The sequence below is a fragment of the Streptomyces sp. NPDC001220 genome (assembly GCF_053597895.1).
Window position 1 is genome coordinate 112,411 of sequence record NZ_JBSFJE010000005.1, and the last position, 55,134, is coordinate 167,544.

Sequence of the window (55,134 nt, forward strand, 5' to 3'; positions counted from 1 at the left end):
CGCATCGGGCCGGTCGTCAGCGCCAAGCAGCGGGCCCGGGTGCGCGGTTACATCGAGAAGGGGGTCGCGGAGGGCGCCCGGCTGGTCGCCGGAGGGGCCGAATCCCCGCGCGAGCAGGGATACTTCGTCAGCCCGACCGTGCTCGCGGACGTCACCCCGGAGATGACCGTCGCCCAGGAGGAGATCTTCGGCCCGGTGCTGTCGATCCTGCGTTACGTGGACGAGGAGGACGCGCTCCGGATCGCCAACGGCACCGTCTACGGGCTCGCGGGCGCCGTCTGGGCCGGGGACGAGGCGGAGGCGGTGGCCTTCGCCCGGCGCATGGACACCGGGCAGGTCGACATCAACGGCGGCCGCTTCAACCCCCTCGCACCGTTCGGCGGATACAAGCAGTCGGGCGTCGGCCGGGAACTCGGCGCGCACGGCCTCGCCGAGTACCTCCAGACCAAGTCCCTCCAGTTCTGAGGAGGTTGCTCTGATGGCTGCCACAGTCCGAGCCGCCGTACTGCCCGCCGTGGGCGCCCCGCTCCAGGTCACCGAGATCGACCTCCCGGACCCCGGCCCCGGCCAGGTCCGGATCCGCCTCGCCGCCGCAGGTGTCTGTCACTCCGACCTCTCCCTGTCCGACGGCACCATGCGGGTGCCGGTCCCGGCGGTCCTCGGCCACGAGGGCGCGGGCACGGTGGTCGCCGTGGGGGAGGGCGTCACCCGGCTGTCACCCGGCGCCCCGGTCGTCCTCAACTGGGCGCCCTCCTGCGGAACATGCCACGCCTGCACGCTCGGCGAGGTCTGGCTGTGCGCCAACGCGCTGAACGGCTCCGCCGACGTCTACGCCCGTACCGCGGACGGCACCGACCTGCACCCCGGCCTGAACGTCGCCGCGTTCGCCGAGGAGACGGTGGTCGCCGAGTCCTGCGTCCTGCCGCTCCCGGCCGGCATCCCGCTCACCGACGCGGCCCTCCTCGGCTGCGCGGTGCTGACGGGCTACGGCGCCGTCCACAACTCCGCGCGGGTCCGGGAGGGCGAGACCGTCGCGGTGTTCGGCGTCGGCGGGGTGGGCCTGGCCGCGGTGCAGGCGGCCCGGATCGCGGGTGCGTCCCGGATCGTCGCGGTGGACGTCTCCGCGGCGAAGGAGGAGCTGGCCCGGGCCGCCGGCGCCACCGACTACGTGGTCGCCTCCGACACCACGCCCCGGGCGATCCGTGCCCTCACCGGCAAACAGGGCGTCGACGTCTCCGTGGAGTGCGTCGGCCGCGCGGTCAGCATCCGCGCGGCGTGGGAGTCCACCCGCCGGGGCGGTCGTACGACGGTGGTCGGCATCGGCGGCAAGAGCGAGCAGGTCACCTTCAACGCCCTGGAGCTCTTCCACTGGGGCCGCACCCTCTCCGGCTGCGTCTACGGCAACTCGGACCCGGCCCACGACCTGCCGGTGCTCGCCGAGCACGTCCGGGCCGGCCGTCTGGACCTGGGCGCGCTGGTGACGGAACGGATCGCGCTGGAGGGCATCCCCGCGGCGTTCGAGAACATGCTGGCGGGCAAGGGCGGCCGGGCGCTGGTCGTCTTCTGACCCCCGTACGACCGTCACGGCACCTGTTCGGAGTGCGGCTCCCCGGCCACCGGCACGGCACGGGGAGCCCGCGTCCGCGTCCGCGACCGGGACACCGCCACACCGGCCAGGCACAGCACCCCGCCGGCCAGGGTGACCAGCCCCGGCACCTCGCCGAGGGCCAGCCAGGACATCAGCACGACCAGCGCCGGCACGGCGTACGTCGTCGCACCCATCCGGCTCGCGGTGGTCCGGGCGAGGGCGTACGCCCAGGTCGTGAAGGCAAGCGCGGTCGGGAAGACCCCGAGATACACCATGTCGAGGGTCGCGGACAGCGGCGCGTCGGCGACCTGGCGCACCAGCTGCCCGGCGAACGGCAGACAGGCCACGGTGCCGACGAGACACCCGTACGTCGTCACCTGCAGCGCGCTCGCCCGGGCCAGGGCGGGCTTCTGGGAGACCACACCGGCCGCGTAGGCGACGGCCGCGAGCAGGCACAGCACCACGCCCAGCACCGAGGAACCGCCCCCGCCGGCCATCGACAGCCCCACGGTCACCGCACCCGCGAACGACACCGCCATCCCCGCGAGCAGCCGGGGCGGCATCGGATCACCGAGCAGCCGGGCCCCGAGCAGGGCGATCAGCAGGGGGCCGACGTTCACCACGAGGGCGGCCGTCCCCGCGTCCACCTGCTGTTCGCCCCAGTTCAGGGCGACCATGTAGAAGCCGAACCACAGCACGCCGGATATCCCGATGCCCCGCCAGGCGGACCGGGGCGGCAGCCCCTCGCGCCGCACGAGACAGAGCAGCCCGAGCGCGAGGGACCCGGAGAACAGCCGGCCGAGGGCGAGGGCACCGGGGGAGTAGGAGTCCCCCGCACTCCGGATGGCCACGAAGGCGGAGGCCCACAGCACGACGGTGACGACGGCGGCGAGGGCGGGCAGCGGGCGGGGTGCGGAATTCGTCATGGGACCGAGGTTAGAGAGGAGGGACGGGCCGGGGCTGGCGGATTTCGGACGGCTGGGTGGGTGGCTGGTCGCGCGCAGTTCCCCGCGCGCCTCGCGGGGCGCGTCGTGGCCGCGGGCCGGCCGCAGGACGTCCCGCCACCCGCTACGCGGTCTCTTTTGCTCCCGCGAACTGCTGGGCCAACCCGTCCAGCAGTGCCCGCAACCCCGTCTCGAACGCCCGCTCGTCGATCTTCTCCTGCTGTTCCGCCAGCAGATGCGCCTGCCCGAGATGGGGATAGTCGGCCGGGTCGTAGGCGCTCGCGTCGTCCACGAAGCCCCCGGCGAACGACCCCAGCGCCGACCCCATGACGAAGTACCGCATCAGCGCCCCGATCGACGTCGCCTGCGCCGGCGGCCACCCCGCGTCGACCATCCCGCCGTAGACGGCGTCCGCGAGCCGGAGTCCGGCGGGGCGGCGGCCGGGGCCGCGGGCCAGGACCGGGACGATGTTCGGGTGGTCGCGGAGCGCGGCCCGGTAGGACACCGCCCAGTCGTGCAGCGCGGTCCGCCAGTCCCGCCCGTCGCCGCCCTCGAACATCGACAGGTCGACCTGCGCGCTCACCGAGTCCGCGACCGCCTCCAGGATCTCGTCCTTGGTGCGGAAGTGGTTGTAGAGCGAGGGCCCGCTCACCCCCAGCTCGGCCGCGAGCCGACGGGTGGAGACGGCCGCCAGACCCTCCGCGTCCACGAGTTCCCGTGCCACCCGGACGATCCGGTCGGTGCTGAGGAGGGGCTTGCGCGGTCGGGCCATGGCGCACATAGTAGGGCTGCACCAAGAAACTAGCAGTGCTAATTTAAATGTGGGGTGATCGCATGGTGAACCTGGGACTCAGCGAGGAGCAGACCGCCGTACGGCAGCTCGCCCGGGACTTCGTCGAGCGCGAGATCGCCCCGCACGTGATCGCCTGGGACCGCGCCGAGGAGGTGGACCGGGGGATCGTCAAGAAGCTCGGCGAGGTCGGCTTCCTCGGCCTGACCGTGGACGAGGAGTACGGCGGCTCGGGCGGCGACCACCTGTCGTACTGCCTGGTCACCGAGGAACTCGGCCGCGGCGACTCCTCCGTGCGCGGAATCGTCTCGGTCTCCCTGGGCCTCGTCGCCAAGACCGTCGCCGCCTGGGGGAGCGAGGAGCAGAAGCGGCGCTGGCTGCCGGGGCTGACCTCCGGCGCGTACGTCGGCTGCTTCGGCCTCACCGAACCCGGCACCGGCTCCGACGCGGGCAACCTCACCACCCGCGCCGTTCGCGACGGCGACGACTACGTGGTCAACGGCTCCAAGATGTTCATCACCAACGGCACCTGGGCCGACGTGGTGCTCCTCTTCGCCCGCTCCACCGACGCGCCCGGCCACCAGGGCGTCTCCGCCTTCCTGGTGCCGGCCGACAGTCCGGGGCTCACCCGCCGGGCCGTCCACGGCAAGCTCGGGCTGCGCGGGCAGGCCACCGCGGAGATCATCCTGGAGGACGTCCGGGTCCCCGCCGCCGCGATGCTCGGACCCGAGGGCAAGGGCTTCTCGGTCGCCATGTCGGCGCTGGCCAAGGGGCGGATGTCGGTCGCCGCGGGCTGCGTCGGCATAGCCCAGGCCGCACTGGACGCGGCCGTGCGGTACGCGGGGGAGCGCGAGCAGTTCGGCACGCCGATCGCCGGCCACCAGCTGGTCCAGGAACTCATCAGCGACATCGCCGTCGACGTGGACGCGGCCCGGCTGCTGACCTGGCGGGTCGCCGACCTGGTCGACCGCGGCCTGCCGTTCGCCACCGAGTCCTCCAAGGCCAAGCTCTTCGCCTCCGAGGCCGCCGTGCGCGCCGCCAACAACGCCCTCCAGGTCTTCGGCGGCTACGGCTACATCGACGAGTACCCGGTCGGCAAACTCCTGCGCGACGCCCGGGTGATGACCCTCTACGAGGGCACCAGCCAGATCCAGAAACTGCTCATCGGGCGGGCGCTGACGGGCGTTTCGGCGTTCTGAGTAGGTCCCTGAGTATCCGGACGGATGTGGCGCGGGCCACGTCCGCCGATGATCGAGCCATGAATGACACACCGGTCAGACAGCAGAACACGGCCGCCTACTACGGCCAGGCCGTCGCCTCCTTCGCCGTCGCCATCACGGCCACCGCCATCGGCATCTTCCAGCTGCACGCCGACGCCTGGGTGCGCGCCTTCCTGGGCATCGCCGTCCTCTACCTCGTCACCTCTGCCTTCACGCTCGCGAAGGTCATCCGCGACCGCCAGGAGGCCGGGCAGATCGTCAGCCGCGTCGACCAGGCTCGACTGGAGAAGCTGCTCGCCGAACACGACCCCTTCGAGAAGCTCTGAGCCGCGGGACAAGCTCTGAGCGGGCACACTAAGCGCTCGCTCAGCTTCGGCGGTATGGTGGAGCTCCGGTATCGAGAGGGGCGAGCGAGCGATGAGTACGGCGGAGGAGACGACCGGCGGCGAGGTAGAGCCGTGGGAAGAGGTCACCCCTGACGCGGCCCGGCGTCTGCTGGTCGCCGCCGTGGAGGCCTTCGCCGAGCGCGGCTACCACGCCACCACCACCCGGGACATCGCCGGCCGCGCCGGGATGAGCCCCGCCGCGCTCTACATCCACTACAAGACCAAGGAAGAGCTGCTCCACCGGATCAGCCGCATCGGTCACGACAAGGCCCTGGACATCCTCCGGACCGCGGCCCGGCGCGAGGGCACCGCCACCGAGCGGCTCGCGGACGGCGTCAGCTCCTTCGTCCGCTGGCACGCCGGGCGGCGCACCACCGCCCGGGTCGTGCAGTACGAACTGGACGCCCTCGGCCCCGACGCCCGCGCCGAGATCCTCGGGCTGCGCCGCCAGGTCGACGCCGAGGTGCGCGGGATCATCGAGGAGGGCGTCGCGGCGGGGGAGTTCGACGTCATCGACATCCACGGCACCACCCTCGCGGTGCTCTCCCTCTGCATCGACGTCGCCCGCTGGTTCAACGTGGACGGCCCCCGCACACCCGAGCAGGTCGGCACGCTCTACGCCGACCTCGTGCTGCGGATGGTGGGGGCCGAGTAGCCCTCGGGGCCAGGTAACCCTGCGGGCCAAGCAACCCTGCTGGCCGAGTGGTCCTACAGGTAGTACCGGGACACCGACTCCGCCACGCAGACCGGCTTGTCGCCGCCCTCGCGCTCCACGGTGAACGCGACGCTCACCTGGACACCGCCCGTGACGTCCGACACGTCGGTGATCGTGGCGGTGGCCCGCAGCCGGGAGCCGACCGGCACGGGAGCGGGGAAACGGACCTTGTTGGTGCCGTAGTTCACGCCCATCTTCACGCCCTCGACCTTGATCAGCTGGGGGCCGAAGAGCGGGAGCAGCGACAGCGTCAGGTAGCCGTGCGCGATGGTCGTCCCGAACGGGCCCGCGGCCGCCTTCTCCGGGTCGACGTGGATCCACTGGTGGTCGCCCGTCGCCTCCGCGAACAGGTCGATCCGCTTCTGGTCGACCTCCAGCCAGTCGGTGTGGCCCAGCTGCTCGCCCACGGCCGCCTTCAGCTCGTCGGGGGAGGTGAAGATCCTCGGTTCTGCCATGTTCCCGGCCCTCTCGCGGTCGCGCGTCCATTCCTAAGCAACTGCTTAGCATGGTCGCGTGCGGGCTCCCTGTCAACGGAGCGCGGCTCACCCGGGTCGGTAGGCTCTGCGGGGTGCCGCAGATTCCCGAGAAGATCCAAGAGCTGAGCGTCGGCCAGCTGTCCGCGCGCAGCGGCGCCGCCGTCTCCGCACTCCACTTCTACGAGGCCAAGGGTCTCATCAGCAGCCGGCGGACCAGTGGCAACCAGCGCCGCTACACCCGCGACACGCTGCGCAGGGTGGCCTTCGTCCGGGCGGCACAACGCGTCGGCATCCCCCTGGCCACCATCCGCGAGGCCCTCTGCGAACTCCCCGAGGAACGCACCCCGACCCGGGAGGACTGGGCCCGTCTCTCGCGGGCGTGGCGCGCCGAACTGGAGGAACGCATCAAGCAGCTCAACCGGCTGCGCGATCACCTCACGGACTGCATCGGCTGCGGCTGTCTCTCGCTGGACACCTGCGTCCTGTCCAACCCGGACGACGCCTTCGGTCAACGCCGCGCGGGCTCACGCCTGTTGCCGGAACGTACCTGAACGCGGCCGGCACCGGCCTGTGCGAGGGTGACGGCCGTCATGGACAGCGGCCGGGACCACCGGCAGTTGGGGGGTGCGGCATCCCCGGCGCACCCCCACGTGGTCAGGCCGACATGAGCAGCCGCCCGCGCCTGGCGTAGGCCAGGGCCTCGGGGGTGAGCACCGGACGCGGCACCAGAATCCCGCAGTCCGCGCAGACCGGACCGGCGGAGGGCTCGTGGTCCAGGTCGTACTTCCAGATGAGGCGCTCCCCCGCGCACACCGGGCAGACCGCGCCCGGTTCGCGCTCCAGGGCGGCGATCAGCCGTCGCAGCACCTCGGCCAGTGGTTCGTCGGGGTGGACCCGTGGGTCGTCGCACCAGGCCACTCCGAATCCGCCCCAGGTCAGCCGGTGCCAGTCGTCCACGCTGCCCGGGCGGCGCAGCCCGTCGTGCTTCTCCTTCTTGCGGCGCTCGGCGAACTCGACCTCGTAGGCCAGCCAGACCGCCCGCGCCTCTTCCAACTCCTCCAGTGCGCCCACGAGACGCGCCGGATCGGGGGACCGGTCCTCAGGACCGAACCCGGCCCGCGAGCAGAGATGGTCCCAGGTCGCGCGGTGCCCGTAAGGGGCGAACCGCTCCAGGCACTTGCGCAGCGAGTAGCGCCGTAGCGCCAGATCACACCGTGGGTCTCGCACCTGTCTCGCCAGACTCCGGAAACCGGCCATCGCCCTGCACCTCCGTCACACCTGCACCTGTACTTCGGTCACTTCGGCGGCGTCGCACGGACTTCGCGCGGCGTTGCCGTATAGACGTATCGACACTCGAATCGGCTCCATCCGATTTCCGATGCCGTCCATAAGGCCGCCCGCCTTGACCGACGGCCCGTGACGCCACCGACACGGGCGACCACTCCAAAACTTGACGCATGTTCATCTTCAATCCCGGGGATACCGGCGGTAACGTCCAGCACCACCCCCGTCGTGAGGAGCCGCCATGCCCCGGCGCACCAGACATCACGCGTTGTTCGACAAACTGAGAACTCCCCGCAAGCTCCCCGGGTTCCTGAAAGCGGCGTCTGTATGCGTCCTCGTCGCCGGCCTGCTCTCCCCGCTGGCCCAGGCGACGCCGGCCGCGGCGGCCACCGCCTCCAACGACTACTGCGGCGGCCAGTGTTCGGACATCCTGCCGCCCGGTGAGAACGGCAACGCCACCCTCGCCCAGGTCCTGCTCAACCAGGTCTTCGGCACCCAGCCCGCCCACGCCGAGGACCAGCTCGGCCCCTACAACAACCTGGCCACGGGTTACTCCACCCTCACCGACGCGAAGATCAACACGTTCTTCAACGACTCGTCGTTCGGGGTCGCTTCCGATCAGGTCGCCTCCACGGAGAGTCCGGCGGGCCGCACCGATGTGACGATCGTCCGCGACAAGAAGACGGGCGTCCCGCACATCACCGGTACCACCAGATACGGCACCGAGTTCGGCGCCGGTTATGCCGCCGCTGAGGACCGGCTGTGGCTCATGGACGTGTTCCGGCACGTCGGGCGCGGCCAGCTCACCACCTTCGCCGGCGGCGCCGCCTCCAACCAGGGCCTCGAGCAGGAGTTCTACCGCAACGCCCCCTACACCGAGGCCGACCTCCAGGCGCAGATCGACAACGCCGTCGCCAACAACGGCACCCGCGGCCAGCAGGCCCTCGCCGATGCCAACGCCTACCTCGCCGGCATCAACTCCTACATCGACGCCTCCGACAGCGGCCGTTACTTCCCCGGCGAATACGTCCTGACCGGTCACAAGGACTCGATCACCAACGCCGGCACCATCGACCACTTCAAGATCACCGACCTGGTGGCGCTCGCCTCCGTGGTCGGCTCGCTGTTCGGCGCCGGCGGCGGAGGCGAGGTCAACAACGCCCTCTCGCTGCTCGCCGCCCAGCAGCAGTACGGCGTGGAACAGGGCACCAAGGTCTGGGAGTCGTTCCGCGAGCGCAACGACCCCGAGGCCGCGCTCACCGTCCACAACGGCGAGAGCTTCCCGTACGGCACCAAGCCGGCCACCCCGCAGGGCGAGGCGCTGCCGGACTCCGGTTCGGTGACGACCGAGCCGCTGGTCTACGACGCCACCGGCACCGGCGCAAGCCAGAGCGCCTCCGCCGCCTCCGCCGCGGCGACCGCGACCGCCCTCAGCTCGGCCAGGCGCGGGATGTCCAACGCGCTGGTGGTCAGCGGCAACCACACCGCGAGTGGTCACCCCGTCGCCGTCTTCGGACCGCAGACCGGGTACTTCGCCCCGCAGCTGCTCATGCTCCAGGAGATCCAGGGCCCGGGCATCAGCGCCCGCGGTGCCTCCTTCGCCGGCCTGAGCATGTACGTCGAACTCGGCCGCGGCCAGGACTACGCCTGGTCCGCCACCACCTCCGGCCAGGACATCATCGACAGCTACGCCGTCGAACTCTGCCAGGACGACTACCACTACCTGTACCACGGCACCTGCACGGCCATGGACGAGGTCGAGCAGAAGAACTCCTGGAAGCCGACCACGGCCGACGGCACGGCCGCCGGCTCGTACACCATGCGCGTGTGGAAGACGAAGTACGGACCCGTCGAATACCGCGCGACCGTCGGCGGGAAGAAGGTCGCCTACACCACCCTGCGCTCCTCCTACATGCACGAGGCCGACTCGATCATCGGCTTCCAGATGCTCAACGACCCCGACTACGTGAAGAGCCCGCAGACCTTCCAGAGCGCGGCGCAGCACATCAACTTCACCTTCAACTGGTTCTACGCGGACTCCTCCCACACCGCGTACTACAACAGCGGCAACAACCCGGTGCGGGCGACCGGTGTCGACCCCGAGTTCCCGGTCTGGGCGCAGGCGGCCTACGAGTGGCAGAACTGGGACCCGGCCACCAACACGTCCGACTACACCCCGGCCTCCCAGCACCCCAACTCCGTCGACCAGGACTACTACATCTCCTGGAACAACAAACAGGCGCTGAACTACACCACCGCCAGCTGGGGCGACGGTTCGGTCCATCGCGGCAACCTCCTTGACGACCGGGTGAAGAAACTGGTCGCGGCGGGCGGTGTCACACGCTCCTCGCTCGTCAAGGCCATGTCGGACGCGTCGCTCACCGACCTGCGGGCCGAGGACGTGCTGCCGGACCTGCTGAAGGTGATCAACAGCAGTACGGTGACCGACTCCACGGCCGCCGCGGCCGTCACCAAGCTCCAGACCTGGCTGACGGCGGGCGGCAAGCGCACGGAGACCTCGGCGGGCTCGAAGACGTACGCCAACTCCGACGCCGTCCGGATCCTCGACGCCTGGTGGCCGCTGCTGGTGAAGGCCGAGTTCCAGCCCGGCCTCGGTTCCGACCTGTACACCGCGTTCACCAACAACCTGTACATCGACGAGACTCCGTCGGCCGCGCACGGTCCGACCGGGGCACACGCCGGAAGCTCCTTCCAGTACGGCTGGTGGAGTTATGTCGACAAGGACATCCGGTCGGTGCTCGGGCAGAGCGTGTCGGGGCCGCTGGCCGCGCAGTACTGCGGCGGCGGCAGCCTCAGCGCCTGCCGGGACATCCTGATCAGCACGCTGAAGACGGCGGCCGGTACGAGTGCGTCCACGGTCTACCCCGGGGACTCGCTGTGCTCGGCCGGCGACCAGTGGTGTGCCGACTCGATCGTCCAGCGCACCCTGGGCGGTATCAAGCACTACAACATCAGCTGGCAGAACCGCCCGACCTTCCAGCAGGTCGTGGAGTTCACCTCGCACCGCTGAGCACGTCCATGGCGGCGGGGTCAGCCGATCCGCCCCGCCGCCAGCACCACCCTCGCCAGTTCGGGGTGCACGATGTCGCTGTGCGCTCCGGACGGCGGGTCGCCCCTCTTCACGACCGCCGCCGCGTCGACGTTCACACAACCCGGCGCGGCGAGCGGGCCGCGCAGAGCCGCCGCCAGGTCCAGCGACCGGGTGCCCGGCACCGCCTGCACCCCGTCGTGCCCCATCGCGCCCCACCGGGCGCCCAGCGCGTCGCCCACGTCCACGCCCAGCACCGACTCGCAGTCGTCCGCCATCCGGGAGGCCAGCGGGTACATCGTGCCGAGCGCCCCGTCGAAGCGGGAGTAACAGCACACCAGCGGGCCGTCGATCCGGTTCTCCTGGCCCTGCAGCACCCCGCCCGCGCGCGGGTCGTGCGGCAGCCGGGCGGCGAACGCGTAGTGCGAGAAGGCCCCTTGCAGCAGCGTCACGGACTTCACCGTGCGCACCCCGTCCGGCAGCCCGCGCAGCGCGAACGACACCAGCCGGCCGCCGAAGCTGTGCCCGACCAGATGCACCCGCAGCTGCGGGGCGACGCCGGCCAACTGCCCCACGACCCGCCCGAGCCCACGCTCCCCGACGGTCCCGGCGCGCCGCTTCATCGCGTAGTACGTCGCCTGCCGCAGCAGCTCCTTCGCGCCGTCCCAGGGGTTGGGCAGCGCGAAATCCGCCGCGCCGGAGCCCTGCCGGACGGAAGCCAGTGTCTGCGCGAACTCCTCGCACAGGGCCGTCGTGTCCCCGGTGAACAGCACCGGCTCGCTCTGCGGGACGCCCTCCGCGAGCGTGTCCGCCGCGAACAGCGGCTGGGGGCCGCCCGGCAGGACCTCGACGAGCAGCCGTACAAGGCGGCCGAACTCTTCCAACTCGCCGCCCGGGCGCTGGTCCAGCATCCGGGCGATCTGTTCGACCACGGTCGCCCGGCCCGGGAACGTGTCGAGGAGCGCGTGCCGGGTGTCCTTGTCGAGGACGGGGGCCGGTCTCTCCTCCGCCTCCGTGGCCACCACCGACTTCGGGAAGTCCGGGATCGGCTCGTCGCAGAACCGCATCGACGGCCACACCACCCCGACGTACCCGATCCTCGCCTTCGGCACCAGCTTCGGGATCGGTGCGAAGAACCGCCGGTACAGGGCGGTGGCGCCCGAACGGTCGTTGTTCCAGCCGTGCGCGAAGACGATCAGGTCATGGAGGCCGTGAGCCGTGACCTCGCCCAGCAGCCGGTCGCGTTCGGCGCCCTCCGGGTCGCCGTCGGCGTCGAAGGTCAGCTCCCAGTAGGGAGCCACGCTCATCCCAGGATCCGCCATACCAGGCTCCTCGTCACCCGAACCGGTGCGATCTGCGCGCATCGTCCCGCCGCCGGGCAAGGTTGGCCATACAACGCGCCTCACCTGTAGAGCAGAAATTCCTTTCGGATCCGGCGGAACGCGGCGAGTTCGTCCTGCCAGGCGCCGACGATCTCGTCCGTGCCCGCGCCCGCGTCGGTCATCGTGCGCACGGTCGTGGATCCGGTGAGCTTGTCGATCCAGTTGTCCGACCGCCAGGCAAAGTCCCCCCACACCTTCTTTGCGGTGACCAGGAGCGCGATCCCGGTCCGTACGGGGTCGTAGGCGGCCCGGTCGTGCACATGGAGCTGCACCCCGCCGACCGTCCTGCCCTGGAACTTGGAGAAGGTGGGCGCGAAGTACGCCTCCCGGCACCGCACGCCCGGCAGCCCGACTCCGTTGACTGCGGCCGCCCACCGCGCGTCGATCCCTTCCGCGCCCAGCAGTTCGAAGGGGCGGGTCGTGCCGCGCCCCTCGGACAGGTTGGTGCCCTCGAAGAGACAGGTTCCCGAGTAGACGAGGGCGGTGTCCGGGGTGGGCATGTTGGGGCTCGGCGGCACCCAGGGCAGTGCGTAGGCGTCGTAGAAGCGGTCGCGCCGCCAGCCCGTCATCGTCACGACGTCCAGCGCGACCGGGGTGCTCAGGAACTCCGCGTTGAACAGCTTCGCGAGCTCGGCGACCGTCATCCCGTGCGCCTGCGCGATCGGCTGCCGGCCGACGAAACTGGCGAACTCCCGGTGCAGGACCGGGCCCTGGGCGGTGCGCCCGGTCACCGGGTTGGGGCGGTCGAGCACGACGAAGCGCTTGCCCGCCGACTGCGCGGCCTCCATGCAGTCGTACAGCGTCCAGATGTACGTGTAGAAGCGGGCGCCGACGTCCTGGATGTCGAAGACGACCGTGTCCACGCCGGAGGCGCTGAAGACGTCGGCGAGGGGCTGTCCGCTCTTGAGGTACGTGTCGTAGACGGGGAGGCCGGTCGCCGGGTCGTCGTAGCGGCCCTCGGAGCCGCCGGCCTGGGCGGTGCCGCGGAATCCGTGCTCGGGGCCGAAGACAGCGGTCAGCCTGACCCGGGGGTCGGCGTGCATGACGTCGACGATGTGGCGGACGTCGGTGGTGATCCCGGTGGGGTTGGTGACGACGCCGACCTTCTGCCGGCCGAGGAGGGAGTAGCCGTCGGCGGAGAGGCGGTCGAAGCCGGTCTCGAAGCGGTCGGGGGCGTCGGCCGGGGATGCCGTGGGTACGGGTGTCACGGCCGCCGCCGTGGCCGCGGTGAGCAGACTTCGTCTGGAAGGGCGCCGCATGTGAGGCCTCCGTCGTCGTCCGGGTGCGGGTCGCTGGTGGCTGGTCGCGCAGTTCCCCGCGCCCCTGTGGGGCGCGTTGGAGTGCGGCCCCGCGCCCTTAGGGGGTGTGACGGTTGCCCTTTTCTCAAACATACCGACCGGTTAGTGTGTCCGTGCTGAGCCGAGTCTGGTCGCGTCGTGTCGAAGGAGACCGATGGTGGGAGCCGTGCAAGATGCCCGAGTCGTCGTCACCGGTGCGGGAGGTGGCATCGGGGCAGCTCTGGCCCGTCGGTTCGCCGCCGAGGGCGCCCGCGTCGTCGTGAACGACCTGTACGGGGAGAAGGCGGCCGCCGTCGCCGAGGAGATCGGCGGGATCGCGGTCCCGGGTGACGCGTCCGGCATCGTCGGCGCCGCCCGGGACGCGCTCGGCGGCAGCGTGGACGTGTACTGCGCCAACGCCGGGCTCGCCTCCGGCGGGTCCGAGGCGGCCGAGGCCGGGGTCTGGGCCGCCGCCTGGGACGTCAACGTCATGGCGCATGTGCGGGCCGCGCAGGAGCTGCTGCCCGACTGGCTGGAGCGGGGCAGCGGCCGGTTCGTGTCCACCGTGTCCGCCGCCGGGCTGCTCACCATGATCGGGGCCGCCCCGTACAGCGTGACCAAGCACGCCGCGTACGCCTTCGCCGAGTGGCTGTCGCTGACGTACCGGCACCGTGGCCTCAAGGTGCACGCGATCTGCCCGCAGGGCGTGCGCACCGACATGCTCGCCGCCACCGGCAGCGCGGGCGACCTGGTGCTCCAGCCGACCGCCATCGAGCCGGACGCGGTCGCCGACGCGCTGTTCAAGGGGATGGCCGAGGACCGGTTCCTGATCCTTCCGCATCCCGAGGTCGCCGACTTCTACCAGGCGCGGGCCGCCGCCCCGGACCGCTGGCTGACGAACATGAACCACATCCAGCAGAAGTGGGAGGCCACCCGGTGACCCAGCCGCAGACCGAGTCCCTCTACGCCGCCCGGCCCTGGGTGGCGCTTCTCGACGAGGCCCAGCGCGGCCCGGTCGATCCCCCCGCGTCGATGGTGCACGCCCTGCGCGCCGCCGTCGCCGAGGCGCCCGACCGCGCCTTCCTCGCCTATTTCGACGCCCGGCTCAGCTTCCGGGAGGTCGACGAGCTGAGCGACTCCGTCGCCGCGTACCTCGCCGAGCGCGGTCTGGAGCGCGGCGACCGGGTCGCCGTGATCCTGCAGAACTCGCCGCACTTCGTGATCGCGGTGCTCGGTGCCTGGAAGGCGGGCGCGACCGTCGTACCGGTCAACCCGATGTACAAGTCGGGGGAGGTCTCCCACGTCCTGCGGGACGGCGAGGTGGCCGCGATGGTCTGCTCGCAGCGGGCCTGGGAGTCGTATCTGCGGGACACGGCCGCCGACTCGTCGGTGCGGATCGTGCTCACCGCCAGCGAGCTGGACTTCCAGACCCGGGACGACGCGCGGGTGCTGGCCTTCGAGCGGCTGCCGCAGGCCGCCGACGCCGAGGACCTGGTGGCCGTCGCGCGCCGCGGCGGCACGGCCCCCGAGGGCCGCGACCCGGTACCGTCCGACATCGCGCTGATCAGCTACACCTCGGGCACGAGCGGCACCCCCAAGGGCGCCACCAACCTGCACGGCAACATCATGTACAACGCCGAGCGGCAGAGGACCGGGCTCGGGCTGCCCGACGCGCCGGTCTACTACGCCCTCGCGCCCCTCTTCCACATCACCGGCATGGTCTGCCAGCTCGGCGCCTGCCTGACCAGCGCCGGCACGCTGGTGCTGACGTACCGCTTCGAGCCGGGCCTGGTCCTGGAGGCGTTCGCCGAGCACCGGCCGCACTACACGGTCGGCCCCTCCACCGCCTTCATGGCGCTGGCCGCCCACCCGGACGTCACCCCGGAGCACTTCGCCTCCTTCGCGACCATCTCCTCCGGCGGCGCGCCCCTGCCGCCGGCCCTGGTGGAGAAGTTCCGGGCCGGCTACGGGCCGTACATCAGGAACGGCTACGGGCTCACCGAGTGCACCGCGCCCTGCGCCTCCGTGCCGCCGACCCTGGAGGCGCCCGTGGACCCGGTCTCCGGGACCCTGGCCGTCGGCGTGCCCGGCCCCGACACGATCGTCCGCATCGTCGACGACGAGGGCAACGAACTGCCCTTCGGCGAACAGGGCGAGATCGTCGTACGCGGGCCGCAGGTCGTGCCCGGGTACTGGCGGCGGCCCGAGGCCACCGCCGAGACCTTCCCGGACGGCGAGCTGCGCACCGGCGACATCGGCTTCATGGACCCCCAGGGCTGGCTGTACGTCGTCGACCGCAAGAAGGACATGATCAACGCGTCCGGCTTCAAGGTCTGGCCGCGCGAGGTCGAGGACGTGCTGTACACCCATCCGGCGGTGCGCGAGGCGGCCGTCGTCGGGGTGCCCGACGGCTACCGCGGGGAGACCGTCAAGGCCTACATCAGTCTTCGCCCCGGTGCTGCAACCGATCCGGACGATCTGGCCCTCTACTGCAAGGAGAGGCTGGCCGCCTACAAATATCCGCGGCTGGTGGAGATCCTGCCCGACCTGCCGAAGACGGCAAGTGGGAAGATCCTCCGACGGGAACTTCGTTCCCGGCCGCAACAGGGTTAGCAGACATACGAGAGAGGCAGGTGGCGGCAGTGCCCAGGACGACGGAGGGCGACGGAGCCCCTGTTCCGCAGCGGCTCCTGGCCGCCGCCACCCGGCTCTTCGCCGAGCAGGGGTACGACCGCACCTCCGTGCAGGAGATCGTGGAGGCGGCCGGCGTCACCAAGGGAGCGCTGTACCACTACTTCGGCTCCAAGGACGACCTCCTGCACGAGGTGTACGCGCGCGTGCTGCGCGTGCAACAGGAGCGGCTGGACGCCTTCGCGAACGCGGACGAGCCGATCGAGAAGCGGCTGCGGGGCGCGGCCGCGGACGTGGTCGTGACGACGATCGAGAACCTCGACGACGCGTCGATCTTCTTCCGGTCCATGCACCATCTGAGTCCGGAGAAGAACAAGCAGGTGCGCGCCGAGCGCCGGCGCTACCACGAACGCTTCCGCGCGCTGATCGAGGAGGGCCAGCGCGAGGGCGTCTTCTCCGAGGCGACCCCGGCCGACCTGGTCGTGGACTACCACTTCGGCTCGGTCCACCACCTGTCGACCTGGTACCGCCCGGACGGCCCGATGACCCCCCAGGAGGTCGCCGACCAGCTGGCCGACCTGCTGCTGCGAGCGCTGCGCCCCTGACCGGCAGGGCTCGGAACCTGGGCACATGCACCCGGCCCTGCGTGTGCCTAGGCTGAGAAGGCTGAATTCCTCCACGAGTCGACTCGGGGGGAAGGAGACCGAGTGCGATGGCGAGAGTCCTGTTCATCGTCAGCGGGGCGACCTACTGGGTGCTGAAGGACGGCACCAGATACGCGACCGGCTACTGGGCCGAAGAATTCGCCATGCCCTACAAGAAGATCACGGAAGCCGGTCACGACGTCGTGGTCGGCACACCCGGCGGCGTGACCCCGAACGTCGACATGATGAGCCTGCGTCCGTCGATGGCCGGCGGTGAGGAGATGGCGCTCGAGCTGGAGCAGATCATCCGTTCCGCCGAGGTGATGCGGCGGCCCCTGCAGCTCTCGGACGTCCGCCTGGAGGACTACGACGCGGTCTACCTGCCCGGTGGCCACGGCCCCATGGCGGACCTGGCGTTCGACGCCGATGTCGGCCGCCTGCTGACCGCGCAGCTGGCCTCCGGCAAGCCGCTCGCGATCGTGTGCCACGCCCCCGCCTCGATCCTCGCCACCAGGATCCACGGCAAGTCGCCCTTCGAGGGATACCGCATCACCTGCTTCACCAACGATGAGGAGGAAGCCGTCGGCCTGGCCCCCCGGGCACCGTGGCTGCTGGAGACGGAACTGAAGGAGAAGGTCGGCATCGACTTCAGCCGCGGCCCGATGTGGGAGCCCTACATGGTCGAGGACCGCAATCTCGTCACCGGCCAGAACCCCCACTCGGCGGCGATCCTGGCCGACCACCTGCTCCAGCTCCTCAAGTAGCCACTGGTGGCGGTGCAGGGGCACGTGCGCATAGTCTCGCCGGCATGGCAGACGCGTTCGCGGGTGTCCGGCTGCTCGGACCGCCGGTGACCGACGGCGAGTACATCGAGTTGAGCGAGCACGAGACGGTGCACCTGCACGAGTACACGCGGATCTACGCCGTGCCCGGCCTCTACGAGCATGTCGTCCAGGAACGGTTGCGGTGCCGGTCGCCGCAGGTCGCGGCGGAGGGTCTCGTGCGCGCGGCCGCGAGCCTCGGGCTGGAGCCGGGATCGATGACGGTGCTCGACGTCGGCGCCGGCACCGGGCTGGTCGGTGAACTCGTGCGTCGCGCGGGCGTGGCCCGGGTCGTCGGGGTCGACGCGCTGCCGGCGGCACGGGAGGCGAGTCTGCGCGACCGGCCGGGCGTCTACGCCGACTACGTGGTCGGCGACTTCCAGCTCGGCGACGGACTCCGCGCGGCACTACGCCCGCATGCGTTCGGCGGGTTGGTGTCGGCCGGCGCGTTCGGCGGCACGCACGCCACACCGCGGGCGCTGGTCAACGCGCTCGCGGTGCTGCCCGCGGGCGCGCCCGTGGCCTTCACCATCGACGAGCGGTGGATGGACGAAGCGGACCCGGACGGGTTCGGCGCCGCCGTCGAGCGGCTGGTGGCCGACGGAAGTCTCGCCCTGCTGGAGCGAACCCGGTTCCAGCACCGGGTGACGACGACCGGCGAGCCGATCTTCTACCAGCTCCTCGTGGGCCGGACGGGCTGAGGCGGACGGTGCGGGGCCGGTGCGGGCATCGGGGATGCCCGCACCGGCCCCGACCATGCGTCACCTACAGGTACTTCTTCAGCTCCCGGCGGGCCAGCGACCGCTGGTGCACCTCGTCCGGACCGTCGGCGATCATCAGCGTCCGGGCCCCGGCGTACAGGTCGGCCAGCGGGAAGTCCTGGCTGACGCCGCCCGCGCCGTGCAGCTGGATCGCGCGGTCGATGATGCCGACGACCGCGCGCGGGGTGGCGATCTTGATGGACTGGATCTCGGTGTGGGCGCCCCGGTTGCCGACGGTGTCCATCAGCCAGGCGGTCTTCAGGACCAGCAGCCGCAGCTGTTCGACCGTCACCCGGGCGTCCGCGATCCAGTTGTGGACCACGCCCTGCCGCGCCAGCTCCTTGCCGAAGGCGTTGCGGGACACCGCCCGCCGGCACATCAGCTCGATCGCCCGCTCGGCCATGCCGATCAGCCGCATGCAGTGGTGGATACGGCCGGGGCCGAGCCGGGCCTGGGCGATGGCGAAGCCGCCGCCCTCCTCGCCGATCAGGTTCGACACCGGCACGCGCGCGTGGTCGAAGATCACCTCGGCGTGACCGCCGTGCGAGTGGTCCTCGTAGCCGAAGACCCGCATCGCCCGCTTGACGGTGACACCCGGGGTGTCGCGCGGGACCAGGACCATGGACTGCTGGCGCCGGATGTCGGCGCCGTCCGGGTCGGTCTTGCCCATCACGATGAAGATCTTGCAGTCCGGGTTCATCGCACCGGAGATGTACCACTTGCGGCCGGTGACGAGGTAGTCGTCGCCGTCGCGCTCGATGTGCGTGGTGATGTTGGTGGCGTCGGAGGACGCCACCTCCGGCTCGGTCATGGCGAACGCGGAGCGGATCTCACCGGCGAGGAGCGGCTCCAGCCACTGCTTCTTCTGCGCCTCGTCGGCGAACTGGGCCAGCACCTCCATGTTGCCGGTGTCCGGCGCCGCGCAGTTCAGCGCGGTGGGCGCCAGGTGCGGGGAGCGGCCGGTGATCTCGGCGAGGGGCGCGTACTGGAGGTTGGTGAGCCCCGCGCCGTACTCGGCGTCCGGGAGGAAGAGGTTCCACAGGCCCTGCCTGCGTGCCTCCGCCTTCAGTTCCCCGACCACGGCCGGGGTGTCCCACGGCGAGGCGAGCGCGGCGCGCTGTTCCTCGGCGACCGCCTCGGCCGGGTAGACGTACTCGTCCATGAAGGCGAGCAGCTTGGCGCGCAGTTCCTCGGTGCGCGCGTCGAACGCGAAGTCCATGGCCGGTCAGCCTTCCTGAAGAGTGGTCAGTCCGTGGTCGATGAAGACGGGCACGAGTTCGCCGATGCGGTCGAAGCCCTGCCCGAGCGTCTGGCCCTGCGTGTACCGGTAGTGGATGCCCTCCAGGATCACGGCGAGCTTGAACCAGGCGAACGCCGTGTACCAGGCGATGTGCGAGACGTCCCGCCCCGAGCGGGCCGCGTAGCGCTCGACCAGCTCCCGCGGGTCCGGGTGGCCGGGTGCCTCGGCGGTCGTCGACACCGGCGAGTCGGGTGTGCCCAGCGGCTTGCTGTACATGACCAGCAGGCCCAGGTCGGTCAGCGGGTCGCCGAGCGTGGACATCTCCCAGTCGAGGATCGCCCTGATGGTGTCGTCGTCGCCGATCAGCACGTTGTCGAGGCGGTAGTCGCCGTGGATCACGGTGGGCGCGGGGGAGTCGGGCAGCCGGCGGCCCAGGGTGGCGTGCAGCTCGTCGATGCCGGCCAGCTCACGGTTGCGGGAGGCGTCCAGCTGCTTGCCCCAGCGGCGCAGCTGCCGGTCCAGGAAGCCCTCCGGGCGCCCGAAGTCGGCGAGGCCGACCTCCTCCGGGTCCACGGCGTGCAGCTCGACGAGGGTGTCGACGAGGGAGAGCACGGCGTTCCTGGTGCGCTCGGGGCCGAGCGGGACGAGCTGGTCGGAGGTGCGGTACGGGGTGCCCGCCACGAACTCCATCACGTAGAACGGCGCCCCGAGGACCTCCGGGTCCTCGCACAGCAGCACCGGCCGCGGCACCGGCACCTCGGTCGGGTACAGCGCACTGATCACCCGGTGCTCGCGCTTCATGTCGTGCGCGGTGGCCAGGACGTGGCCCAGCGGCGGCCGTCGTACGACCCACTTCGAGGTGGAGTCGGAGACCGCGTAGGTGAGGTTCGACCGTCCGCCCTCGATCAGCCTTCCGGTCAGTGGACCGGTCGCCAGGCCGGGGCGCTCTCGGTCGAGCAGTCCGCGCAGCCGGTCGAGATCCAGTCCGGGCGGGTGGTCGGGGCTCATGCATCGCTCCTACGAACGAGTGAACAGGACCCAACTCATGATGCCGACCAGTCGGTATGTCGTCCAGCGGGTGAGCCAAACGTGACCGGGACCACCCTACGGCCCGGCCGTGGGATGACGGCTCCCCGCGCGCGCAGAGCAGGGAGCCGTCGTTCGGGTCGGGGACCGTCTCAGTGGTCGTCCCAGTGGCCGTTGTGCTCGGCGTGCCGGTGGCCGTCGTGAAGGTAGTCGATGTGGTCGCCGTGCAGTACGCCGGTGTGGCCGCAGCCGTCGCCGTGCCGGTGGTCGTGGGCCTCGTGGGTGACGTGCCCGGCGGGCTCGCACTCGTCCCAGTGGCCGCCGTGCTCGCGGTGCAGGTGCCCGTTGTGCGCGTAGTCGAGGTGGTCGCCGTGCGGCACCTGGTCGTGCCCGCAGTCCGGTCCGTGGCTGTGGCCGTGCGAGGTGTGTTCCTGGTGAAGGGTGGTCATGGTGTTCGCCTTCAGCGGTACGGGGGTCGGGAAGGTGGCGTGCTGCCGACGGACAGGCTGCCACGCGAACGGCACATATGCGGGCATCCCGGTTGCGTGGCGTGCGAGTACCCCGGAGGGTCGGTTGCATGAAGGGCATCAGCTACAGCCGGTACGGCGGACCCGAGGTACTGGAGTACGGCGAGGTCAAGGACCCGAAGGTGGGCCCCGACACGGTCCTGGTGAAGGTCCGGGCGGCGGCCGTCAACCCGGTCGACTGGAAATGCCGGGAGGGCGATCTGCACGGCATCATGGACGCCGTCTTCCCGGTGATCCCCGGATGGGACGTCTCCGGCGTGGTGGTTCAGCCGGGCCCGGCCGTCACCGAGTTCGGGGTCGGCGACGAGGTGATCGGCTACGTCCGGGAGGACTTCCTCTCCCGGGGCACCTTCGCCGAGTACGTCGCCGCCCCGGTGCGCACCCTCGCCCGCAAGCCGCGCAACCTCTCCTTCGAGGAGGCCGCGGGGCTGCCGCTGGCCGGGCTCACCGCCTACCAGGTGCTGGTCCACGCCCTGGAGGTCAAGCGCGGCGAGACGGTCCTGGTGCACGCCGCCGCCGGCGGGGTCGGCTCCATCGCGGTCCAGATCGCGGCGCACCTCGGGGCCCGGGTCATCGGTACGGCGAGTGAACGCAACCACGACTTCGTCCGGGGCCTCGGCGGCGAGCCGGTGAGCTACGGCCCCGGCCTGACCGAACGCGTACGGGGACTGGCCCCGGAGGGCGTCGACGCGGTCTTCGACACCGTCGGCGGCGATGCCCTGACCAGTTCGGCGAACATGCTCGCCCCCGAGGGACGGATGGCCTCGATCGCCGACCCGGACGTCGTCGACTTCGGCGGCCGCTACTGCTGGGCGCGCCCCGACGCCGAGGACCTGAAGCGGATCGCCGGACTCGCGGAACAGGGAGCGGTGACGGTCCATGTCGCCGAGACGTTTCCGCTGAAGCGGGCGGCCGACGCGCACCGGCGCAGCCAGGAGGGGCGCACCCGCGGCAAGCTGGTGGTCACAGTGGAGTGGCCGGAGGAGGAGGGCTAGGCCTGGGGCCTAGACGACCAGCGCGGCGGCGCACAGTGCGACGGCGACCGTGCACAGCACCGCCGCGGTCGCCTGCCGCGGGGCCAGTGCCGAGGGGCGGTCGGTGGCCGTCAGGGCGCGGATCCGGCGGTTGGCGACCAGGAGGAAGCCCAGCCACAGGACGCAGCAGGCCGCGCAGGCGAGCACGCCGCCGGCCGAGGTGCTGCCGTGCACCGCGGTCTTCGCGGCGAGTACGGCGGCGACGGTCGCCGACAGTGTCGTACGGCGCCAGGCCAGCCGGGTCCGCTCCGGCTGGAGCCCCGGGTCGCGGGCCGGCGCGGTCATCCTTCCCACCCGACGAGCACCACGACGACCATCGCGACGGCGACCACGGCGACGACCACGCCGAGCAGGGCCGGGAACCGGGAGACCGGCAGATCCTCGCCGCGCCGCATGGCCCGCTCGCAGCGCATCCAGTGGTTCACCGCCCGCAGCGAGCACAGCACGCCGGCGGCGAGGAGCGCGAGCGCGAGGCCGACCCGCCAGGCCCAGCGGAGGTCGGGCAGGAACTGGTCCACGGCGAAACCGCCGCCGATCAGGGCGAGGGCGGTGCGCAGCCAGGCCAGGAAGGTCCGCTCGTTGGCGAGGGAGAAGCGGTAGTCAGGGGTCGTTCCCTCTTCGCGCACCGCTTCGGGGGCGAACCACAAACGGACGTTCCGCGCGAATTCGATCACGTGCAGAAACCCTACCGGGGGGGGCCGAGGGTTCGGCTGCGGGTGGGTGGGGGGTTGCCCGCGCAGTTCCCCGCGCCCCTTACGGGGCGCCTCAGGCACGGGCCGCCCTGTCAGCTGGCGCAGCTGCGGGCAGTCGTACCGCACGGGCGGCACGGGTGGGCGCAGCGGCACCCGGCCGGTGCCGGTAAGCGTCCCCCCGCCTCAGGCCCGCCACTTCCGCAGCTTCTCCCACGCCGCCAGGCCGTCCGGTACCCACTCCCACTCACCGAGCCGCCCCGTCAGTTCCTCCTCCGTGAGGAAGTCGTGCCAGGCCACCTCCTCCACCTGGGGCCGTACCGGCAGCTCGCAGCGGACCTCGTACACCGCCGACCACCAGCTGAGGCCGGCGCCGTCGTCGTACCGGAACTTGAAGAGGAAGGTCGGCCGGGGCAGCCCGGACACGCCCAGCTCCTCCTCCGCCTCCCGCAGCGCCGCGTCGTCGTAGGACTCGCCCGCGCCGACCACACCCCCGACGAACATGTCGTACAGGGAGGGGAAGACCAGCTTGGTCGCGGTGCGGCGGTGGACGAAGACGCGGCCGGCGGCGTCGCGGGCCAGGATGAAGGCGCAGCGGTGGCGCAGGCCCCGGGCGTACGCCTCGCCGCGGGGGGCCTGTCCGATCACCCGGTCGTGCTCGTCGACGATGTCGAGGATTTCGTCAGCAGGCTTCATGCCGCCATCCAAGCAGGCCGGAGCCCCGGGGCGTCAGCGCGGCTGGAGGTCCAGCGAGGGTTCCTTCGGCGCCGGACCGCGCGGCATCGCGGGGTGCAGCCCGAGCAGCACGATGCCCGCCACGATCGCCGCGAGCCCGGCCGCCTCCCAGGCCAGCGCCCCGGTGTCGGTGCGCAGCCGGTCCCCGAGGAAGCCGACGCCGCACAGGATCCCGGCGAGCGGCTGGGCGGCGGTGAGCGCGGGCAGCGAATTGCGCAGCTCCGCGGTCTCGAACGCGCTCTGGACGAGGATCAGCCCGCTGACCCCGAGCACCAGCACGCCGTACGGCTGCCAGCCGGTCAGTACCTCGGTGATGCCGCCCTCGGAGAAGCGGGTGCTGGTGACCCGGGTCAGCGCGTCCTGTACGCCGTACAGCAGGCCGGCCGCGAGGGCGAGCAGGGTCGGTCCCGCGCTGAGCCGGGACCGCTTGGCGTAGGTGGTGAGCAGCAGGGCGAGGCCGACCACCACACCGATGATCAGCCAGTGGCGCAGCGGGTTGGCGATGGCGTCACCGCCGCGTGGCTGGCCCGCCAGGATGAACGCGGTCACCCCGCCCGCGAGCAGACCGAGTCCGGCCCAGCCCTGGTGGCTCAGGGGATGCTTGGTCTGGTGCCGCGAGAGCGCGAGGGCGAAGAGCAGGTTCGTCGCCAGCAGCGGTTCGACCAGGGAGATCTCGCCCTTGCCGAGCGCGATCGCGCCGAGCACCATGCCGGCCACCATCAGGCCGATCCCGCCGAGCCAGCGCGGCACCCTCATCAGGTCGAGCAGCAGCCGGAAGGAGAGGAAGTCGCTGAGCGGGGCCTTCTGGGCGACGTTCTGCTGGAGCACGAACCCGAAGCCGAGGCAACAGGCCGCACTCACGGCGAGAATCAGAACCAGAACGGACACGCTGCGTACCTCGATCATGCGGCCGGGCTACGGGGTGCGTAGTGGCCGACTGTAGCGCTCGCGGATATGTGTTGCCCCGGGAGTACCCGGAACCGGGCGGTTGACTCGGTCACGGTGCCCGAGCCGAACACGGCAGGTGGATCAGGGCGGCGGTGGGACCGGTACGGCCATGGTCCGATGCCCGGGCGGCCCGCGCCATGGCGTACGCCACAGCCGGTACCCGGAGCCCCACGGCCACGGTACGCCCAACGGGCCCCGGCGCGCGTCAAGTTCCGCTGCGCCCGGGGTAGTTGAACGGGGTACCAGCCCCGTTCAGCTTGACGCAAAGTCTTGGCTGGGGGTTTGCTGTGCGTGATCGGCCGATGGCAGCCCGACAACCAGGAAGTTCCGCGGTGCCCCCAACCCCGCCCCTCTTAGGCCCAGGCCGGGCCGTCGCAGAAGGTCCCCGCGCGGCAGCGCACCCCGGGTGCGAACACTGTCCCGACGACGCCCTCGACGACGCCGAACTCATCTCCGCTCGAGCCGCGTTGGCCCAGGGCCGCTGGCAGGCCGCCCGTTCCCTGCTGCTCCACACGGGTGACGACTGGGACCGCCGGGGCCATCGGGTCACCGCCCTCGCCCGCGAGCCCTACGCCATCGCCTGGGCTCGCGAATGGCTGCTCGCCGAGCCCGGCTCCACCGGTGCCGCCACCCTCTACGCCCTGACCCTGGTCCGGCGTGCCCTGCGCGGCAAGGAACCCCTCGACCGGGCCCGCGAGGCCTGCTCCGGTGCCGCCGCGCTCGCCCCCGCCGACCCCACCCCGTGGCTCGGCCTCCTGCTGCTCGCCCGCCGCCTCGGCACCGACGACGAGACGCGCCGCATGTTCCACGAGGTGCGCGACCGCCATCCCGAGCACCACCACGCCCACCACCTGATGGCCGCCCGCATCGCGGAGACCGAGACCGAGGGGACGTACGAACTGTGCGCCTTCGCGGAACGGTCGGCCGCCGCGGCCCCGGCCGACTCCCCGCTCGCCGTCCTCCCCGTCGTCGCCTACACCGAGCGGCACCGGGTGCTCGCCGCCACCGGCCGGGCACCCGCCGACCCGGCCGCGGCCGGCCACTGGGCCGAGCCGTCCGCCCGGCGCGCCCTGAGCGCGGCCTTCGACTGGTGGCTGGAGTGGGGCATCGAGGAGCACCCGCGCCGCCATGTCGACCTCAACCACCTCGCCCACGCCACCTCCGGCGCCGGCCGGTACGCCGAGGCCGCGGCCCTGTTCCAGCGCATCGGCCGGCATGCCACCCCGGCGCCCTGGTGCTACCCGGACCGCGACCCGTGCGAGGCGTTCCGGGCGGCCCGGGAGCGCGCGCTCGGCGGTTGAGGAGAGGCGGTTGATGAGAAGAGGTTGTGGATTTCTTACGGCGGCCGGATTTCCTGGCCGGGCCCGCCCCGAGGGTGTTCGAATGGGTACGTGAATTCTGAACGACCCGAGGAGGGTCGGCCGATCGGCCGCCGGGTGTTCCTCGGCACCGTAGGCCTGGGCGCCCTCGGTGTCGTGACCGCGCCGGTGCTGCAACGCGTCACCGAGTCGGTCCTCGGCACCTTCTCGGGCAAGGACCCCACGGGCCTGACCGGCCTGCTCCCGAACGGCGGCGGCTTCCGCTACTACTCGGTGACCGGGTCGGTGCCGAACAAGACCGCCGCCGACTACCAGCTGAAGATCGACGGCCTGGTCGACAGACCGCACACCTTCAGCCTGGCCGAGCTGCGCGCCCTGCCGCAGACCCGGCTGGTCAAGGATGTCCAGTGCGTGACCGGGTGGCGGGTGCCGGAGACCCCGTTCGAGGGGGTCCGCCTCTCGCACCTGCTGGACCTGGCGGGAGTGCGCGACACCGCGAAGGCGATCCGCTTCACCTGCTTCGACGGCGCGTACACCGAGAGCCTCACCCTCGACCAGGCGCGGCGGCCGGACATCCTGGTCGCGCTGCGCATGCAGGACAAGGCCATCGGACACGACCACGGCGGCCCGGTCCGCCTGTACGTCGCCCCCATGTACTTCTACAAATCGGCCAAGTGGCTCTCCGGCATCACGGTGACCGACAAGGTGCAGCCGGGATACTGGGAACACCTCGGTTACGACGTCGACGCCTGGGTCGGCCGCTCGAACGGACGCGACGATGAGCCTACGAGCTGAGGCACCGGCCGCCACCGGGCGGCTGCACCGCTTCACCCCCGCCGAGCGCTGGATCCACCGCACGACGGCGGCGCTGATGGGCATCTGCGTGCTGACGGCCGCCTGCCTCTACATCCCGCAGCTGGCGATCCTGGTCGGCCGCCGCGAACTGGTCGTCCGCATCCACGAGTGCGCCGGCCTGGCCCTGCCCGTCCCGGTCCTGCTCGGCCTCGCCTCCCGCGCCTTCCGCAGGGACCTCGGCTTCCTGAACCGCTTCGGCCCCCACGACAGGCTCTGGCTGCGGGCCGCCCTGAGCCGTGACAAACGCCCGTCCTCCCGTCCGGCGGGCAAGTTCAACGCCGGCCAGAAGATCTACGCGAACTGGATCGCCGGCGCCACCCTGGTCATGCTCGCCACCGGCCTGCTGATGTGGTTCACCCACCTCACCCCGCTGATGTGGCGCACCTCGGCCACCTTCGTCCACGACTGGCTGTCCCTGACGATCGGCGTCGTCCTGGCGGGCCACATCGGCATGGCCATGGCCGACCCGGAGGCGAGGCAGGGGCTGCGCACCGGGAAGGTGAGCAAGGAGTGGGCGAAGCGGGAGCATCCGCTGTGGCGGCCCTGACTCCCGGCGGGGACGTCGATCAGGCCGGCGGCCGCCCGAGCAGCGAGCGCGGCCGCGAGTCCAGGATCGCTTCGGCCTCCTCGCTGATCGCGTGGACCACGTCGGCGGCAGGGCGCACGCCCTCGACGAAGGACGCCGACTGTCCGTAGAGGATCTCGCCGGTGTCGGGGTCGGGCGGTGCCCCGAAGGGGTTGCCGCCCGTCGCGCCGCTGAATTCCTCCGCGCGGTCCCGCAGCGTCGATTCGCGCCCCGACCACTCGTCGGTGAACCGGTTGCGGCGGACGCGTTCGCCGATACCGGTCGGCCACGGCAGGCCTGACACGATGTCGTAGGCCCGGGTCCACACGGTGTCCCCGCCGTCGCTCTCGACGATCAGGCGCTTGTGGATGTCGTGCACCTCGACCGCCTCGGGTGTGGCGAGGAACGCCGTGCCCAGCCAGGCACCGTCCGCGCCGGCGGTGAGGACGGCGGCGAGGGTGCGTCCGTCGCCGATGCCGCCCGCGGCCAGTACCGGGACATCGGGGTACCTGCGCACGATGCCGGTCAAGAACGGCAGCAGGCCCATCGTCCCGGTGTGACCGCCGGCCTCGTTGCCCTGCGCCACCAGGACATCGGTCCCGGCGGCCACCGCCGCCGCGGCGTCCTCGTAGTCCTGGACCTGGCACATCACCCGGGCTCCCGCGTCCTTGGCCCGGCCGAGCCACGGCCGGGGATCGGCGAACGACAGCGCGACGACCGCAGGCCGCTCCTCCAGCGTGGCGTCGAACAGCGGCTCGGTGAAGGGGAGGAACGGCGTGATGAACCCGACCGCGAAGGGCCGGTCCGTCGCGGCCCGGACGGTCGCGATCTCCGCGCGGATCCAGTCGGGCCCCTGCCAGGGATGCGTACCCCCGAAACAGCCGAGCCCGCCGGCGGCGGAGACCGCCGCGGCGAGTGTCCCGCCACTGTGCAGGGCCATGGGGGCGCACATGATCGGATGGGCGAGTCCGAACATGTCGGTCAACCTGGTCCGCAACATGGGCGAACAGTAGCGGACCGCCGGAAAACCGGCGGTCCGCCCGCACCTTCGACGTCCAGCGGCACCTCGGCCGGCCGACTCCGGTCCGCCGCCTCGTGCCGAGCGGACCCACCCGCTCCTGGACGTCCACGACGCCGGTGGGCGGCCGGCGTCGTGGACGCGGTGCCTCTAGACGATCAGTGAGAGGAGCAGGACCAGGCCGCCCGCCACCACCGAGATGATCGTCTCCATGATCGACCAGGTCTTGACGGTCTGCCCGACGCTCAGCCCGAAGTACTCCTTGACCAGCCAGAAACCGGCGTCGTTGACATGGCTGAAGAAGAGCGAACCGGCGCCGATGGCCAGCACCAGCAGGGCCGTGTGGGCCGTCGACATGTCCGCCGCCAGCGGGGCCACCAGGCCCGCCGCCGAGACGGTCGCCACCGTCGCCGAGCCCGTCGCCAGCCGGATCGCCACCGCGATCAGCCAGGCCAGCAGCAGCGCCGGGATCGACCAGTCCTTGGAGATCTCCAGGATCATCTGGCCGACACCGCAGTCGATCAGCGTCTGCTTGAAGCCGCCGCCCGCGCCGACGATGAGCAGGATGCCCGCGATGGGCATCAGACCCTTGTCGACGGTCTGCTGGAGCCGTTCCCTGGAGAACCCGGCCGGGCGGCCCAGCGTGAAGAAGCCGACGATCACGGCCGCGAGCAGGGCGATCAGCGGGGAGCCGATGACGTCGAAGACCCGCTGGACGGTGTGCGCCGGGTCGTCGACGACGATGTCCACCAGCGCCTTGGCCAGCATCAGCACGACCGGGAGCAGGATGGTGGCGAGGGTGGCGCCGAAGCCGGGGCGCTTCTCCAGCTCCTCCGAGGGGCGCTGCGGGAGCATCCGGTCGGGGGCCGGGACGTCCACCCAGCGGGCGGCGACCTTGGAGAACAGCGGACCGGCGACGATCACGGTCGGGATGGCCACCAGGACGCCGAGGGCCAGGGTCACGCCCAGGTTGGCGCCGACCGCGTCGATCGCGACCAGCGGGCCGGGGTGCGGCGGCACCAGGCCGTGCATCACGGACAGACCGGCCAGCGCCGGGATGCCGATGCGCATCAGGGAGTAGTTGCCACGCTTGGCGACCATCAGCACCACCGGGATCAGCAGCACGATGCCGACCTCGAAGAACAGCGGCAGACCGACCACGGAGGCGATCAGCACCATCGCCCACGGCATGGAGCGGCCGCCGGCCTTGGCGAGGATGGTGTCGACGATCTGGTCGGCACCGCCGGAGTCGGCGAGCAGCTTGCCCAGGATCGCCCCGAGCGCGATCAGGACACCCACGCCGGCGACCGTGGAGCCGAGGCCGGTGGTGAAGCTGGTGATGACCTTGTCCAGCGGCGCCCCGGCGAACGCGCCGAGCGCGAGCGAGCCGATGGTCAGCGCCAGGAAGGCATGGAGCTTGAACTTGGTGATGAGCAGGATGATGACGGCGAAGGCCGCAAGGACGGCGATGCCGAGCTGGGCATGTCCGGCCGAGGTGATGGGCGCGACGGTGTCCGCTGCCAGCATCTCGACGCTGAGTCTGGTCACGGTGGTTCCTTGGAGGTACGGGGACGGAGAACTTGCAGATACGGGAAAAAGGGGGGGGGATCGCTGAGAGGGGGAGTTACCGCCGGGTGAGGTCGGGCAGTGCGTCCAGGGCCCGCACGGCCCGTGCGGTGATCTCCTCGGGGCTGCCGGTGACGTCCACGGCGACGCCCGCCTCGTCCGCCTCCAGCGGCTGGAGCGTGGCGAACTGCGAGTCCAGCAGCGCGGTCGGCATGAAGTGACCCTGCCGGTGCGACATCCGGTCCTCGATGAGCTTCCGGTCGCCGGTGAGGTGCACGAAGACGACGCCCGGGGCGGCGGCGCGGAGCCGGTCACGGTACGACCGCTTCAGCGCGGAGCTGCTGACCACCCCGCCCAGGCCCTCCCGCCCGTGCGCCCAGGAGCCGATGGCGTCCAGCCAAGGCCACCGGTCGGCGTCCTCCAGCGGGTGTCCGGCCGACATCTTGGCGATGTTGGCCGGCGGGTGGAAGTCGTCGCCCTCGGCGTAGGGGACGCCGAGCCGGGCGGCGAGCAGGGGACCGATCGTGGTCTTGCCCGTGCCGGCGACGCCCATCACCACGACGACGTGGGGGGTCCGCATCACTGCCTCGCTGTCTTCCTCGGGGTTCCTCAACGAGAGACACCGGCGTACGACATCCGGCGTCGGCCTCACTGAAACCCATTAGGTACGACGAATTCAAGAGTCTGTGACAAATAAGTCTGACTTTTTGGCTCTGTGATCCGCTCGGTACGCTGAGTGCATGAGCACCATGGGCCGCGGGCTGCACGGCCGCGTACTTGACTCCCTCGGCCCCGCCATCACCGCCGGCGAGTACCCGCCGGGCAGCGTCCTGCGCACGGACGAGCTGGCCCAGCAGTTCGAGGTGTCACGCTCGGTGATGCGCGAGGCGGTCCGGGTGCTGGAGTCCATGCACCTGGTCGAGTCCCGCCGCCGGGTCGGCGTGACGGTCCGCCCGAAGGCCGAGTGGAACGTCTACGACCCGCAGGTCATCCGCTGGCGGCTGGCCGGTGCCGACCGCCCCCACCAGCTGCGTTCGCTGACCGTGCTGCGCTCGGCGGTCGAGCCGGTGGCCGCGCGCCTGGCGGCGAAGAACGCCACGGCCAAGCAGTGCGCGGAACTCACCGAGTGCGCGCTCGGCATGGTGGCCAACTCGCGCGGCCACCGGCTGGAGCAGTACCTGTTCCACGACATGGCGTTCCACCGGGTGATCCTCAACGCCTCCGGCAACGAGATGTTCGCCCGCCTCGGCGACGTCGTGGCGGAGGTCCTCGCGGGCCGTACCCACCACGAGGTGATGTTCGAGGACCCCGACCCGGCCGCCGTCACCCTCCACGTCCAGCTGGCCGAGGCGGTCCGCGAGGGCGACGCGGCCCGTGCCGAGCAGCTGACCCGCGAGATCACGGTGGGCGCCCTCCAGGAACTGGACATCCTGGCGCCCTAGGCCGCCCTAGGCCGCCCTAGTCCGGGAAGTCGCCGTCCAGGTACACCCAGGCGCCGTCGACCCGCTCGAACCGGCTGACTTCGTGCAGGGACCCGCCCTTGAAGGAGGCGCGGAAGGTCACCGTGCCGGTGGCGTGGAAGGCCGTACCGTCGGTCGTCGCCAGGATCTCCAGGCCCGTCCACCGCATCCCGGGGTCCAGGTCGAGCCGGCCCGGACGGGTCCGGGGATGCCAGGTGCGCAGCAGGTACGGCTCGTCACGCCTGACGAACGCGCTGTAGCGCGAGCGCATCAGCGCCTCGGCGGTGGGCGCCGCCGCACCGCGGTGGAACCGCCCGCAGCACTTCTCGTACGTCTCCGCCAGGCCGCACGGACAGCCGGCGGCGGGCTGTCGCCGGGATCGCTTCGCTGCCAAGAGCCCGCCCCCCCTACGCCGACTCGGCGTTGGTGGGCGGCTGCGCCGGACGGGCCGGCACGCTCAGGGTGGGCAGCGCGGGCAGCGCCGCGCCGTGCACCCAGGCGTCGAGGAGGGCGTCGAGCGGCTCGTCCGCGAACCGGTTGACGTGCGCCGTGAACATGGCGGTCGTCACCGTCCCGCCCCGGTGCAGGCCCGCCCACGCCCGCAGCATGTGGAAGAACCGCTCGTCGCCGAGTGCGCAGCGCAGCGCGTGGACCGTGACCCCGCCGCGCTCGTAGAGCCGGTCGTCGAACATCGCCTTGCGGCCCGGGTTGGCGATCCGGATGTCCTGCGGCAGCCCGGACAGCAACCGGTGCGCGACAGCCGCCAGTTGCTGGGCGCTACGGCCACCGGACCGCTCCGACCACAGCCACTCCGCGTACTTGGCGAGCCCCTCGTTCAGCCAGATGTGCCGCCAGTCCGCGATGGAGACGCTGTTGCCGAACCACTGGTGCGCCAGCTCGTGCGCCACCAGCCGCTCCGAACCCCGGGCGCCGTCCACGTGGTTGACGCCGAACAGCGACAACCCCTGTGCCTCGACGGGGACGTCGAACTCCTCGTCGGTGACGACGACCGCGTACTCCTCGAACGGGTAGGGCCCGAAAAGCCGTTGGAACAGGTCCATCATCGCGGGCTGCCGGGCGAAGTCCCGCGAGAAGTCGGGCAGCAGATGCGCGGGTATGTGCCCGTGCATCGGGATCCCGCCGAACCCCGGGTCGCCGAGGATCACCGTCTGGAACTTGCCGATCGCGAGGCCCACCAGATAGCTCGACGTCGGCGCCGCCTGCTCGTACACCCAGGTCGTCGTGGACGCCTTGGTGGTCCGGGTCAGCAGCCGGCCGCCGGCCACCACCGAGTACGCGGACGGGCAGGTGACCGAGATCAGGTAGGACGCCTTGTCGGCCGGCCGGTCGTTGCACGGGAACCAGGAGGGCGCGCCCACCGGCTGGCTCGCCACCAGCGCGCCGTCCGTCAGCTCCTCCCAGCCGATCCCGCCCCAGGGGCTGTTCACCGGCCTGGGGTTGCCCGACCAGTGGATCTCCACGGTGAACGCGGCCCCGGCCCGCAGCGGCTTGACGGGCTTGACCCGCAGCCTGCCGCCGCGGTGCGTCCAGTGCGGCTGGCGGCCGTCCACCCGGATCCGGCCGATCTTGAAGTCGGCCAGGTTCAGCTGGAACTCGGGCAGCGCCGCCCGGCCCGCGATCGCGTTGATCCGGACCGAGCCGGCCAGTCGGTTGGGGCCGGGCCGGTAGTCCAGCGTGAGCTCATAGCGATGCACCCGGTACCGGGGATCGCCGTTGTCCGGGAAGTACGGGTCCGGACCCGCTGACTGCTGCACTGCCACTTCCGCGTTCGCTCCCTGCGCTGTGCTCGAACCGTCTCTCGGCGCACCGATGCCCGCGGCCACCGAACGGCCCGCGCTCAGGGACGCCATGCCTCGATCGGGTTGCCGAGCCAGCGGGTGTCGTCGGGAACCGACTCCGCCGCCATGACGAGCGACGCGGGACCCAGGGTGGTACGGGCCCCGATCGTGCTGCCGGGCAGCACGATCCCGCCAGGACCCAGTGTGGCGCCCTCACGGAGAACCACAGTATCCGTCCGCAAGATCCGGTCGTGGAAGAGGTGAGTCTGCAGGACACAGCCGCGGTTCACGGTGGCCGCGTCCTCCAGGGTCACCAGATCCGTCTCCGGCAGCCAGTAGCTCTCCACCCAGACGCCCTTGCCGATCCGCGCGCCGAGGCCGCGCAGCCAGGCCGTCATCACCGGGGTACCCGGAACCGAACCGGCCAGCCACGGCACCGCCAGCACCTCGACGAAGGTGTCCGCCAGCTCGTTGCGCCACACGAACGAACTCCAGAGCGGGTGTTCCCCACCGCGGTGCCGCCCGACCAGCAGCCACTTGGCCAGCACGGACACCAGGCCGGCGGCGGCACCGGCGGCGAGCAGCACCAGGCCGGACAGCAGCGGCGCCCACGCGCCCAGCGCGCACAGCGCGGCGACCGTCAGCCCGGCCAGCGCCACCGAGCACAGCACCGGCACGATCCTGCACAGCTCCACCAGACCGCGCGCCCACAGCAGCCGCGCCGGCGGCTCGTAGGTCCGGCTCTGGTCACCGTCCGACGCGCTGCGTGGCAGTTTCACCGGCGGCAGCCCCAGGTACGACGTGCCCTTCTTCGCCTTCTTCGGCGTCGCCGACAGCACGCCCACCAGGCCGCCGTCCGGCACGCTGCGGCCCGGCGCGGTCATCCCGGAGTTCCCGAGGAACGCCCGCCGCCCGATCTCCGCGCGCCCGATCCGCACATATCCGCCACCGAGCTCGTACGGCGCGGTCAGCGTGTCGTCGGCCAGGAACGCGCCCTCGCCGACCGTCGTCAGGCTCGGCAGCGCGAGCACGGTCGAGACCTCGGCACCGCGCCCGATCCGCATCCCGAGCAGCCGTAGCCACACGGGGGTGACCAGACCGGCGTACAGCGGGAACAGGGTGTCCCGGGAGCGGTCCATCAGCTGGGAGACCGTCCAGGCCTGCCAGCCGATCCGGCTGTGCGTCGGATGCGTGCCGACCCGCAGGCCCAGGCTGAGCAGCCGTACGGAGACCAGGATCAGCAGCGCGTACACCAGCCCGAAGGCCAGGGTGGCCGGGACCAGCGCGACCGCCGCGCCCCGCAGGGCCTCGGCCAGGCCGCCCCCGGGAGCCACGAAACGCCCGGCGACCAGCAGTGCGGCGGCACCCGCCAGCACGGGCAGCGCGCTGAGCCCGACGCCCGTCAGGCCGTACATCACCCGCCAGTAGGTGCCGCGCTGCGGCCGCTGCTTGGGCCAGTTCCGCTTGGCCTTGCCGAGCTTGACCGCCGGGGCGCCGGCCCAGCGCTGGCCGGTCGGGATCTGCCCGGTGACCGCCGAGCCGGGGGCCACCTCGGCGCGCTTGCCGACCCGGGCGCCCGGGAAGAGGATGCCGCGCGTGCCGACGACCGCGTGGGCGCCGATCCGGACCGGGCCGATCACCAGTCGGTCGCCGTCCAGCCAGTGGCCGGACAGGTCCACCTCGGACTCCACGGCCGCACCGCGCCCCACCCTGAGCAGGCCGGTGACCGGCGGCAGCGAGTGCAGGTCCACCTCGGGACCGATCTTGGCGCCGAGCGCCCGCGCGTACCGCTCCAGCCAGGACCCGGTCAGCGCGGTCGCGCCGGTGAACTCGGTCAGCCGCTCGGCCGTCCACAGCCGCAGATGGACCGAGCCGCCGCGCGGGTACCGGCCGGGCTTCACGCCCCGCAGCAGCAGCCGCGCGCCACCGGCGGCGATCGCGATCCGGCCGGGCGGCGTGTAAAGGACCAGGGCCCCGAGGGCGACCAGCCACCAGGGTGCGGTGGGCAGCCAGCCGTAGCCGCCGAGCACGTTGCCGAGCGCGGCCAGGACGACCGTCCAGCGCAGCCCGAGCAGGGTGAACAGCGGGAGCAGCACCATGAGCTGCACCAACTGGGCGGCGCGCGGCACCGGCGCGATCGTCCGCTGCGCGGTGTCGTCCTGCGCGGACTCCTCCAGGTGGCGGGCCAGCTTGCGCAGCACCGGCTGCTGGTAGATGTCGAGGACGGCCGCGCTCGGGTAGCGGGTGCGCAGCCGGGTGGTGAGCTGGGCGGCGGACAGGCTGCCGCCGCCGATCGCGAAGAAGTCGTCGGAGGCGCTGCTCACCGGGATACCGAGGACCTCGGTCCACTGCTCGGCGAGCCAGGCCTCGGTGCCGTACAGCTGCTCGGCCCGGCCGGCCGTCTCCAGGCCCTCCAGGGGCCAGGGCAGGGCGTTGCGGTCGACCTTGCCGGAGGTGCGGGTGGGCAGCTCCTCGACGGGCGCGAGCAGCGGGACGAGGGCCGCGGGCAGCTCGGCGCGCAGCTTCTCGACGGCGGTCGGGTGGTCCCAGCCGTCCTGGGTGACGATGTAGCCGACGAGCAGCTGGTTGCCGCTGCGCGCGGTCCGTACGGCCGCCGCGGCGCCCGCGACGCCCGGCAGTGCCTGGAGGGCCGCGTCGACCTCGCCCAGCTCGATACGGCGGCCGCCGAGCTTGATCTGCTCGTCCGCGCGCCCGAGGAACACCAGTCCCTCGCGGTCGGCGCGCACCAGGTCACCGCTGCGGTACGCCCGGTCCCAGCCCAGCGACGGAAGCGGCGCGTACTTCTCCGCGTCCTTCTCGGCGTCGAGATAGCGGGCCAGGCCGACCCCGCCGATCACCAGCTGGCCGCTCTCGCCCATCGCCACGGGCTCGCCCGCGTCGTCGACGACGGCGAGTTCCCAGCCGTTCAGCGGCAGCCCGATGCGGATCGGCTCCTCGCCGCTCATCAGGGCCGCACAGGCGACGACGGTGGCCTCGGTGGGACCGTAGGTGTTCCAGACCTCGCGGCCCTCGGTGACCAGCCGCTGGGCCAGCTCGGGCGGGCAGGCCTCGCCGCCGAAGATGAGGAGCCGGACGTCGTTGAGGGTCTCGGGCTCCCAGAGCGCGGCCAGGGTCGGCACGGTCGAGACGACGGTGATCTCCTGCTCGACCAGCCAGGGGCCGAGGTCGGCGCCGCTGCGGACCTGGGAGCGGGGCACGGGCACCAGGCAGGCCCCGTAACGCCAGGCCAGCCACATCTCCTCGCAGGAGGCGTCGAAGGCCACCGAGAGGCCCGCCATGACCCGGTCGCCCGGGCCGATCGGGTCCTCGGTCAGGAACAGCGCGGACTCGGCGTCCACGAAGGCGGCGGCGCTGCGGTGGGTGACGGCGACGCCCTTGGGCCTGCCGGTGGAACCGGAGGTGAAGATGATCCAGGCGTCGTGCTCGACGCCGGGCCGCCGGGCGGCGTGGCGCGCCTCGGGGTTCCGTACGTCGATCTCCAGCCCGGCACCGAGGACGGCCGCGACCTCCGCCTCCCCGAACACCAGCGCGGCCCGCTCGTCGGGGTCCTCGGCGTCCACGGGGACATAGGCGGCACCGGCCGCGAGCACGCCGAGCACGGCGATGTACAGGTCGTTGGTCCCGGACGGCACCCGTACGCCCACGCGGTCGCCGAGCCCCACCCCGGCCTCGTGGAGCCGTCGCCGCAGCCGCTCGACCTCGACCGCGAGGGCGCGGTAGGTGAGCTGGGCGGTGCCGTCGTCCAGTGCGGGCTCGTCGGGGTGGGTCCGTACCGTTGCTTCGAGCACGTCCACGAGCGTGCGTGGCGAGGCCGCCGCTCCCGCCGAGAAGCGTGCCGTGTCCCCGAACTCCTCGCGGATCTCTTCGTCGAGCAGGCCGAGAGCACTGCTCTCGTCAATCGCTGCCATCCGGTCCTCGCGTCTCGTTCCCGGAACATCCGGGGCGCCGGCGGGTCCCCAGGTCTGCCTGGGGTTGTCCGGCTCCGGCTGGGTAACAAGCCGGAAATATTAGTACGACGCTAGGCTCACGTTCATCTTGCGGCCACTTGGAAGCGGCCGTTCGAGGTAGTCACTTGAATTCTAAGGCACCTCTGACCAGGTCTTCTCCGGGTGTGACGAGAGATGGGACACACAGCGTGAGGCCGGTCAACACAGTGTGAGAAACGCCAACGCTGCGTGGGGCGGCCCGACTCCGCGGGCCCGACGGCGCGCGCGGCGACGGCCGGTGCCGTGGCAGGGAGGGGGGTGCGCCACGGAACCGGCCGTCGTCGTGGGGGGAGTGCGGATCAGGCGGCGGTGACCTCGGCCCAGATGGACTTGCCCCAGGGCAGATTGCCCACGCCCCAGCGGCCCGAGCACAGGGCGTCCAGGATCAGCAGACCGCGCCCACGGTCGCGTTCGACGGAGATGGGGCGCAGCCGGGGACGGTGGTTGAGCGGATCGTGCACCTCGACCCGGGTCCGGGAGCCGTCGGTGTCGATGAGGAGTCTGACCGGGTCGTCCGGGTCGGTCTCGTAACGCAGGGAGTTGGTGACCAGCTCGCAGGTGACCAGCGCGACGGCCTCGATGTGGTCACGGGAGGCGTCCGGGGTGTGATGGATGATGAAGTCGCTCACGAACGTCCGTGCCGCCCTGGCCGACTGGGGCTCGCTCGCCAGTAACAGGACCGGCGGCGGGGCGACTTGCAGTGCACGGGTTTCGGTCGTGGTGCTCCGCTGGCGTTCGATCATGTAGATCCCCTCACGGGCATGTCCCAACGCAGGCACGGTGGTTCGCCATGCGAGTGCGGTCACTTTCGTATTTCCCGGATTCATGGTGCCTTCACAGCACAGTCGATCGCAATACGTCCCACGTGATGTGAAAAATTGCGCACCTCTGCGAGAGAGTTGCGGCACAAGCCGCCAGCCGGTGGCGAGGGTTGGGGCGGCACGGCAGACTGTCGGGCAGTTCACCGGACAGAAGGGGGAATCCGTGAGCACGCCCACGGTGCGCCGGCGACGGCTCGGTGCGAAGTTGCGCGAACTGCGCGGCGAACTCACCCTCGACGAGGTCGCGGAGCACTCCGAAGGCGCGTTCGTCTCCTCGAAGCTGTCCCGGATGGAGACCGGCAAGACCGCCCCCAAGGCAGCGGACATCCAGGCGCTGCTCGATCTGTACACCGCACTCGGCCGCGACGTGAGCGACGAACTGCGCGCGGCCCTGATCACTCTCACCAAGGACGCAGGCCGCCGCGACTGGTGGCACTCGTACCGGGGTGTCCTCACACCCGTGTACGAGGACCTGATCAGTCTGGAGGCCGAGGCAGAGACGGTCTCCACCTGGCAGTTGGGGATGATCCCCGGACTGCTCCAGACCGCCGAGTACGCCCGCGAGATCATCCGGGCGACCGCCATGTCCGAGGCGGTCGAGGCACGGGTCGACGCGCTGGTCGAGGTACGGCTGGCACGTCAGGCCGTACTCACCCGCGACAGTGACCCGCTGGCGCTCTGGGCGATCATCTCCGAACAGGCCCTGCGCTGCACCACCGAGGATCCCGCCCTGATGTACGAGCAGTTGGGGCGCCTGCTTACGATGGGGCGGCGTCCGAACATCAACATCCAGGTGTTGCGCTCGGACGCCCCCCTCCACGCCGGGCTGACCGGCACCTTCAGCATCCTGGGCTTCGGTCCGCACACGGACCTGGACGTCGTCCACCAGGAAGGGCTGACCTCCGCCCTGTACATCGAGGAACGTGATCGGGTCTCCACGCACCGGGCCGCGTGGCAACGCCTCACGTCTGCCGCCGAGTCCGTCGAGGCGTCGGTGGAACTGATCACCCAGATAAGGAAGAACGAATAGCGAATGAAGCACGTTGACGACGCGTCGACTCTGCCGGTGACCTGGTGGAAGTCCTCGGCGTCCGCATCACAGTCCGACTGCGTGGAATGCGGGATCGTCGACGAGGCGACGGTGGCCGTCCGCGACAGCAAGCGACCCTGCGGGCCCGCGCTGCTGCTGGGCCGGGCGGCGCTCTCCGCGTTCACCTCGGCCGTGCCCCACGGAAACCTCGGGAACGGCCGAATAGGCCGCCTCGGCTGACCCCCACACCCCCCGAAAACCAAGAAACCCCTGCTCAGCAGGGGTTTCTTCGTGGTGTCCGAGGGGGGACTTGAACCCCCACGCCCGATAAAGGGCACTAGCACCTCAAGCTAGCGCGTCTGCCATTCCGCCACCCGGACAAGGTGTCTGTCGCGCGGGGTCTCCCTCGCGGCGACGAAGGAAACATTACCAGGCTTTCGGAGGTGGCCGATCACACCCCGTTCCGGGGACGGGCGGGCGTGAACGGCGTGTGACGGACCAGGACCGGTCTTGGGCTCGGGCGGGAAGGGAGAGAGGATGACAGGGACCGGCCGGTAGTGACAGCGGAAGGAAGCAGCGTGAGCGAGACGGACACGGCCAGGAGCGTCACCGGCGAGGACGAGGTCGTGGACCTCTGCCGCGAGCTGATCCGCTTCGACACCAGCAACTACGGCGACCACTCCGGGCCCGGCGAGCGCAAGGCCGCCGAGTGGGTGGCCGAGAAGCTCGCCGAGGTCGGCCTTGAGCCGAAGATCTTCGAGTCGCACCCGGGCCGCGCCTCGACGGTGGCCCGCATCGAGGGCGCGGACCCGACCCGGCCCGCCCTGCTGATCCACGGCCACCTCGACGTCGTACCGGCCAACGCCGACGACTGGACCCACCACCCGTTCTCCGGCGAGGTCGCGGACGGGTGCGTGTGGGGCCGGGGCGCGGTCGACATGAAGGACATGGACGCGATGACCCTGGCGGTCGTACGCGACCGGCTGCGCAGCGGCCGGAAGCCGCCCCGGGACATCGTGCTCGCCTTCCTCGCCGACGAGGAGGCCGGCGGCACCTGGGGCGCCCGGCACCTCGTCGACAACCACCCGGACCTCTTCGAGGGCGTCACCGAGGCGATCAGCGAGGTCGGCGGCTTCTCCTTCACGGTGAACGAGCAGCGCCGCCTCTACCTGATCCAGACGGCCGAGAAGGGCATGCACTGGATGAAGCTGAAGGTGGCCGGTACCGCCGGGCACGGTTCGATGATCCACCGCGACAACGCGATCACCGAGCTGACCGAGGCCGTCGCCCGGCTCGGCCGGCACAAGTTCCCGGTCCGGGTCACCAAGACCACCCGGGCCTTCCTCGACGAACTGGGCGACGCGCTCGGCACCGAACTGGACCCGGAGGACATGGAGTCGACGCTGGCCCGGCTGGGCGGCATCGCCAAGCTGATCGGCGCGACGCTCAGCAACACCGCCAACCCGACCCAGCTGAACGCCGGTTACAAGGTCAACGTCATCCCCGGCGAGGCCACCGCGCACGTGGACGGCCGTTTCCTGCCCGGCCACGAGGAGGAGTTCCTCGCCGACCTCGACCGGATCCTCGGCCCGAACGTGGTCCGCGCGGACGTGCACTCCGACAAGGCGGTGGAGACCTCCTTCGACGGGGCGCTGGTGGAGGCCATGCAGTCCTCGCTGCTCGCCGAGGACCCGACCGCGAAGGCGATCCCCTACATGCTCTCCGGCGGCACCGACGCCAAGTCCTTCGACGACCTCGGCATCCGCGGCTTCGGCTTCGCACCGCTCAAGCTGCCGCCGGAGCTGGACTTCGCGGGCATGTTCCACGGCGTGGACGAGCGGGTGCCGGTGGACGGTCTGCAGTTCGGCGTGCGGGTGCTCGACCGGTTCATCGACGCGTCCTGAAGCGGTACGCGTCGTGAAGTCCTGGCTTCAGGTAATCGGGCGGCTGTACGAGTTCGACTGAAAAGAGTGAATGCGACGATAAGCTCGTAGCTCGATTACTTCCTCCTCGTTACATCTAATGCGATCCGCTACTTGGGATCGCATTGCCAACAAGGAGGAATAATGCTCAAGAAGGTCGTCGCTGCTGCGGCTGCCACTGGTGGTCTGGTTCTCGCGGGTGCGGGCCTGGCCGTCGCCGACTCGGGTGCTCAGGGCGCTGCCGTGGGTTCCCCGGGTGTCATCTCCGGCAACGTGATCCAGGTTCCCGTGCACGTCCCGGTGAACGTCTGCGGCAACACGATCTCGGTGATCGGGCTGCTGAACCCCGCCTTCGGCAACACCTGCATCAACAAGTGACGCCGGCTCCCTGAGGGGCGTCTTTCCGTCGGCCCCGGAGCGCGCGCCATGCGCTCCGGGGCCGACCGGTTTTTCCGCGGGCTCTTTCCGCGGGGAATGCAACGGTCAGGATCCAAGGCAGGGGGGAATTCAGAAATGCGACAGGGCACCCGTAAGGGCCTTATGACAGTGGCCGCGGCGACCGGCGTGATCGCCGCGGCGAGCGGCTACGCCCATGCCGACTCGGGGGCCGTCGGCTCCGCCACCGACTCACCCGGCGTGCTGTCCGGCAACACGGTGCAGGCGCCGGTGCACGTGCCGGTGAACGTCTGCGGCAACACCGTGAACGTCGTCGGCGCCCTCAACCCGTCGATGGGCAACAAGTGTGCCGACCACGGTGGCGGGGGCGGTGCCTCCACGGGCCACGGAGGGTACGGGGGGCACGGTGGTGGGCACGGAAGCCACCACGGCGGCTCGCACGCCACAGGACACACCGGGGGCTCGCCCGGGGTCGGTTCGGGCAACACCGTGCAGGTGCCGATCGACGTTCCGGTCAACGTGTGCGGGAACAGCGTCAACGTCATCGGGATCGGCAACACCGCCGTGGGCGACGACTGCGCCAACGGCGGGAGTTCCGGACATTCCGGTGGCTCTGGCGGTTCCGGTGGTTCCGGCGGCGATCACTGCACGCAGCCGCCCGGACACGGAGGTCACGGAGGTCACGGAGGTCACGGAGGTCACGGTGGCCACGGAACGCCTCCGGGTCACGGAGGGCACGGCGGCCACCCGGGTCACCCCGGGACCCCCGGCCACCCGGGTCACCCCGGGACCCCCGGCCAGCCGGGTCAGCCTGGGACTCCGGGTCAGCCTGGTCACCCCGGGACTCCGGGACAGCCGGGTCACCCCGGGACTCCGGGACAGCCCGGAACGCCAGGACATCCGGGTCACCCGGGCAACCCGGGCCAGCACACCGGTACACCGCCCGGTCACTCCGGGGGACGGACCGTCACGACCGGTACCCACGGCTCCGGCCTCGTCGCCCCGCTGGGCAGCCTGTCGGTGACCCGGCCCGGCCCGGCCACCGCCCAGCTCGCGCACACCGGCAGTGACCTCCCGCTGGGCCTCGCGCTTCCGGCGGGCGCCGGCGCGCTGCTCGCGGGCGCGGTGCTGTACCGCAAGGCACGCGCCTCGGCGTAGCGCACGGACGGCGACGCTCTCCCGAGGGGGCGCCCCCGGCAGCGGTGCGTGGAACGGAGCGGGCCCCGTCGATGCGGGGCCCCTTCCGTCATTCGGAGAGTCTCACCATGTGGCACGCACCTGGCGGATGATCCGCCGGCGCAACCGCACCCTGCGGCTGCCGTCGCGCATGAGGCTCAGTCGGTCCAACTCCCAGTGTCCGTACTCGGCATGGTCCGTCAGCAGACGCGTCGCCTCCTTGCGGGACACCCCGCGAGGCACGTACACGTCGACAAATTCGTATTCCGGCATCGCATCTATTGTGCGGGCTGGTGCCCGGTACGGATAGCGTCTGCACTATGTCTGATGCTGCGCAGCCCACCGCTGCCGAGGTACGCGCCGCCGCCGAGGCGGTCAAGACCGCGCTCGACCGCCATCTGGCCGCGGTCGAACGCAGGTCGGGGGAGGACGACCCGGCTGTCTACGAGGCGTTCAACCAGCTCGCCGCGGCCGCCGAGGTCTACGACGAGCTGCTCTACGACCGCTATGACGAGGTCACCCCCTTCGAGATCCCCGGTACCGAGGACTCGCTGCCACCGTACGCGGGGCCCGAGGAACCGAACGCGATCAGCGTGCTGATCCGCCGCGACTACGCCGTGGCGGAACCACAGCGGCTGCTGGCGCAGGCCCAGCGGGTCGAGGCGGCGGAGTACGACGACGGCCCAGGCGCGGACCAGGACGCGGCCGGCACGATCCACGGGGCGCTGGGGATCCTGTTCGGCGAGTTCGAACCGGACGAGATCGCCTCCCGGCACAAGGAGTTCGGCCTGGAGGAGGGCGACTCCACACTGTGGGTGACCGCGGCGGACGAGCCGGCCGAGCCCGGTGAGTGGCTGGAAGCCCCGTTCGAGGGGGTCGATCCGCAGCAGGTCGTCTGCCGGTTCGACGTCAGCGCGGTGTTCGACGACGAGGACCATGAGGACCACGAGGACGCCGCGGGCATCGCGCGCAGCGAGGACCCGGACGAGCTGGACGATCTCGGCCTCGACGAGGACGAGGACCTGGAGCCGCTGGACGCCGAGCGCTGACCCTCCGGCCGCCCGGCGGTGCCTTGCGGGCCTTGCGGCCGGTTCGGCACCGCCGGTCAGCGGAGACGGCGGAACGAGCGGAGACAGCGGAACAAGGGGACAGCGGAGCAGGGCGGCGGAGCCGGGTCAGGCCCCGGCCGTCGGCGGTACCTGTGTCCTGAGCAGGAGCGGAAGGCGGGTCGTCCGGGGCTTCGGCAGGGTCTCGGCCACCGCCTTCGGCAGGGCCTGGTCCACGCCGTGGACCACCGACAGATGCCGCTCCGCCCGGCTGAACGCCGTGTACACCCAGGGGCGGCTGAGCGACTGGGCCGCGTCGCCGGGGAGCACCACGACCGCCGCAGGCCAGCGGCCGCCGACCGCCTGGTGGGCGGTCAGCGCCCAGCCGTGCCGTACGGCCTGCTCCACCCGCTCCTTCGGGACGACCACGGGCGCGCCCGCGCACGACAGGTGCAGCCCGTCGGCGTCGGCGTTCACCACCTGGCCCGGGACCGTACGGCCCGGCGCGGGGGAGTAGGCGATCCGGTCACCCGGATCGAAGCCGCCGAAACGGCCGGGGCCCGGGTTGAGCCGTTCCTTGAGGGCCGCGTTGAGGGCACGGGTGCCGGCCGCGCCGCCATGGCCCGGGGTGATCACCACGGTCTGCTCGGCGGGGACGCCGATGGCGCGCGGGACGGAGTCGGCGACCAGCTGCACCGTCCGGTGCACCGCCTCGCCCGCGTCCCGCACCGGCACGATCACGATCTCCTTGCCGGGCGCCTCGACCTGGCTGAGCTCACCGGCACCGATTCCGGAGACCAGTTCGCCGAGCGGGCCGGGGTCGGGCGTGCGCGAGGCGATCTGTGGGCACACCCGGGCCGCCAGCAGGTCGGCGAAGACCCGCCCGGGGCCCGCCGACCACAGCACCGCCGGATCCCCGCTGAGCACCAGCCGGGCGCCGTCGGGCAGCGCCTCCACGAGCATCGCCGCGCCCTCCACGTCCAGCTGGGGCGCGTCCAGCACGATCAGCAGGTCGAGGTCGAGGGCACCCTCCGCGTCCCGGCCCGGCCCCTCGGTGCCGGAGAGCAGACCGGCGACCGTACCGACGGCCGCCTCGCCGTCCGCCGGCAGGGTGGCCAGGCGGCGGAGTCCCTCCGGGGTGTGGACGGCGGCGAAGGCGCGCAGTCCGGCGCTCCGGGCGGCGGTCAGCAGGGCCGCCGGTTCGGCGCGGGCCGCCTCGCCGCCCGTGTGCAGCACCAGGCCGTGTCCGGCGACCGCCGCCGCCAGCTCGGCCGCACCGCCGGAGGTTGCCGCGGCGGCCGCCTCCCAGGGCTGCGAGGCCTCCGTGGACAGCGAGTTGACCAGCCGGGCCAGTCCGTCGGCGAGGCTCTCCTCGGCCAGCGCGTACCGTTCCAGACCGACCAGGACCCGGACCGGCCGCTCCTCCTCGTCGTCCTCGGGCTCGGGGGCTCCTGGATCCAGCAGGTCCTGGAAGACCAGCGCGTCTCCCTCGGCGAGCGCGTCCTGCACGGCCGCCTCCGGGTCGGGCACCGTCCGCTGGGCCAGCGCGGCGGTGAGCGCCGGCATCTCCAGCGCGGTGTGCCCGGCCAGGGCGGCCTGTTCCAGGAGCCAGCCGGTCACCGCCCGGCCGCGCCGTTCGTCGCCCGGACCGCACTCCGCGCCCAGCAGCGCCCGCGCGAACCCGTCCGCGTGGTCCGGCCGTACGCCGGTGACCCGGAGCAACTGCCAGGGGTCCTCCCGCAGCAGTGTGTCCGCGCCCTCACCGAGGACGGCGGCGACCTGGGGAGCGAGCGACTCGGGCGCACCGCCCTCGGCCAGCACCGCTCGTACCACCGTGACCGTCTCCACGGCGGGCGCCGCGGGTGCCGCGGGCGCGGCGGCGACAGGTGCGGGCCGGGGCCGGTGGGCCGGCTCCGGTACGGACGCCTGCCGGGGGGCGGGCTCCGGGGCGGCGAACACGGTGGCCGTGGGCTTCTCGCCGCTCTCCACCGCCCGGATCGCCGCGAGCAGATCGGCCGCCTTGCCACTGAGCTTGGTCCCGGCCTCGACCGGCCCCGCCTTCTCGGCCTTCCGCCGCTCGATCCGCTCCCGCTCGACCCGCTGGGCGGCCAGCTCGGCCTCGGCCTCCGACAGCCGCGCTGCGCCCACCGAGCCGCCGTCGCCCCCACCACCGTCCGGGCCACCGCCCGCCCCCGCGACACCGCCGCCGGCCCGGTCGCTGCCGTCGGCCTCGCCGGCCTCGCCGGCCTCCAGGTCACCGCCCGCGCCTGCGGTGTCGCCGCCCTCGGCCCGGCGGCTGCCGTTGCCCGCGTCGCCCTTTCCGCCTGCACCGCCCTCCGGGCCACCGCCTGAGCCCGCGACACGGCCGTCGGCCCGGTCGCCGCCGTCGCCCGCGTCGGTCGCGCGGGAGTCGGCGCGTTGCGTGTCGCTTGCCGTGTCGCTTGCCGCGGCGGTGGTGGTGGCGAGGGCGTCGGTCTCCGTCGTGCCCCCGGACGTCGTGCCCTCGTCGGCCTCGGGCGTGGCGCCCAGCCCCGGCTCCGTGCTCACAGCGTGCTCCAGTCGTGATCGGGATAGCGGTGCACGGGCGCCGACACGTCGTCGAGCGCCCGGCAGATCTCGTCAGGAAGACTAAGCGCCTCCACTGACAACGCCCCCGTGAGCTGCTGCGCGTTGCGCGGGCCGACGATCGGCGCGGCCACGCCCGGCCGGTCCCGTACCCAGGCGAGCGCCACCTGGAGCGGTGTCACGGCGAGCCCGTCCGCCGCCGTCTGCACCGCGTCCACGATCCGGGTCGCGGTGTCGTCGAGATACGGCGCGACGAACGGCGCCAGATGCTCCGAGGCGCCTCTGGAGTCCGGGGGAGTGGAGTGGCGGTACTTCGCGGTCAGTACGCCCCGGCCCAGCGGGGAGGACGGCAGCAGGCCGATGCCGAGGTCGAGGGCGGCGGGCAGCACCTCGCGCTCCACGCCCCGCTGGAGCAGCGAGTACTCCAGCTGGGTGCTGGCCAGCCGGGTGCGGGTGCCCGGCGCCGCGAGCTGCCAGGTCGCCGCCTTCGCGATCTGCCAGCCGCAGAAGTTGGAGACCCCGGCGTACCGGGCGCGGCCGCTGCTCACGGCCAGGTCGAGGGCCTGGAGGGTCTCCTCCAGCGGGGTGTCCGGGTCGTAGGCGTGCACGTGCCAGACGTCGACGTAGTCCGTGCCGAGGCGGGCCAGGGAGGCGTCGAGCGCGGCGAGCAGATGGCCGCGGGAGCCGTCGAAACGGCGGTCGGGGTCGGGGACACTGCCCGCCTTCGTCGAGATGACCAGGTCCCGGCGCGGCACCAGCCCTTCTATGAGTTGCCCGAGCAGGTACTCGGCCTCTCCGTCGCCGTACACGTCCGCGGTGTCGACCAGGGTTCCGCCGGCCTCCCAGAACGCCTTCAGCATGTCCGCGGCGTCGTGCTCGTCGACGTCCCGGCCCCAGGTGAGGGTGCCGAGCCCGATGCGGGACACGCGCAGGCCGGTACGGCCGAGATGCCTCTGCTCCATGTCCGCGAGATTACTGGCCAGAGCTGGTGCGTTGGGTTGCCTGTGGATAACCGATTTCACGGGGCGGCGGTGCGTTGCAGGAGGCGGGAGCCGACCTGTCCGGGGGCGCGGGGCAGTACCGATGCGCGGCTCCGCCGCGTGGGCGCGACCAACCCCCACGACCCGCGGTCGGACCACGACCGATCCCCCACACAGAAAGTCCCCGCGCTAAGGTCTCCGCAACAGCGACGTTACTGATCGGTAAGGGGATCGGCCATGAAGCTCGGGATCAACCTCGGCTACTGGGGTGCCGGGATGGACGGGGACAATCTGGCCGTGGCGCAGGAGGCCGAGCGGCTCGGGTACGCCGTCTGCTGGGCCGCCGAGGCCTACGGCTCCGACGCCGCCACCGTACTCAGCTGGGTCGCCGCCCAGACCGAGCGCATCGACGTCGGCTCGGCCATCTTCCAGATCCCGGCCCGGCAGCCCGCGATGACCGCGATGACCGCCGCGACGCTCGACTCGCTCTCCAAGGGCCGCTTCCGGCTCGGCCTGGGCGTCTCCGGGCCGCAGGTCTCCGAGGGCTGGTACGGCGTCAAGTTCGACAAGCCGCTCTCCCGCACCCGCGAGTACGTGGAGATCGTGCGCAGGGCGATGAGCCGCGAGCGGCTGTCGTACGAGGGCGAGCACTGGACACTGCCGCTGCCGGGCGGCCCCGGCAAGCCGATCAAGCTGACCGTGCACCCGGAGCGCGAGCACATCCCGGTCTACATCGCCGCCATCGGGCCGAAGAACCTGGAGCAGACCGGCGAGATCGCCGACGGCGCGCTGCTGATCTTCCCCTCCGCCGACCACCTGGAGGAGACGGCCGTCAAGTACCTACGCGCGGGGCGGGAGAAGGCCGGCAAGACCCTCGACGGGTTCGACATCTGCCCGACGCTGCCGCTCGCCGTCGGCGACGACAAGGACGTGGCCACCCTCGCCGACACCTTCCGGCCCTACACCGCGCTGTACGTCGGCGGCATGGGCAGCCGCAAGCAGAACTTCTACAACCAGCTCGCCCAGCGCATGGGGTACGAGCAGGAGGCCGCCGAGATCCAGGACAAGTACCTGTCCGGGGACAAGAACGGGGCCGCCGCCGCCGTCCCGCAGGAGCTGATCGACCAGACCACGCTGCTCGGTTCCGTGGACCGGATCGCCGACCGGATGAAGGCCTACGCGGCCGCCGGGGTCACCACGCTGTCGCTCGCGCCCGCCGGGTTCGCCCTGGACGAGCGGCTCGCCTCGCTGCGGGCCGGCGCCGAGGCCCTGGAGCTCGCCGGACTCGCGTAGGCGCTCCGGCGAGAGAGAAGTCCGCGGCCGTGGTGGGGGCTCGGGGGGTCTTCCCCGCCACGGCCGTCACGCAGAACAACGCGCCCGCGCCCGCCCGGTTACGCCCCCCGTGTGACCCCGGCGCTCCTCCTTTCGGCCGCGTTCGTCCGCACAGCTGTTGCAGCCGTCCGGATGCGGCATTTGACTCGTTCTCTGCGGGTCTGGTGAGTTCTCCGGAGGGGTGCCCACGATGCTTTCGGCCAAGAGTCTTTTCCTGGAGATCCTCGACAACGACGAGTCCTTCCGGCTCTTCTGTTCCATCGCGGCCAGCGGGGAGTCGCAGGGCGGCTGGGAGAACGCGCGGATCGCCGCGCTGGTGCCGAAGACCGAACGCGACCTCGCCCCCAAGATCACCCGCCACGGCGCCGACGAGGACAAGCACGGGCGAATCTTCCACGCCCTCATGAACAGGCGCGGGCTCACCCCCGTCCCGGTCCCGCCCGACACCGACTACACGATGCTCCTGGAGCGGCACGGCATCGGGCTCGCCCACGACAGGCTCCGGGCCGACCGGCCGCTCACCGTGCAGGACATCGTCACCTACCTCGCCCACAGCCGGGTCACCGAGCAGCGCGCCTCGGAGCAGATGACGCAGCTGCGCAGGCACTTCGCCGACCACCCGGACGTCGGCCGCGCGGTGCGGATGATCTCCGACGACGAGGACAACCACCTCGCCTACTGCCACGAGGAACTGCTGCGGTTCGCCGCCGCCGGGCACGGCCGCGCCATCCAGCGCACCCTGCGCGCGTGCGCGCTCGCCGAGGTCCGGATCTACCGGGACGTCAGCCTCGCCGTCATGGCCCACATGGGCCGGATACTCGGCTGGCCCAAGGGCAGGTCCGCGCTGCTCGCGTTCGGCGTCCACGCCGTCTACGCCTACGAGCGCGCCGCCGGCTGGCGCCGGATGGTCTCGCTGCGGATGCCGGAGCGCAGGAACGCCCTGGGCGGCCCGGCCTCCTCCGCCCCCGAGTTCGCCTGAGCGGGAGCGAGGCGCTCGGCCGCCGCGCGGCTCACATCCAGCCGCGGCGCTTGAACAGCCGGTACAGCACCAGCTCCAGGGAGGCCATGAGCAGGATCACCGCCGGGTACCCCCAGAACCAGTGCAGTTCGGGCATGTGGTCGAAGTTCATGCCGTAGATCCCCGCGATCAGCGTGGGGACCGCCGCCATGGCCGCCCACGCGGAGATCTTCCGCATGTCGTCGTTCTGCCGGACGCTCATCTGCGCGAGATGGGCGCTGAGGACGTCCGACACCAGCCGGTCCAGGGCCTCCACGCCCTCGTTCACCCGCAGCAGGTGGTCGTTGACGTCCCGGAAGAACGGGCGGGCGTCCTCGCGCACGAAGGGCACCGTGGAGCCGCTGCCGTAGGGGCCCACTCCCGCCAGCTTGGTCATGGGCATGGCCAGCGGCACAGTGGCCCGGCGGAACTCCAGGATCTGCCGCTTGAAGGTGTAGATCCGCGACGCGGTGTGCCGGGAGCCGCCGCCGCTCGGCGAGAACACCTCGGCCTCCACCTCCTCCAGGTCGCTCTGCAACTCGGTCGCGACCTCCAGGTAGTTGTCGACGACCGCGTCGGAGATCGAGTACAGCACCCCCGTCGGCCCGTGCTTGAGCAGCTCGTGCTGCTCCTCCAGGTGCCGTCGGATGTCACCGAGCGGCGAGGGCGTCCCGTGGCGCACAGTCACCACGAACGAGTCCCCGATGAAGATCATCAGCTCTCCGGAGGTCACCGTGTCGCTCTTCGGTTCGTACGTCACCGGCTTCAGGACGACGAACAGCGAGTCGTCGTACACCTCCAGCTTGGGCCGCTGGTGGGCGGTGAGGGCGTCCTCGACGGCCAGCGGATGCAGCCCGAACTCGTCGGTGACCAGGTCGAACTCGTGTTCCGTCGGCTCGTACAGGCCGATCCAGAGAAAACTGTCGCCACGCGCGCGTGCCTCCGCGAGGGCGTCGGAGAAGTCCTGCGGGGTCTCCGTCCGCTCCCCGTCCCGGTAGATGGCACAGTCGACGATCACGGAGAGTATTCTCCCGTCGCCCGGCCCGCACCGCATTCCGTGACGTTCCTCTCCTCCGGGCCGCCCCGGCCGGTTTCGAAGGACCGCACGCGCGCCGGCCCCGAGCGGCGGCCGCGTTCGGCCCCTCGGCACCGGCGCACCCCTTGGGCGGGCGAACGCCTACCCTGGGCCGCATGCCCACGCTGATCCTCGTAAGGCACGGACGGTCCACCGCCAACACCTCCGGGCTGCTCGCCGGCTGGACGCCCGGTGTCGCCCTCGACGAGCGCGGCGCCGCCCAGGCCGCCGCGCTGCCCGGCCGGCTCGCCGGGCTGCCGATCTCCGAGGTCGTCGCCAGCCCCCTGCAGCGCTGCCAGGAGACGATCCGCCCGCTGCTGGACGCCCGTCCCGGCCTCACCGCCCACACCGACGAGCGGATCGGGGAGGCCCACTACGGCGACTGGTCCGGCCGCAAGCTCGCCGAGCTCAAGGACGAGCCGCTGATGGAGGTGGTGCAGGCGCACCCGTCGGCGGCCGCCTTCCCGGGCGGGGAGTCCATGCGGGCCATGCAGACCCGCGCCGCCGAGGCGGTACGCGAGTGGAACGCGCGCGTGGAGCGCGACCACGGCGCCGACGCCGTCTACCTGATGTGCTCGCACGGCGACATCATCAAGTCGCTCGTCGCGGACGCGCTCGGTCTGCATCTCGACCTCTTCCAGCGGATCTCCGTCGAACCGTGTTCCATCACCGCGATCCGTTACACCCGTCTGCGGCCGTTTCTCGTTCGTCTCGGGGACACCGGGGATTTCGCCTCCCTTGCCCCCCGCGAGGAACCTCCCGGGGAAGACGCCCAAGTCGGTGGCGGTGCCGGCGCGCCGTGATCGTCAGCCGCAGTAGGGTGAAGCGATCCACCTAGTCGCCGACCGGCAACCCGCACGGTCAGTCGCCCTTCCGAGCCCACGCACTCTCGATTCCCATGGAGACAGGACGTGTCCCGTCAGGTGTTCCTCTACGATCCGCCGGACCGCTTCGTCGCGGGTACGGTCGGACTGCCCGGACGCCGTACGTTCTTCCTCCAGGCCACGGCCGGCCCCCGGACGACCAGCGTGGCCCTGGAGAAGACCCAGGTCGCCGCGCTCGCCGAACGCATGGACGAACTCCTCGACGAGGTCGTCCGGCGCAGCGGCGGCAACGCGGCCGTCCCCGCCGTCGCACCCAACGAGATCGCCGACAGCGGCCCGCTGGACACCCCCGTCGAGGAGGAGTTCCGCGTCGGCACCATGGCGCTCGCCTGGGACGGCGAGGAAGAGCGCATGATCGTCGAGGCGCAGGCGCTCGTGGAGCTGGACGCCGACTCCGAGGAGGACCTCGCCGAGGCCGAGGAGCGGCTCCTCCAGGACGAGGAGAACGGGCCCCCGATGCTGCGGGTCCGGCTGACCGGCGCGCAGGCCAGGGCCTTCGCCAAACGCGCCCTGGACGTCGTCAACGCCGGGCGGCCGCCGTGCCCGCTGTGCAGCCTCCCGCTCGACCCGGAAGGACACGTATGTCCGCGCCAGAACGGATACCGCCGCGGAGCGTGACCGCCGCCGAACTGCTCGCCCAGGGTGAGCTGAAGGTACGCGGACGCATCCGCGACGCCTCCAACGCGGCCCTGTTCTGCACGGTCGCGTACGACGGCGAGGAAGCGTCCTGCGTGTACAAGCCGGTCGCCGGGGAACGCCCGCTGTGGGACTTCCCCGACGGCACCCTCGCGCAGCGCGAGGTCGCCGCCTACGAGGTCGCCGCGGCCACCGGCTGGGACCTCGTCCCGCCCACCGTGCTGCGCGACGGGCCCTACGGCGAGGGCATGTGCCAGCTCTGGATCGACGTCGACCCCGAGAGCGCCGACCTGCTCGCCCTGGTCGACGCCGAGGAGCCCGAGCCGGGCTGGAAGGCGATCGGGTTCGCCGAGGTCGGCGAGGGGAAGACCGCCCTGCTGGTGCACGCCGACGACGAACGGCTGCGCCGGCTCGCCGTCCTCGACGCCGTGATCAACAACGCCGACCGCAAGGGCGGCCACCTGCTGCCCACCGGCGACGGACGGCTCTACGGCATCGACCACGGCGTGACCTTCAACGTCGAGAACAAGCTGCGCACCCTGCTGTGGGGCTGGGCGGGGGAGTCGCTCACCGGTGAGGCCGTGGAGGCCCTCACGGGGCTGCGTGAGGCCCTCGGCGGGGCGCTGGGGGCCCGGCTGGCCGAGCTGATCACCGCGGCCGAACTCGACGCCACGCGCGCGCGTGTCGACGCGCTGCTCACCACCGGAAAGCACCCGGAACCCAGCGGAGAGTGGCCGGCCATCCCCTGGCCGCCCGTGTGACCGGTCCGCAGCACATCGCGGACGCAAGATCAAGAGTGCCTTCCCGGCCATCTGGCCTGGTCCGGTTCGTATACCGAACTCGGGTCCGGTTACGCTCATGTACATGCATGCCTGGCCCGCTTCCGAGGTCCCCGCCCTGCCTGGTCAGGGCCGCGACCTGAGGATCCACGACACCGCGACCGGCGGTCCGGTCACCCTCGACCCCGGTCCCGTCGCCCGTATCTATGTCTGCGGCATCACCCCGTACGACGCGACCCACATGGGGCACGCGGCGACCTACAACGCGTTCGACCTGGTCCAGCGCGTGTGGCTCGACACCAAGCGGCAGGTGCACTACGTCCAGAACGTGACGGACGTCGACGACCCGCTCCTGGAGCGCGCCGAGCGCGACGGCGTCGACTGGGTCGCCCTCGCCGAGCAGGAGACGACCCTCTTCCGCGAGGACATGACCGCCCTGCGGATGCTGCCCCCGCAGCACTACATAGGCGCGGTCGAGGCGATACCCGGCATCGTGCCGCTGGTCGAGCGGCTGCGCGACCTCGGCGCCGCCTACGAACTCGACGGCGACATCTACTTCTCCGTCGAGTCCGACCCGCACTTCGGCAAGGTCTCCGGCCTCGACGCCGCCGCCATGCGGCTGCTGTCCGCCGAGCGCGGCGGCGATCCCGACCGCCCCGGCAAGAAGAACCCCCTCGACCCGATGCTGTGGATGGCCGCCCGCGAGGGCGAACCCAGCTGGGACGGCGGCTCCCTCGGCCGTGGCCGGCCGGGCTGGCACATCGAGTGCGTGGCCATCGCCCTCGACCACCTCGGCATGACCTTCGACGTCCAGGGCGGCGGCTCCGACCTCGCCTTCCCGCACCACGAGATGGGCGCCTCGCACGCCCAGGTGCTCACCGGCGAGTTCCCGATGGCCAAGGCGTACGTGCACGCCGGCATGGTCGGCCTGGGCGGCGAGAAGATGTCCAAGTCCAAGGGCAACCTGGTCTTCGTCTCCCAGCTGCGCCGCGACGGCGTCGACCCGGCCGCCATCCGCCTCGCCCTGCTCTCCCACCACTACCGCGCCGACTGGGAGTGGACCGACCAGGTCCTGGCGGACGCGGTGACCCGCCTCGACCGCTGGCGAGCAGCGGTCTCCCGCCCGGACGGCCCGTCGGCCGAGGCCTTGGTGGAGGAGATCCGCGAGGCCCTGAGCAGGGACCTGGACGCCCCTGCCGCACTGGTGGCGGTGGACCGCTGGGCAGCGCTCCAGCAGGAGCGGGGCGGCACGGACACGGGCGCGCCCGGGGTCGTGTCACGAGCGGTGGACGCGCTGATGGGCGTGGCCCTCTGAGGAAACGCCGGCCCCCGCGTCCCGCCTTCGAGGGGCGCGGGGAACTGCGCGACCAGCCACGACTCACCCGCGCCGACCAGACGACGCCCGCTTCCCCGGCCGTCGAGAAGGGGCGGTACGCATCGCGCGTACCGCCCCTGTCTCAGTCCTCGGAGGTGTCCTCGCCGTCCGGGCCGGGGTCCCCGGCGGAGTCCGCGGAGTCGCCGGTGTCCGCGGAATTCCCCGTGTTCCCGGGCGTGTCGGGCTTCGGTGCTCTCGGTGGCCGGGTCTTGCCGCTGGGGTTGTCCCGCAGGTAGGAGGCGCTGTCGGTGCCGTCCGCGGTGGCGTGGCCGCCGGACGGCGGATTCACGTCCCGGCGCCGCAGATAGCGCTCGAACTCACGGGCGATCGCCTCGCCCGACGCCTCCGGCAGCTCGGCGGTGTCCCGGGCCTCCTCCAGCGTCTGCACGTACTCCGCGACCTCGGTGTCCTCGGCGGCCAGCTGGTCCACGCCGACCTGCCAGGCGCGCGCGTCCTCGGGCAGCTCGCCCAGCGGGATCCGCAGGTCGAGCAGGTCCTCCAGGCGGTTCAGCAGCGCCAGCGTGGCCTTCGGGTTGGGCGGCTGGGAGACGTAGTGCGGGACGGCCGCCCAGAGCGAGACCGCCGGGACACCCGCGTGCGTGCAGGCCTCCTGCAGGACGCCGACGATGCCCGTCGGACCCTCGTACTTGGTCTCCTCCAGGTCCATCCGCTGGGCCAGGTCCGGGTCGGAGGTGACTCCGCTGACCGGCACCGGACGCGTGTGCGGGGTGTCGCCCAGCAGGGCGCCCAGGACGACCACCAGCTCCACGCCCAGCTCGTGGGCGAAGCCGAGCAGCTCGTTGCAGAACGAGCGCCAGCGCATGGACGGCTCGATGCCCCTCACCAGCACCAGATCGCGCGGCTTGTCGCCGCCGACCCGGACCACCGACAGCCGTGTCGTCGGCCATGTGATCTTGCGCACGCCGGCGTCCATCCACACCGTGGGACGGTTGACCTGGAAGTCGTAGTAGTCCTCGGCGTCAAGGGCCGCGAACACCTCGCCCTTCCATTCCCGCTCCAGATGCGCGACCGCGGTGGAGGCGGCGTCGCCGGCATCGTTCCAGCCTTCGAACGCGGCCACCATGACTGGGTCGATCAGCTCGGGAACCCCCTCCAGCTCGATCACCCAGCGCCTCCTTCCGACGTACCCTCGCGTACGCCCCAACCTTACGGCGTCCGGCGGGGGCGCCCGCAGCCCCCTTGCACGGGGGAGTGAACGGATCACTGCCCCGTTCAACCCCCTCGAACACCCCGATTCGGCGAGGAACCGCTCACCGTTGGTAAGCGCTTCACAGGCTGCTGCGCAGCCACTGCTCCACGCTCGCGATGTGCACGGTCGCCCAGGAACGGGCCGCCTCCGCGTC

The 55,134-nt window shown here is 71.8% G+C and carries 55 protein-coding genes and 1 tRNA gene (2 of these 56 cut by a window edge); 29 read left to right on the forward strand and 27 right to left on the reverse strand.

The window, feature by feature from the left end; all coding sequences use genetic code 11:
* Both ACWDGI_RS13955 and ACWDGI_RS13960 read left to right on the forward strand, forming a co-directional pair.
* A protein-coding gene (locus tag ACWDGI_RS13955; RefSeq protein WP_450758685.1) for an aldehyde dehydrogenase family protein crosses the window boundary here: on the forward strand, positions 1-465 show its end. 924 nt of this gene lie to the left of the window's left edge; 465 of the gene's 1,389 nt are visible here — the last part of the coding sequence; its start codon lies beyond the left edge, outside the window; its stop codon occupies positions 463-465.
* A gap of 13 nt (positions 466-478) precedes the next feature.
* The gene (locus ACWDGI_RS13960; protein ID WP_450758687.1) at positions 479-1,567 is read left to right on the forward strand and encodes a Zn-dependent alcohol dehydrogenase; all 1,089 of its coding nucleotides are present in this window, start codon (positions 479-481) and stop codon (positions 1,565-1,567) included.
* Between the two features lie 14 nt (positions 1,568-1,581).
* Here the strand turns inward: ACWDGI_RS13960 and ACWDGI_RS13965 are convergent, their stop codons facing one another.
* Complete coding sequence (locus ACWDGI_RS13965) at positions 1,582-2,514, reverse strand: DMT family transporter (RefSeq protein WP_450758689.1); 933 nt, start codon at positions 2,512-2,514, stop codon at positions 1,582-1,584.
* A 142-nt stretch (positions 2,515-2,656) separates the two neighbouring features.
* Complete coding sequence (locus ACWDGI_RS13970) at positions 2,657-3,304, reverse strand: TetR/AcrR family transcriptional regulator (RefSeq protein WP_450758691.1); 648 nt, start codon at positions 3,302-3,304, stop codon at positions 2,657-2,659.
* A 65-nt stretch (positions 3,305-3,369) separates the two neighbouring features.
* On the opposite strand from ACWDGI_RS13970, the gene ACWDGI_RS13975 reads away from it, so the two are divergent.
* The 3 genes from ACWDGI_RS13975 (at position 3,370) to ACWDGI_RS13985 (ending at position 5,583) form a co-directional block, all read left to right on the forward strand.
* The gene (locus tag ACWDGI_RS13975) at positions 3,370-4,521 is read left to right on the forward strand and encodes an acyl-CoA dehydrogenase family protein (protein WP_450759293.1); all 1,152 of its coding nucleotides are present in this window, start codon (positions 3,370-3,372) and stop codon (positions 4,519-4,521) included.
* Positions 4,522-4,580: 59 nt separating this feature from the next.
* The gene (locus tag ACWDGI_RS13980; RefSeq protein ID WP_360489640.1) at positions 4,581-4,868 is read left to right on the forward strand and encodes a YiaA/YiaB family inner membrane protein; all 288 of its coding nucleotides are present in this window, start codon (positions 4,581-4,583) and stop codon (positions 4,866-4,868) included.
* 91 nt (positions 4,869-4,959) lie between these two features.
* Complete coding sequence (locus tag ACWDGI_RS13985; RefSeq protein WP_450758692.1) at positions 4,960-5,583, forward strand: TetR/AcrR family transcriptional regulator; 624 nt, start codon at positions 4,960-4,962, stop codon at positions 5,581-5,583.
* A 53-nt stretch (positions 5,584-5,636) separates the two neighbouring features.
* On the opposite strand, the gene ACWDGI_RS13990 is transcribed toward ACWDGI_RS13985, so the two are convergent.
* Positions 5,637-6,098, reverse strand: a complete 462-nt coding sequence (locus ACWDGI_RS13990) for a MaoC family dehydratase (protein ID WP_360489638.1) — start codon at positions 6,096-6,098, stop codon at positions 5,637-5,639.
* A 113-nt stretch (positions 6,099-6,211) separates the two neighbouring features.
* Between ACWDGI_RS13990 and soxR the strand changes: the two genes are divergently transcribed.
* Positions 6,212-6,670: a redox-sensitive transcriptional activator SoxR gene (gene soxR / locus ACWDGI_RS13995; protein ID WP_450758694.1), complete on the forward strand. Its 459-nt coding sequence runs from the start codon at positions 6,212-6,214 to the stop codon at positions 6,668-6,670.
* Positions 6,671-6,773: 103 nt separating this feature from the next.
* Here the strand turns inward: soxR and ACWDGI_RS14000 are convergent, their stop codons facing one another.
* On the reverse strand, positions 6,774-7,376 hold the full coding sequence (locus ACWDGI_RS14000) for a hypothetical protein (RefSeq protein WP_384480006.1): 603 nt from the start codon (positions 7,374-7,376) through the stop codon (positions 6,774-6,776).
* Positions 7,377-7,644: 268 nt separating this feature from the next.
* Between ACWDGI_RS14000 and ACWDGI_RS14005 the strand changes: the two genes are divergently transcribed.
* Positions 7,645-10,434, forward strand: a complete 2,790-nt coding sequence (locus ACWDGI_RS14005; protein ID WP_450758696.1) for a penicillin acylase family protein — start codon at positions 7,645-7,647, stop codon at positions 10,432-10,434.
* 20 nt (positions 10,435-10,454) lie between these two features.
* Here the strand turns inward: ACWDGI_RS14005 and ACWDGI_RS14010 are convergent, their stop codons facing one another.
* Together ACWDGI_RS14010 and ACWDGI_RS14015 are read right to left on the reverse strand one after the other, a co-directional pair.
* Entirely contained in the window at positions 10,455-11,774 is a 1,320-nt protein-coding gene (locus ACWDGI_RS14010) for a serine-threonine protein kinase (protein ID WP_450758698.1), read from the reverse strand.
* 80 nt (positions 11,775-11,854) lie between these two features.
* Positions 11,855-13,093 carry an exo-beta-N-acetylmuramidase NamZ family protein gene (locus tag ACWDGI_RS14015; RefSeq protein ID WP_450758700.1) on the reverse strand — a complete coding sequence of 413 codons (1,239 nt, stop codon included), beginning with the start codon at positions 13,091-13,093 and terminating at the stop codon, positions 11,855-11,857.
* Positions 13,094-13,286: 193 nt separating this feature from the next.
* Between ACWDGI_RS14015 and ACWDGI_RS14020 the strand changes: the two genes are divergently transcribed.
* The 5 genes from ACWDGI_RS14020 (at position 13,287) to ACWDGI_RS14040 (ending at position 17,908) form a co-directional block, all read left to right on the forward strand.
* Positions 13,287-14,051: an SDR family oxidoreductase gene (locus ACWDGI_RS14020; protein WP_450758702.1), complete on the forward strand. Its 765-nt coding sequence runs from the start codon at positions 13,287-13,289 to the stop codon at positions 14,049-14,051.
* Positions 14,048-15,724, forward strand: a complete 1,677-nt coding sequence (locus ACWDGI_RS14025; protein WP_450758704.1) for a class I adenylate-forming enzyme family protein — start codon at positions 14,048-14,050, stop codon at positions 15,722-15,724. Before ACWDGI_RS14020 ends, ACWDGI_RS14025 begins: the two co-directional genes overlap by 4 nt.
* A gap of 29 nt (positions 15,725-15,753) precedes the next feature.
* The gene (locus ACWDGI_RS14030; protein ID WP_450758706.1) at positions 15,754-16,347 is read left to right on the forward strand and encodes a TetR/AcrR family transcriptional regulator; all 594 of its coding nucleotides are present in this window, start codon (positions 15,754-15,756) and stop codon (positions 16,345-16,347) included.
* 107 nt (positions 16,348-16,454) lie between these two features.
* On the forward strand, positions 16,455-17,150 hold the full coding sequence (locus ACWDGI_RS14035) for a type 1 glutamine amidotransferase domain-containing protein (RefSeq protein ID WP_450758708.1): 696 nt from the start codon (positions 16,455-16,457) through the stop codon (positions 17,148-17,150).
* A gap of 44 nt (positions 17,151-17,194) precedes the next feature.
* Complete coding sequence (locus ACWDGI_RS14040) at positions 17,195-17,908, forward strand: methyltransferase domain-containing protein (RefSeq protein WP_450758710.1); 714 nt, start codon at positions 17,195-17,197, stop codon at positions 17,906-17,908.
* A 64-nt stretch (positions 17,909-17,972) separates the two neighbouring features.
* Here ACWDGI_RS14040 and ACWDGI_RS14045 read toward each other — a convergent pair whose 3' ends face one another.
* The 3 genes from ACWDGI_RS14045 to ACWDGI_RS14055 all read right to left on the reverse strand — a co-directional run bounded on the left by ACWDGI_RS14045 (position 17,973) and on the right by ACWDGI_RS14055 (position 20,683).
* A complete protein-coding gene (locus tag ACWDGI_RS14045) occupies positions 17,973-19,187 on the reverse strand; it encodes an acyl-CoA dehydrogenase family protein (RefSeq protein ID WP_450758712.1) in 1,215 nt (404 codons plus the stop codon).
* A gap of 6 nt (positions 19,188-19,193) precedes the next feature.
* On the reverse strand, positions 19,194-20,216 hold the full coding sequence (locus tag ACWDGI_RS14050; RefSeq protein WP_450758714.1) for a phosphotransferase family protein: 1,023 nt from the start codon (positions 20,214-20,216) through the stop codon (positions 19,194-19,196).
* 170 nt (positions 20,217-20,386) lie between these two features.
* Complete coding sequence (locus ACWDGI_RS14055; RefSeq protein WP_450758715.1) at positions 20,387-20,683, reverse strand: hypothetical protein; 297 nt, start codon at positions 20,681-20,683, stop codon at positions 20,387-20,389.
* Between the two features lie 128 nt (positions 20,684-20,811).
* Between ACWDGI_RS14055 and ACWDGI_RS14060 the strand changes: the two genes are divergently transcribed.
* Positions 20,812-21,756 (forward strand): NADP-dependent oxidoreductase, encoded by a 945-nt coding sequence (locus tag ACWDGI_RS14060; protein WP_450758717.1) that lies wholly within the window; start codon positions 20,812-20,814, stop codon positions 21,754-21,756.
* A gap of 9 nt (positions 21,757-21,765) precedes the next feature.
* On the opposite strand, the gene ACWDGI_RS14065 is transcribed toward ACWDGI_RS14060, so the two are convergent.
* From ACWDGI_RS14065 to ACWDGI_RS14080, 4 genes are all read right to left on the reverse strand, one after another.
* Positions 21,766-22,080 (reverse strand): DUF202 domain-containing protein, encoded by a 315-nt coding sequence (locus tag ACWDGI_RS14065; protein ID WP_450758719.1) that lies wholly within the window; start codon positions 22,078-22,080, stop codon positions 21,766-21,768.
* Positions 22,077-22,469 (reverse strand): YidH family protein, encoded by a 393-nt coding sequence (locus ACWDGI_RS14070; RefSeq protein WP_450758721.1) that lies wholly within the window; start codon positions 22,467-22,469, stop codon positions 22,077-22,079. The genes ACWDGI_RS14065 and ACWDGI_RS14070 overlap by 4 nt, the downstream gene beginning before the upstream one ends.
* A gap of 201 nt (positions 22,470-22,670) precedes the next feature.
* On the reverse strand, positions 22,671-23,180 hold the full coding sequence (locus tag ACWDGI_RS14075; protein WP_450758723.1) for an NUDIX hydrolase: 510 nt from the start codon (positions 23,178-23,180) through the stop codon (positions 22,671-22,673).
* A 33-nt stretch (positions 23,181-23,213) separates the two neighbouring features.
* On the reverse strand, positions 23,214-24,107 hold the full coding sequence (locus tag ACWDGI_RS14080; protein ID WP_450758725.1) for a DMT family transporter: 894 nt from the start codon (positions 24,105-24,107) through the stop codon (positions 23,214-23,216).
* Between the two features lie 392 nt (positions 24,108-24,499).
* Here ACWDGI_RS14080 and ACWDGI_RS14085 point away from each other — a divergent pair, with 392 nt between their 5' ends.
* The 3 genes from ACWDGI_RS14085 (at position 24,500) to ACWDGI_RS14095 (ending at position 26,888) form a co-directional block, all read left to right on the forward strand.
* Positions 24,500-25,468, forward strand: coding sequence for a hypothetical protein (locus ACWDGI_RS14085; protein WP_450758727.1), 969 nt, complete (start codon positions 24,500-24,502; stop codon positions 25,466-25,468).
* Between the two features lie 90 nt (positions 25,469-25,558).
* The gene (locus ACWDGI_RS14090; RefSeq protein WP_450758729.1) at positions 25,559-26,281 is read left to right on the forward strand and encodes a molybdopterin-dependent oxidoreductase; all 723 of its coding nucleotides are present in this window, start codon (positions 25,559-25,561) and stop codon (positions 26,279-26,281) included.
* Positions 26,265-26,888, forward strand: coding sequence for a cytochrome b/b6 domain-containing protein (locus tag ACWDGI_RS14095; protein ID WP_450758731.1), 624 nt, complete (start codon positions 26,265-26,267; stop codon positions 26,886-26,888). Before ACWDGI_RS14090 ends, ACWDGI_RS14095 begins: the two co-directional genes overlap by 17 nt.
* Before the next feature lie 19 nt (positions 26,889-26,907).
* On the opposite strand, the gene ACWDGI_RS14100 is transcribed toward ACWDGI_RS14095, so the two are convergent.
* The 3 genes from ACWDGI_RS14100 to ACWDGI_RS14110 form a co-directional block, all read right to left on the reverse strand.
* Complete coding sequence (locus ACWDGI_RS14100) at positions 26,908-27,906, reverse strand: NAD(P)H-dependent flavin oxidoreductase (protein ID WP_450758733.1); 999 nt, start codon at positions 27,904-27,906, stop codon at positions 26,908-26,910.
* 168 nt (positions 27,907-28,074) lie between these two features.
* Positions 28,075-29,472 (reverse strand): GntP family permease, encoded by a 1,398-nt coding sequence (locus tag ACWDGI_RS14105; RefSeq protein ID WP_450758735.1) that lies wholly within the window; start codon positions 29,470-29,472, stop codon positions 28,075-28,077.
* Between the two features lie 76 nt (positions 29,473-29,548).
* Positions 29,549-30,070, reverse strand: coding sequence for a gluconokinase (locus ACWDGI_RS14110; RefSeq protein WP_450758737.1), 522 nt, complete (start codon positions 30,068-30,070; stop codon positions 29,549-29,551).
* 160 nt (positions 30,071-30,230) lie between these two features.
* Here ACWDGI_RS14110 and ACWDGI_RS14115 point away from each other — a divergent pair, with 160 nt between their 5' ends.
* Entirely contained in the window at positions 30,231-30,932 is a 702-nt protein-coding gene (locus ACWDGI_RS14115; RefSeq protein WP_450758739.1) for a FadR/GntR family transcriptional regulator, read from the forward strand.
* A 16-nt stretch (positions 30,933-30,948) separates the two neighbouring features.
* On the opposite strand, the gene ACWDGI_RS14120 is transcribed toward ACWDGI_RS14115, so the two are convergent.
* The 4 genes from ACWDGI_RS14120 to ACWDGI_RS14135 form a co-directional block, all read right to left on the reverse strand.
* A complete protein-coding gene (locus tag ACWDGI_RS14120; RefSeq protein ID WP_450758741.1) occupies positions 30,949-31,344 on the reverse strand; it encodes a YchJ family protein in 396 nt (131 codons plus the stop codon).
* A gap of 13 nt (positions 31,345-31,357) precedes the next feature.
* Positions 31,358-32,731 carry a M1 family metallopeptidase gene (locus tag ACWDGI_RS14125; RefSeq protein WP_450758742.1) on the reverse strand — a complete coding sequence of 458 codons (1,374 nt, stop codon included), beginning with the start codon at positions 32,729-32,731 and terminating at the stop codon, positions 31,358-31,360.
* Between the two features lie 77 nt (positions 32,732-32,808).
* Positions 32,809-36,678, reverse strand: a complete 3,870-nt coding sequence (locus ACWDGI_RS14130; protein ID WP_450758744.1) for a Pls/PosA family non-ribosomal peptide synthetase — start codon at positions 36,676-36,678, stop codon at positions 32,809-32,811.
* A gap of 377 nt (positions 36,679-37,055) precedes the next feature.
* On the reverse strand, positions 37,056-37,499 hold the full coding sequence (locus tag ACWDGI_RS14135) for an ATP-binding protein (protein WP_450758746.1): 444 nt from the start codon (positions 37,497-37,499) through the stop codon (positions 37,056-37,058).
* 241 nt (positions 37,500-37,740) lie between these two features.
* Here ACWDGI_RS14135 and ACWDGI_RS14140 point away from each other — a divergent pair, with 241 nt between their 5' ends.
* Complete coding sequence (locus ACWDGI_RS14140; RefSeq protein WP_450758748.1) at positions 37,741-38,607, forward strand: helix-turn-helix domain-containing protein; 867 nt, start codon at positions 37,741-37,743, stop codon at positions 38,605-38,607.
* 3 nt (positions 38,608-38,610) lie between these two features.
* A complete protein-coding gene (locus ACWDGI_RS14145) occupies positions 38,611-38,847 on the forward strand; it encodes a DUF397 domain-containing protein (protein ID WP_450758750.1) in 237 nt (78 codons plus the stop codon).
* A gap of 52 nt (positions 38,848-38,899) precedes the next feature.
* On the opposite strand, the gene ACWDGI_RS14150 is transcribed toward ACWDGI_RS14145, so the two are convergent.
* Positions 38,900-38,987: transfer RNA gene (locus ACWDGI_RS14150), tRNA-Leu, on the reverse strand.
* Between the two features lie 198 nt (positions 38,988-39,185).
* On the opposite strand from ACWDGI_RS14150, the gene ACWDGI_RS14155 reads away from it, so the two are divergent.
* The 3 genes from ACWDGI_RS14155 (at position 39,186) to ACWDGI_RS14165 (ending at position 42,083) form a co-directional block, all read left to right on the forward strand.
* Positions 39,186-40,511: a M20/M25/M40 family metallo-hydrolase gene (locus ACWDGI_RS14155; protein WP_450758752.1), complete on the forward strand. Its 1,326-nt coding sequence runs from the start codon at positions 39,186-39,188 to the stop codon at positions 40,509-40,511.
* A 162-nt stretch (positions 40,512-40,673) separates the two neighbouring features.
* Positions 40,674-40,907 carry a chaplin ChpH gene (gene chpH, locus ACWDGI_RS14160; RefSeq protein WP_046732802.1) on the forward strand — a complete coding sequence of 78 codons (234 nt, stop codon included), beginning with the start codon at positions 40,674-40,676 and terminating at the stop codon, positions 40,905-40,907.
* Positions 40,908-41,042: 135 nt separating this feature from the next.
* Complete coding sequence (locus ACWDGI_RS14165; protein WP_450758754.1) at positions 41,043-42,083, forward strand: chaplin family protein; 1,041 nt, start codon at positions 41,043-41,045, stop codon at positions 42,081-42,083.
* 102 nt (positions 42,084-42,185) lie between these two features.
* Here the strand turns inward: ACWDGI_RS14165 and ACWDGI_RS14170 are convergent, their stop codons facing one another.
* Positions 42,186-42,374 carry a DUF5703 family protein gene (locus ACWDGI_RS14170; RefSeq protein WP_046732800.1) on the reverse strand — a complete coding sequence of 63 codons (189 nt, stop codon included), beginning with the start codon at positions 42,372-42,374 and terminating at the stop codon, positions 42,186-42,188.
* Positions 42,375-42,421: 47 nt separating this feature from the next.
* On the opposite strand from ACWDGI_RS14170, the gene ACWDGI_RS14175 reads away from it, so the two are divergent.
* Positions 42,422-43,150: a hypothetical protein gene (locus tag ACWDGI_RS14175; RefSeq protein ID WP_450758756.1), complete on the forward strand. Its 729-nt coding sequence runs from the start codon at positions 42,422-42,424 to the stop codon at positions 43,148-43,150.
* Between the two features lie 126 nt (positions 43,151-43,276).
* On the opposite strand, the gene ACWDGI_RS14180 is transcribed toward ACWDGI_RS14175, so the two are convergent.
* Together ACWDGI_RS14180 and ACWDGI_RS14185 are read right to left on the reverse strand one after the other, a co-directional pair.
* Positions 43,277-45,694, reverse strand: coding sequence for an ATP-binding domain-containing protein (locus ACWDGI_RS14180; protein WP_450758758.1), 2,418 nt, complete (start codon positions 45,692-45,694; stop codon positions 43,277-43,279).
* A complete protein-coding gene (locus ACWDGI_RS14185) occupies positions 45,691-46,674 on the reverse strand; it encodes an aldo/keto reductase (RefSeq protein WP_450758760.1) in 984 nt (327 codons plus the stop codon). The genes ACWDGI_RS14180 and ACWDGI_RS14185 overlap by 4 nt, the downstream gene beginning before the upstream one ends.
* A 255-nt stretch (positions 46,675-46,929) precedes the next feature.
* Here ACWDGI_RS14185 and ACWDGI_RS14190 point away from each other — a divergent pair, with 255 nt between their 5' ends.
* A complete protein-coding gene (locus ACWDGI_RS14190) occupies positions 46,930-47,985 on the forward strand; it encodes an LLM class F420-dependent oxidoreductase (RefSeq protein ID WP_450758762.1) in 1,056 nt (351 codons plus the stop codon).
* A gap of 229 nt (positions 47,986-48,214) precedes the next feature.
* Positions 48,215-49,003 (forward strand): ferritin-like domain-containing protein, encoded by a 789-nt coding sequence (locus ACWDGI_RS14195; protein WP_450758764.1) that lies wholly within the window; start codon positions 48,215-48,217, stop codon positions 49,001-49,003.
* Positions 49,004-49,034: 31 nt separating this feature from the next.
* On the opposite strand, the gene corA is transcribed toward ACWDGI_RS14195, so the two are convergent.
* The gene (corA, locus tag ACWDGI_RS14200) at positions 49,035-50,039 is read right to left on the reverse strand and encodes a magnesium/cobalt transporter CorA (protein WP_450758766.1); all 1,005 of its coding nucleotides are present in this window, start codon (positions 50,037-50,039) and stop codon (positions 49,035-49,037) included.
* 173 nt (positions 50,040-50,212) lie between these two features.
* Here corA and ACWDGI_RS14205 point away from each other — a divergent pair, with 173 nt between their 5' ends.
* The 4 genes from ACWDGI_RS14205 (at position 50,213) to mshC (ending at position 53,710) form a co-directional block, all read left to right on the forward strand.
* Positions 50,213-50,899, forward strand: a complete 687-nt coding sequence (locus tag ACWDGI_RS14205; RefSeq protein ID WP_450758768.1) for a histidine phosphatase family protein — start codon at positions 50,213-50,215, stop codon at positions 50,897-50,899.
* A gap of 108 nt (positions 50,900-51,007) precedes the next feature.
* A complete protein-coding gene (locus ACWDGI_RS14210; RefSeq protein ID WP_450758769.1) occupies positions 51,008-51,598 on the forward strand; it encodes a DUF3090 domain-containing protein in 591 nt (196 codons plus the stop codon).
* Positions 51,562-52,377, forward strand: coding sequence for an SCO1664 family protein (locus tag ACWDGI_RS14215; protein WP_450758771.1), 816 nt, complete (start codon positions 51,562-51,564; stop codon positions 52,375-52,377). Before ACWDGI_RS14210 ends, ACWDGI_RS14215 begins: the two co-directional genes overlap by 37 nt.
* Positions 52,378-52,480: 103 nt before the next feature.
* Entirely contained in the window at positions 52,481-53,710 is a 1,230-nt protein-coding gene (gene mshC, locus ACWDGI_RS14220) for a cysteine--1-D-myo-inosityl 2-amino-2-deoxy-alpha-D-glucopyranoside ligase (RefSeq protein ID WP_450758773.1), read from the forward strand.
* Positions 53,711-53,852: 142 nt separating this feature from the next.
* Here the strand turns inward: mshC and ACWDGI_RS14225 are convergent, their stop codons facing one another.
* Together ACWDGI_RS14225 and ACWDGI_RS14230 are read right to left on the reverse strand one after the other, a co-directional pair.
* A complete protein-coding gene (locus ACWDGI_RS14225) occupies positions 53,853-54,896 on the reverse strand; it encodes a PAC2 family protein (protein WP_450758775.1) in 1,044 nt (347 codons plus the stop codon).
* Positions 54,897-55,059: 163 nt separating this feature from the next.
* Positions 55,060-55,134 carry the end of a FadR/GntR family transcriptional regulator gene (locus tag ACWDGI_RS14230; protein ID WP_450758776.1) on the reverse strand. 597 nt of this gene lie beyond the right edge of the window, so the window shows 75 of its 672 coding nt (coding positions 598-672); its start codon lies off the right edge, out of view; it ends in the stop codon at positions 55,060-55,062.

Bases quoted from the DNA above. Each gene is read 5' to 3' on its own strand.
- ACWDGI_RS13960 (WP_450758687.1), top strand. From the start codon at position 479: ATGGCTGCCACAGTCCGAGCCGCCGTACTGCCCGCCGTGGGCGCCCCG.
- ACWDGI_RS13965 (WP_450758689.1), bottom strand. From the start codon at position 2,514: ATGACGAATTCCGCACCCCGCCCGCTGCCCGCCCTCGCCGCCGTCGTC.
- ACWDGI_RS13970 (WP_450758691.1), bottom strand. From the start codon at position 3,304: ATGGCCCGACCGCGCAAGCCCCTCCTCAGCACCGACCGGATCGTCCGG.
- ACWDGI_RS13980 (WP_360489640.1), top strand. From the start codon at position 4,581: ATGAATGACACACCGGTCAGACAGCAGAACACGGCCGCCTACTACGGC.
- ACWDGI_RS13985 (WP_450758692.1), top strand. From the start codon at position 4,960: ATGAGTACGGCGGAGGAGACGACCGGCGGCGAGGTAGAGCCGTGGGAA.
- ACWDGI_RS13990 (WP_360489638.1), bottom strand. From the start codon at position 6,098: ATGGCAGAACCGAGGATCTTCACCTCCCCCGACGAGCTGAAGGCGGCC.
- ACWDGI_RS14000 (WP_384480006.1), bottom strand. From the start codon at position 7,376: ATGGCCGGTTTCCGGAGTCTGGCGAGACAGGTGCGAGACCCACGGTGT.
- ACWDGI_RS14005 (WP_450758696.1), top strand. From the start codon at position 7,645: ATGCCCCGGCGCACCAGACATCACGCGTTGTTCGACAAACTGAGAACT.
- ACWDGI_RS14010 (WP_450758698.1), bottom strand. From the start codon at position 11,774: ATGGCGGATCCTGGGATGAGCGTGGCTCCCTACTGGGAGCTGACCTTC.
- ACWDGI_RS14015 (WP_450758700.1), bottom strand. From the start codon at position 13,093: ATGCGGCGCCCTTCCAGACGAAGTCTGCTCACCGCGGCCACGGCGGCG.
- ACWDGI_RS14020 (WP_450758702.1), top strand. From the start codon at position 13,287: ATGGTGGGAGCCGTGCAAGATGCCCGAGTCGTCGTCACCGGTGCGGGA.
- ACWDGI_RS14035 (WP_450758708.1), top strand. From the start codon at position 16,455: ATGGCGAGAGTCCTGTTCATCGTCAGCGGGGCGACCTACTGGGTGCTG.
- ACWDGI_RS14040 (WP_450758710.1), top strand. From the start codon at position 17,195: ATGGCAGACGCGTTCGCGGGTGTCCGGCTGCTCGGACCGCCGGTGACC.
- ACWDGI_RS14045 (WP_450758712.1), bottom strand. From the start codon at position 19,187: ATGGACTTCGCGTTCGACGCGCGCACCGAGGAACTGCGCGCCAAGCTG.
- ACWDGI_RS14050 (WP_450758714.1), bottom strand. From the start codon at position 20,216: ATGAGCCCCGACCACCCGCCCGGACTGGATCTCGACCGGCTGCGCGGA.
- ACWDGI_RS14055 (WP_450758715.1), bottom strand. From the start codon at position 20,683: ATGACCACCCTTCACCAGGAACACACCTCGCACGGCCACAGCCACGGA.
- ACWDGI_RS14060 (WP_450758717.1), top strand. From the start codon at position 20,812: ATGAAGGGCATCAGCTACAGCCGGTACGGCGGACCCGAGGTACTGGAG.
- ACWDGI_RS14065 (WP_450758719.1), bottom strand. From the start codon at position 22,080: ATGACCGCGCCGGCCCGCGACCCGGGGCTCCAGCCGGAGCGGACCCGG.
- ACWDGI_RS14075 (WP_450758723.1), bottom strand. From the start codon at position 23,180: ATGAAGCCTGCTGACGAAATCCTCGACATCGTCGACGAGCACGACCGG.
- ACWDGI_RS14095 (WP_450758731.1), top strand. From the start codon at position 26,265: ATGAGCCTACGAGCTGAGGCACCGGCCGCCACCGGGCGGCTGCACCGC.
- ACWDGI_RS14100 (WP_450758733.1), bottom strand. From the start codon at position 27,906: ATGTTGCGGACCAGGTTGACCGACATGTTCGGACTCGCCCATCCGATC.
- ACWDGI_RS14110 (WP_450758737.1), bottom strand. From the start codon at position 30,070: ATGCGGACCCCCCACGTCGTCGTGGTGATGGGCGTCGCCGGCACGGGC.
- ACWDGI_RS14115 (WP_450758739.1), top strand. From the start codon at position 30,231: ATGAGCACCATGGGCCGCGGGCTGCACGGCCGCGTACTTGACTCCCTC.
- ACWDGI_RS14130 (WP_450758744.1), bottom strand. From the start codon at position 36,678: ATGGCAGCGATTGACGAGAGCAGTGCTCTCGGCCTGCTCGACGAAGAG.
- ACWDGI_RS14135 (WP_450758746.1), bottom strand. From the start codon at position 37,499: ATGATCGAACGCCAGCGGAGCACCACGACCGAAACCCGTGCACTGCAA.
- ACWDGI_RS14145 (WP_450758750.1), top strand. From the start codon at position 38,611: ATGAAGCACGTTGACGACGCGTCGACTCTGCCGGTGACCTGGTGGAAG.
- chpH (WP_046732802.1), top strand. From the start codon at position 40,674: ATGCTCAAGAAGGTCGTCGCTGCTGCGGCTGCCACTGGTGGTCTGGTT.
- ACWDGI_RS14165 (WP_450758754.1), top strand. From the start codon at position 41,043: ATGCGACAGGGCACCCGTAAGGGCCTTATGACAGTGGCCGCGGCGACC.
- ACWDGI_RS14170 (WP_046732800.1), bottom strand. From the start codon at position 42,374: ATGCCGGAATACGAATTTGTCGACGTGTACGTGCCTCGCGGGGTGTCC.
- ACWDGI_RS14175 (WP_450758756.1), top strand. From the start codon at position 42,422: ATGTCTGATGCTGCGCAGCCCACCGCTGCCGAGGTACGCGCCGCCGCC.
- ACWDGI_RS14185 (WP_450758760.1), bottom strand. From the start codon at position 46,674: ATGGAGCAGAGGCATCTCGGCCGTACCGGCCTGCGCGTGTCCCGCATC.
- ACWDGI_RS14190 (WP_450758762.1), top strand. From the start codon at position 46,930: ATGAAGCTCGGGATCAACCTCGGCTACTGGGGTGCCGGGATGGACGGG.
- ACWDGI_RS14195 (WP_450758764.1), top strand. From the start codon at position 48,215: ATGCTTTCGGCCAAGAGTCTTTTCCTGGAGATCCTCGACAACGACGAG.
- ACWDGI_RS14205 (WP_450758768.1), top strand. From the start codon at position 50,213: ATGCCCACGCTGATCCTCGTAAGGCACGGACGGTCCACCGCCAACACC.
- ACWDGI_RS14215 (WP_450758771.1), top strand. From the start codon at position 51,562: ATGTCCGCGCCAGAACGGATACCGCCGCGGAGCGTGACCGCCGCCGAA.
- mshC (WP_450758773.1), top strand. From the start codon at position 52,481: ATGCATGCCTGGCCCGCTTCCGAGGTCCCCGCCCTGCCTGGTCAGGGC.